51 protein-coding genes (2 of these 51 running past the window's edge) are annotated in these 56,571 nt (G+C 72.7%); 11 read left to right on the top strand and 40 right to left on the bottom strand.

Annotated features, from left to right (window positions below; translation table 11 throughout):
• The 3 genes in view from AB0924_RS03740 to AB0924_RS03750 are tightly spaced (at most 3 nt apart) and all read right to left on the bottom strand, a layout consistent with a single transcriptional unit that may run on beyond the window.
• Window positions 1–904, bottom strand: the start of a protein-coding gene (locus AB0924_RS03740; protein ID WP_366910561.1) for a PEP/pyruvate-binding domain-containing protein. The gene continues 1,877 nt to the left of window position 1, outside the view; only the first 904 of its 2,781 coding nucleotides appear in the window; the start codon lies at window positions 902–904; its stop codon lies beyond the left edge, outside the window.
• Between the two features lie 3 nt (window positions 905–907).
• Complete coding sequence (locus AB0924_RS03745) at window positions 908–1,549, bottom strand: isoprenylcysteine carboxylmethyltransferase family protein (RefSeq protein WP_358932112.1); 642 nt, start codon at window positions 1,547–1,549, stop codon at window positions 908–910.
• The gene (locus AB0924_RS03750; protein WP_366910562.1) at window positions 1,546–2,448 is read right to left on the bottom strand and encodes an AfsA-related hotdog domain-containing protein; all 903 of its coding nucleotides are present in this window, start codon (window positions 2,446–2,448) and stop codon (window positions 1,546–1,548) included. The genes AB0924_RS03745 and AB0924_RS03750 overlap by 4 nt, the downstream gene beginning before the upstream one ends.
• A gap of 371 nt (window positions 2,449–2,819) precedes the next feature.
• On the opposite strand from AB0924_RS03750, the gene AB0924_RS03755 reads away from it, so the two are divergent.
• Window positions 2,820–3,698, top strand: coding sequence for an NAD(P)H-binding protein (locus AB0924_RS03755; RefSeq protein WP_366910563.1), 879 nt, complete (start codon window positions 2,820–2,822; stop codon window positions 3,696–3,698).
• Here AB0924_RS03755 and mycP read toward each other — a convergent pair.
• Together mycP and AB0924_RS03765 are read right to left on the bottom strand one after the other, a co-directional pair.
• The gene (gene mycP / locus AB0924_RS03760; protein WP_358932106.1) at window positions 3,695–4,894 is read right to left on the bottom strand and encodes a type VII secretion-associated serine protease mycosin; all 1,200 of its coding nucleotides are present in this window, start codon (window positions 4,892–4,894) and stop codon (window positions 3,695–3,697) included. The two genes, AB0924_RS03755 and mycP, sit on opposite strands and share 4 nt — an antisense overlap.
• Window positions 4,891–6,906 carry a hypothetical protein gene (locus tag AB0924_RS03765; RefSeq protein ID WP_366910564.1) on the bottom strand — a complete coding sequence of 672 codons (2,016 nt, stop codon included), beginning with the start codon at window positions 6,904–6,906 and terminating at the stop codon, window positions 4,891–4,893. The genes mycP and AB0924_RS03765 overlap by 4 nt, the downstream gene beginning before the upstream one ends.
• Window positions 6,907–7,176: 270 nt before the next feature.
• On the opposite strand from AB0924_RS03765, the gene AB0924_RS03770 reads away from it, so the two are divergent.
• The gene (locus tag AB0924_RS03770) at window positions 7,177–8,379 is read left to right on the top strand and encodes an amino acid deaminase/aldolase (protein WP_358932102.1); all 1,203 of its coding nucleotides are present in this window, start codon (window positions 7,177–7,179) and stop codon (window positions 8,377–8,379) included.
• A 31-nt stretch (window positions 8,380–8,410) separates the two neighbouring features.
• On the opposite strand, the gene AB0924_RS03775 is transcribed toward AB0924_RS03770, so the two are convergent.
• The 4 genes from AB0924_RS03775 to AB0924_RS03790 are packed head-to-tail and all read right to left on the bottom strand — an operon-like array spanning window position 8,411 to window position 13,204.
• Window positions 8,411–9,640 carry a haloacid dehalogenase-like hydrolase gene (locus tag AB0924_RS03775; RefSeq protein ID WP_366910565.1) on the bottom strand — a complete coding sequence of 410 codons (1,230 nt, stop codon included), beginning with the start codon at window positions 9,638–9,640 and terminating at the stop codon, window positions 8,411–8,413.
• A gap of 26 nt (window positions 9,641–9,666) precedes the next feature.
• Window positions 9,667–10,449, bottom strand: a complete 783-nt coding sequence (locus AB0924_RS03780; RefSeq protein ID WP_366910566.1) for a 3-oxoacyl-ACP reductase — start codon at window positions 10,447–10,449, stop codon at window positions 9,667–9,669.
• A complete protein-coding gene (locus AB0924_RS03785; protein WP_358932096.1) occupies window positions 10,446–11,819 on the bottom strand; it encodes an aldehyde dehydrogenase family protein in 1,374 nt (457 codons plus the stop codon). Before AB0924_RS03785 ends, AB0924_RS03780 begins: the two co-directional genes overlap by 4 nt.
• A gap of 26 nt (window positions 11,820–11,845) precedes the next feature.
• The gene (locus AB0924_RS03790; protein WP_358932094.1) at window positions 11,846–13,204 is read right to left on the bottom strand and encodes a glutamine synthetase family protein; all 1,359 of its coding nucleotides are present in this window, start codon (window positions 13,202–13,204) and stop codon (window positions 11,846–11,848) included.
• Between the two features lie 96 nt (window positions 13,205–13,300).
• Here AB0924_RS03790 and AB0924_RS03795 point away from each other — a divergent pair, with 96 nt between their 5' ends.
• A complete protein-coding gene (locus tag AB0924_RS03795) occupies window positions 13,301–14,053 on the top strand; it encodes an FCD domain-containing protein (protein WP_366910567.1) in 753 nt (250 codons plus the stop codon).
• A gap of 19 nt (window positions 14,054–14,072) precedes the next feature.
• Window positions 14,073–14,795, top strand: coding sequence for a gamma-glutamyl-gamma-aminobutyrate hydrolase family protein (locus AB0924_RS03800; protein ID WP_366910568.1), 723 nt, complete (start codon window positions 14,073–14,075; stop codon window positions 14,793–14,795).
• 258 nt (window positions 14,796–15,053) lie between these two features.
• Here the strand turns inward: AB0924_RS03800 and AB0924_RS03805 are convergent, their stop codons facing one another.
• Complete coding sequence (locus AB0924_RS03805) at window positions 15,054–15,983, bottom strand: LysR family transcriptional regulator (protein WP_358932090.1); 930 nt, start codon at window positions 15,981–15,983, stop codon at window positions 15,054–15,056.
• 70 nt (window positions 15,984–16,053) lie between these two features.
• Here AB0924_RS03805 and AB0924_RS03810 point away from each other — a divergent pair, with 70 nt between their 5' ends.
• Window positions 16,054–17,211: a TDT family transporter gene (locus AB0924_RS03810; protein ID WP_358932088.1), complete on the top strand. Its 1,158-nt coding sequence runs from the start codon at window positions 16,054–16,056 to the stop codon at window positions 17,209–17,211.
• Here the strand turns inward: AB0924_RS03810 and AB0924_RS03815 are convergent.
• The 4 genes from AB0924_RS03815 to AB0924_RS03830 all read right to left on the bottom strand — a co-directional run bounded on the left by AB0924_RS03815 (window position 17,123) and on the right by AB0924_RS03830 (window position 21,723).
• Window positions 17,123–17,842, bottom strand: coding sequence for a helical backbone metal receptor (locus tag AB0924_RS03815; RefSeq protein ID WP_358932262.1), 720 nt, complete (start codon window positions 17,840–17,842; stop codon window positions 17,123–17,125). The genes AB0924_RS03810 and AB0924_RS03815 overlap by 89 nt on opposite strands.
• A gap of 8 nt (window positions 17,843–17,850) precedes the next feature.
• Complete coding sequence (locus AB0924_RS03820) at window positions 17,851–18,423, bottom strand: helix-turn-helix domain-containing protein (protein WP_358932086.1); 573 nt, start codon at window positions 18,421–18,423, stop codon at window positions 17,851–17,853.
• A 416-nt stretch (window positions 18,424–18,839) separates the two neighbouring features.
• Complete coding sequence (locus AB0924_RS03825; protein ID WP_366910569.1) at window positions 18,840–20,651, bottom strand: ABC transporter permease/substrate binding protein; 1,812 nt, start codon at window positions 20,649–20,651, stop codon at window positions 18,840–18,842.
• Window positions 20,644–21,723, bottom strand: coding sequence for a glycine betaine/L-proline ABC transporter ATP-binding protein (locus AB0924_RS03830; protein WP_358932082.1), 1,080 nt, complete (start codon window positions 21,721–21,723; stop codon window positions 20,644–20,646). Before AB0924_RS03830 ends, AB0924_RS03825 begins: the two co-directional genes overlap by 8 nt.
• 123 nt (window positions 21,724–21,846) lie before the next feature.
• On the opposite strand from AB0924_RS03830, the gene AB0924_RS03835 reads away from it, so the two are divergent.
• From AB0924_RS03835 to AB0924_RS03845, 3 genes are all read left to right on the top strand, one after another.
• Window positions 21,847–22,767: a 5'-3' exonuclease gene (locus AB0924_RS03835; protein WP_358932080.1), complete on the top strand. Its 921-nt coding sequence runs from the start codon at window positions 21,847–21,849 to the stop codon at window positions 22,765–22,767.
• Window positions 22,768–22,809: 42 nt separating this feature from the next.
• The gene (locus AB0924_RS03840) at window positions 22,810–23,658 is read left to right on the top strand and encodes a siderophore-interacting protein (protein WP_366910570.1); all 849 of its coding nucleotides are present in this window, start codon (window positions 22,810–22,812) and stop codon (window positions 23,656–23,658) included.
• Window positions 23,659–23,754: 96 nt separating this feature from the next.
• Window positions 23,755–24,708, top strand: coding sequence for an RluA family pseudouridine synthase (locus tag AB0924_RS03845; RefSeq protein ID WP_366910571.1), 954 nt, complete (start codon window positions 23,755–23,757; stop codon window positions 24,706–24,708).
• Between the two features lie 32 nt (window positions 24,709–24,740).
• Here AB0924_RS03845 and AB0924_RS03850 read toward each other — a convergent pair whose 3' ends face one another.
• From AB0924_RS03850 to AB0924_RS03875, 6 genes are all read right to left on the bottom strand, one after another.
• A complete protein-coding gene (locus AB0924_RS03850; protein ID WP_358932074.1) occupies window positions 24,741–26,237 on the bottom strand; it encodes a cytochrome P450 in 1,497 nt (498 codons plus the stop codon).
• Between the two features lie 41 nt (window positions 26,238–26,278).
• A complete protein-coding gene (locus tag AB0924_RS03855; protein WP_358932072.1) occupies window positions 26,279–26,899 on the bottom strand; it encodes an ATP/GTP-binding protein in 621 nt (206 codons plus the stop codon).
• Entirely contained in the window at window positions 26,880–27,302 is a 423-nt protein-coding gene (locus tag AB0924_RS03860; protein ID WP_366910572.1) for a DUF742 domain-containing protein, read from the bottom strand. The genes AB0924_RS03855 and AB0924_RS03860 overlap by 20 nt, the downstream gene beginning before the upstream one ends.
• The gene (locus AB0924_RS03865; protein ID WP_358932068.1) at window positions 27,299–27,703 is read right to left on the bottom strand and encodes a roadblock/LC7 domain-containing protein; all 405 of its coding nucleotides are present in this window, start codon (window positions 27,701–27,703) and stop codon (window positions 27,299–27,301) included. The genes AB0924_RS03860 and AB0924_RS03865 overlap by 4 nt, the downstream gene beginning before the upstream one ends.
• Window positions 27,700–29,307 carry an ATP-binding protein gene (locus AB0924_RS03870; RefSeq protein WP_358932066.1) on the bottom strand — a complete coding sequence of 536 codons (1,608 nt, stop codon included), beginning with the start codon at window positions 29,305–29,307 and terminating at the stop codon, window positions 27,700–27,702. Before AB0924_RS03870 ends, AB0924_RS03865 begins: the two co-directional genes overlap by 4 nt.
• Before the next feature lie 403 nt (window positions 29,308–29,710).
• Window positions 29,711–32,563: a DEAD/DEAH box helicase gene (locus tag AB0924_RS03875; RefSeq protein ID WP_358932064.1), complete on the bottom strand. Its 2,853-nt coding sequence runs from the start codon at window positions 32,561–32,563 to the stop codon at window positions 29,711–29,713.
• A gap of 185 nt (window positions 32,564–32,748) precedes the next feature.
• Between AB0924_RS03875 and AB0924_RS03880 the strand changes: the two genes are divergently transcribed.
• A complete protein-coding gene (locus AB0924_RS03880) occupies window positions 32,749–33,024 on the top strand; it encodes a hypothetical protein (RefSeq protein ID WP_358932062.1) in 276 nt (91 codons plus the stop codon).
• Window positions 33,025–33,129: 105 nt separating this feature from the next.
• Here the strand turns inward: AB0924_RS03880 and tatC are convergent, their stop codons facing one another.
• From tatC to AB0924_RS03930, 10 genes are all read right to left on the bottom strand, one after another.
• Window positions 33,130–34,035 (bottom strand): twin-arginine translocase subunit TatC, encoded by a 906-nt coding sequence (gene tatC / locus AB0924_RS03885; protein WP_358932260.1) that lies wholly within the window; start codon window positions 34,033–34,035, stop codon window positions 33,130–33,132.
• Between the two features lie 90 nt (window positions 34,036–34,125).
• Entirely contained in the window at window positions 34,126–34,404 is a 279-nt protein-coding gene (gene tatA, locus AB0924_RS03890) for a Sec-independent protein translocase subunit TatA (RefSeq protein WP_358932060.1), read from the bottom strand.
• Window positions 34,405–34,657: 253 nt separating this feature from the next.
• Window positions 34,658–34,852 carry a hypothetical protein gene (locus tag AB0924_RS03895; protein ID WP_358932058.1) on the bottom strand — a complete coding sequence of 65 codons (195 nt, stop codon included), beginning with the start codon at window positions 34,850–34,852 and terminating at the stop codon, window positions 34,658–34,660.
• A 20-nt stretch (window positions 34,853–34,872) separates the two neighbouring features.
• The gene (locus AB0924_RS03900; RefSeq protein ID WP_358932258.1) at window positions 34,873–35,133 is read right to left on the bottom strand and encodes a hypothetical protein; all 261 of its coding nucleotides are present in this window, start codon (window positions 35,131–35,133) and stop codon (window positions 34,873–34,875) included.
• A gap of 62 nt (window positions 35,134–35,195) precedes the next feature.
• Window positions 35,196–36,239 (bottom strand): WYL domain-containing protein, encoded by a 1,044-nt coding sequence (locus AB0924_RS03905; protein ID WP_359547181.1) that lies wholly within the window; start codon window positions 36,237–36,239, stop codon window positions 35,196–35,198.
• Window positions 36,240–36,258: 19 nt separating this feature from the next.
• Window positions 36,259–37,236: a WYL domain-containing protein gene (locus tag AB0924_RS03910; RefSeq protein ID WP_358932054.1), complete on the bottom strand. Its 978-nt coding sequence runs from the start codon at window positions 37,234–37,236 to the stop codon at window positions 36,259–36,261.
• A gap of 162 nt (window positions 37,237–37,398) precedes the next feature.
• Window positions 37,399–37,782, bottom strand: a complete 384-nt coding sequence (locus tag AB0924_RS03915; protein WP_358932052.1) for an FKBP-type peptidyl-prolyl cis-trans isomerase — start codon at window positions 37,780–37,782, stop codon at window positions 37,399–37,401.
• Between the two features lie 93 nt (window positions 37,783–37,875).
• Complete coding sequence (locus AB0924_RS03920) at window positions 37,876–38,889, bottom strand: FKBP-type peptidyl-prolyl cis-trans isomerase (protein ID WP_358932050.1); 1,014 nt, start codon at window positions 38,887–38,889, stop codon at window positions 37,876–37,878.
• A 143-nt stretch (window positions 38,890–39,032) separates the two neighbouring features.
• On the bottom strand, window positions 39,033–40,394 hold the full coding sequence (pafA, locus tag AB0924_RS03925; protein WP_073899688.1) for a Pup--protein ligase: 1,362 nt from the start codon (window positions 40,392–40,394) through the stop codon (window positions 39,033–39,035).
• Between the two features lie 9 nt (window positions 40,395–40,403).
• Window positions 40,404–41,663 (bottom strand): MFS transporter, encoded by a 1,260-nt coding sequence (locus AB0924_RS03930; RefSeq protein ID WP_366910573.1) that lies wholly within the window; start codon window positions 41,661–41,663, stop codon window positions 40,404–40,406.
• A gap of 140 nt (window positions 41,664–41,803) precedes the next feature.
• Between AB0924_RS03930 and AB0924_RS03935 the strand changes: the two genes are divergently transcribed.
• Window positions 41,804–42,826 carry a LacI family DNA-binding transcriptional regulator gene (locus AB0924_RS03935; RefSeq protein WP_366910574.1) on the top strand — a complete coding sequence of 341 codons (1,023 nt, stop codon included), beginning with the start codon at window positions 41,804–41,806 and terminating at the stop codon, window positions 42,824–42,826.
• A gap of 222 nt (window positions 42,827–43,048) precedes the next feature.
• Here AB0924_RS03935 and AB0924_RS03940 read toward each other — a convergent pair whose 3' ends face one another.
• The 8 genes from AB0924_RS03940 to arc form a co-directional block, all read right to left on the bottom strand.
• Window positions 43,049–47,356 (bottom strand): cation-translocating P-type ATPase, encoded by a 4,308-nt coding sequence (locus AB0924_RS03940; protein WP_366910575.1) that lies wholly within the window; start codon window positions 47,354–47,356, stop codon window positions 43,049–43,051.
• 9 nt (window positions 47,357–47,365) lie between these two features.
• Entirely contained in the window at window positions 47,366–47,914 is a 549-nt protein-coding gene (locus AB0924_RS03945) for a hypothetical protein (RefSeq protein ID WP_366910576.1), read from the bottom strand.
• Window positions 47,915–48,151: 237 nt separating this feature from the next.
• The gene (gene prcA / locus AB0924_RS03950; RefSeq protein WP_199209929.1) at window positions 48,152–48,895 is read right to left on the bottom strand and encodes a proteasome subunit alpha; all 744 of its coding nucleotides are present in this window, start codon (window positions 48,893–48,895) and stop codon (window positions 48,152–48,154) included.
• Window positions 48,896–48,955: 60 nt separating this feature from the next.
• Window positions 48,956–49,801, bottom strand: a complete 846-nt coding sequence (gene prcB / locus AB0924_RS03955; protein WP_358932038.1) for a proteasome subunit beta — start codon at window positions 49,799–49,801, stop codon at window positions 48,956–48,958.
• Entirely contained in the window at window positions 49,753–50,346 is a 594-nt protein-coding gene (locus AB0924_RS03960; RefSeq protein ID WP_366910577.1) for an endonuclease VII domain-containing protein, read from the bottom strand. Before AB0924_RS03960 ends, prcB begins: the two co-directional genes overlap by 49 nt.
• A gap of 42 nt (window positions 50,347–50,388) precedes the next feature.
• The gene (locus AB0924_RS03965; RefSeq protein ID WP_031108679.1) at window positions 50,389–50,607 is read right to left on the bottom strand and encodes a ubiquitin-like protein Pup; all 219 of its coding nucleotides are present in this window, start codon (window positions 50,605–50,607) and stop codon (window positions 50,389–50,391) included.
• A gap of 199 nt (window positions 50,608–50,806) precedes the next feature.
• The gene (gene dop, locus AB0924_RS03970) at window positions 50,807–52,318 is read right to left on the bottom strand and encodes a depupylase/deamidase Dop (RefSeq protein ID WP_358932034.1); all 1,512 of its coding nucleotides are present in this window, start codon (window positions 52,316–52,318) and stop codon (window positions 50,807–50,809) included.
• A 232-nt stretch (window positions 52,319–52,550) separates the two neighbouring features.
• Window positions 52,551–54,317 (bottom strand): proteasome ATPase, encoded by a 1,767-nt coding sequence (gene arc / locus AB0924_RS03975; RefSeq protein ID WP_358932031.1) that lies wholly within the window; start codon window positions 54,315–54,317, stop codon window positions 52,551–52,553.
• 516 nt (window positions 54,318–54,833) lie between these two features.
• Between arc and AB0924_RS03980 the strand changes: the two genes are divergently transcribed.
• Window positions 54,834–55,133: a ferredoxin gene (locus AB0924_RS03980; RefSeq protein WP_358932029.1), complete on the top strand. Its 300-nt coding sequence runs from the start codon at window positions 54,834–54,836 to the stop codon at window positions 55,131–55,133.
• A gap of 118 nt (window positions 55,134–55,251) precedes the next feature.
• Here AB0924_RS03980 and AB0924_RS03985 read toward each other — a convergent pair whose 3' ends face one another.
• Entirely contained in the window at window positions 55,252–55,833 is a 582-nt protein-coding gene (locus AB0924_RS03985) for a hypothetical protein (protein WP_366910578.1), read from the bottom strand.
• 236 nt (window positions 55,834–56,069) lie between these two features.
• Window positions 56,070–56,571, bottom strand: the 3' portion of a protein-coding gene (locus AB0924_RS03990; protein ID WP_067050546.1) for a tRNA (adenine-N1)-methyltransferase. It continues 401 nt past the right edge of the window; 502 of the gene's 903 nt are visible here — the last part of the coding sequence; its start codon lies off the right edge, out of view; the stop codon is at window positions 56,070–56,072.

The raw sequence follows: 56,571 nt of genomic DNA on the forward strand, positions 1-56,571 counted from the left end.
GGGCGGCCAGCGCGCCGATGGCGCGGACCTCGTCGTCGGACAGCACGGGCGGTCCGCCGAGCGCGTCCGGGACGGGCAGCAGCACCGGGCCGGCGTCCGGCCGGGCCGGGTCCAGGCCCGCCATCACGGACTTGACGGTGAGTTCGGCCCGTACGGTGCCGGTGGCTCGGTCCATGAAGAAGTGGTCGATGTCGGCCTTCTCCTGCACGATGCCCTCGCCGATGCCGTGTGCGGCGGCCACCACCGCCTGGTCGGCGCCGCCGCGCGGATCGCTGGTGAACATCACGAAGGACCGCACGCCGGGCACCATCCGCTGGACGCCGACCGCGACCCGCACGGCGGTGGCGTCGACGCCGCGCCGCACGCGGTAGAGCACGGCCTCGGGGTTGTAGGCGGAGGCCCAGCAGTCCGCTACGCGGTCCAGGAGGGCTTCCCGGCGGACGTACAGGTAGCTGTCGGAGAGTCCGGCGAACGGGTCGTCGGCGCCGTCCTCGCCGCTGCCGTCCGGCTGGGCGGCGACGCAGCCGCGCACGGCCACCAGCCCTTCGGGACCGGCGAGTTCGTCGAAGCCGGCGAGCACCTGCCGGGCGAGGCCGGGCGGCAGCGGGGCGGCGCGGACCTCGTCGCGCGCGGCGCGGGCCCAGGCGGTCAGCTCCTCGGTGCCCGCCCCGGCGCCCGGGAAGCCGGCGGGTACCGGCACGCAGGCGGTGTACGCCTCGGCGGTCAGAGCGAAGAAGGCGGGGACGGGGAGCCCGGCGCGGCGCATCTCGTGCTGCCGGGAGAACTTGTGGCCCACCAGGGCCGGATCGGCCGGCGCGGTACCGGGATCGCCGCCGGTGCCGGCCAGCAGCGGGCCGTGTCCGGTGGCCGGGCCGGAGTGGGCGAGCGGGGTCGTGGAGGCCATGGACTACCACACCCCCGGCAGCAGCCGCGCCCGGCCGCCCGCGTATCCCGGGTATCCGGGGACGGCCCACAGCACGCGCTCCTCGACCCGGATCCGCCACACGATCACCGTGGCCAGGACGAGCAGGAACAGCACGCTGAGCGGGTTGCAGAAGAACGCCACGAACGCGGCGTTGGCCAGCAGCATCCCGGTGTACGCCGGATGCCGTACGTGCCGGTAGGGGCCGTGGGTGACGATGGAGTGGTCGGAGTAGCGGACCACGTGGTGGGAGTAGAAGCGGCCGAGGGTGCGGATGGCGGTCAGGCGCAGCGCGACGGACGCGGTGAACACCACGACCGGCACGGTCAGCCACACCGACCAGGTGTGCCAGGGCAGCGGCCACAGCACCGCGGAGACACCGGTGCCGGCCCGGGTCAGGGCGTACGGCAGCAGGGTGCTGTTCTCGGCGGCGGACTGCTTGGGGTGGCGCACGGTGATGCCGGTCTCGGCCAGGATCCACAGCACGTAGAGGCCCGCGAACACGGCGGCCACGGCGTGCGGTCCCGCGGTGTCCGAGGTGAGCTGGAGCGCGATGGCGAGGGCGAACAGGGCGCAGGTCAGCGGCAGCAGGGCGCGCAGGACGAGGACGACGAGGCGCTGGTTCATGCCGCCGCCCCGGCACCGGCGCGGAAGGACCGGTAGGCCTCGGGGGTCAGGCCCTTGCTGACGTAGACGAGGCTGCCGATCCTGGTGCCCGGCCCCTCCCCGGCGATCAGCTCGAAGGTGAGCCGGGCCTTGTCGTCGGACATGCGGGTCTGCCGCCAGCGCAGCGCCAGCGGGAGCGTGGCGGGCAGGTCGGCGGGCAGCTCGGCGGTGAGCCGCAGCCACAGCATCTGCACCTCGTCCGGCCAGCCGCCGACCCGGTGCGAGAGCCAGGTGGCGAACTGGCGGCCGGCCTCGACGACCGACTTCACCGAGCGCCGGCCCGGGCGCCGGCTCGCCAGCGTGTGCCCGGCCTCCGGCAGCAGGACCGGAGCGGTGAACACGCCGTCGCCGGCGAGGGGTTCGCCGAGCATGACGTTCTCCGGGCGGGTGCGGTGCACCAGGAAGGCACGGGCGGGTTCGGCGGCCGGGGCGGACGGCAGGGGCGCCGCGCCGGGCCGGTCGCCCTCCGGGTCCGTGGTGAGGGTGAACCAGCTGTCCGAGACGACGGTCGGACCCTGGGTGACGCGCAGGGTGTGGCGGCCGTTCTCCGGCGGCGCGGCGTAGAGCACCAGGCCCGGGGTCAGCTCGGGCATCACCCGGAAGTTGACGACCCATTTCACCCGGGCGCCGGCCGGGACGTCGACGCGGTCGCTGACGGCGTCGGCCATGGCGCACACCAGGAGCATGCCGGGGACGTGGTCCAGCGGGTGGTCGTAGAAGAACGGGTCGCCCTGGTCGACGGTGAGGTGGGTGAGCCAGGAGTCGGCGTCGTAGCCCCGGGCCGCGGGGTGCGGTGCCCCGGCGGGGCCGTGGCCGGTCTGCTGAACGCGTGTCTGGGCTCGGGTCGTTGGCGTGGTCATCCGTCTTCCTCGATTCCTGACTGTGCTGTCGCTCGGCTCGGGCCGGCCCGCGGCGTCGTAGTCCCGTGCTCGCGGTGGCGGCGCGCCGCGCGGCCCCCGGTCCACCGCGTGGGGCGCGTCCGCGGCGCCGGGCCCGGTGGCCGGCCGCTGCGGGCCGTCGTCGGCCCGGTGTTCGCGGCAGTCTTGACGAGCCACCTGACATGCCGCTGACCCCTGCCGGCGGCAGCGTCGTCCGGCATGACAGCGTTGTCCGCATGTCAGCGACGGGTCAGCGGTACGGACCACGATCGGTCATCCGTTCGCTTTTCGAGGGTCCGGACGCGGTCGCCGGCCGGGTCCGTTCCCCGTGATCCCGCTGGGGAGGTCTCCGCATGATTCTGGTGACGGGCGCGACCGGTGTGGTGGGCGGCGAGGTGGCGCGGACGCTGGCGTCGGCCGGCCCCGTGCGGGTGTTCTGCCGTGACCCGGCCCGGCTGCCGGCGCTCGGCCCGGGCGGAGAGGTGGCCGTCGGCTCGTACCAGGACCACGGCTCCCTGCTGCGCGCTCTCGCGGGGGTGGACCGGGCGTTCCTGGTCACCCGTGATCCCGGCGGCGACAGCGACGCACGCTTCCTGCGGGCCGCGGAGGCGGCCGGGCTGCGGCACGTGGTGAAGCTGTCCGCGTACGCGGCCGGTGAGGACGACGCCGACGACCTGATCACGCGCTGGCAGCGGGACTGCGAGGACCTCCTGCGCGCCTGCGGCCTGGAGTGGACGGTGCTGCGCCCGCGCGCGTTCATGTCGAACACGCTGGCGTGGGCGGGCTCGATCCGCTCCGAGGGCGTGGTGCACGCCCTGCACCCCGGGGCGCCGACCGCCTGCGTCGATCCCCGTGACATCGCCGAGGTCGCGGTGGCCGCGCTGACCTCACCCGGGCACGCGGGCCGGATCCACGCGCTCACCGGCCCGGAGGGGATCTCCGCGGAGGGGCAGACCTGGCAGCTTTCCAGGGTGCTGGGCCGTCCGCTGGTGTGCCGCGAACTGACGGCGGAGCAGGCCGCGGCCCGCTGGTCGCGCCGTCATCCGCCGCATGTGGTCGAAGCTCTGCTGCGCGGCGCCGAGCGACAGTCGAGGGGCCGCAAGGCCACGGTGGACCCGGCCTTCGTCCGCCTCACCGGCCGTCCGGCCCGGTCGTACGCGCGGTGGGCGGCGGACCACCGGGAGGCGTTCGCACGGGTGCCCGCGGTGCTCTCCGGGGCCGCGCGGGTCTAGTACTCCTCGTTCCGCCGCCGCCCCTGGTTCCGGCCCCGCCACAGGACCGCACCGGCCACCAGCAGCACCGCGCCGGTGCCGCCCGCGAGCGGGCCCGCCCAGCCGGACGTGGACGCGGTGGCCCTGGCGGTGTCCGGGCCGGGGCCGAAGTACTTCTCCCCGTACGAGGCCGGGCGCAGGCTCCGGGGTTCGAGGCGGGCCGCGGCCTTCAGGGCCGCCGCGGGGTCGATCATGCCGAAGCCGCGGGAGTCGTCCCGGCCGCCCACCGGGGCGTCGCGGGCGGTGTCCTCCAGGACCTTCTTGACCTGGGCCGGGGTCAGCTCCGGATGGGCCGCCGTGACCAGGGCCGCCGCGCCCGAGACGTACGCGGCGGCGGCCGAGGTGCCCCAGCCCTCGTAGTACTTGTGGTCGGGGTCGGCGATCACGACGTTCACGCCGGGCGCGCTGACCGCCGCGTACCAGCGGCGGGTGGAGAAGGAGGCGCGGGTGCCGTAGCGGTCGACGGCGGTGGCGGCGATGACGCCCGGGTAGGCGGCCGGGTAGGAGACGTGGTCGCCCTTGGCGCCGCCGTTGCCCGCGGAGGCCACGACCACCACGCCCTTCTTCAGGGCGTACTGCACGGCCTCGTCCTCGCTCGGCTCCGGATGGGCGGAGTCGGAGTCGTCGCCGAGGGAGAGGTTGATGACGTCGGCGCCGTGGTCGGCGGCCCAGCGGATGCCGTCGGCGAGGGCGTTCCCCCGGGTGGTACGGGCCTTGCCGCGGGCGGAGTCGCCGTCCTCGAGGATGACCCGCACGGGCAGGATCTTCGCCTCGGGGGCGACGCCCATGACGCCTGCGGTGTGTCCGGCGCCGTGGCCGTGTCCGGCGATGATGCCGGCCATGGCGGTGCCGTGCCGGGCCCAGTCGCGGTCGCCGGGACCGGCGCCGAAACCGATCATGTCCTTGGCGGCGAGGACGTTGCCGGCCAGGTCCGGGTGGTCGGCCTCGACCCCGGTGTCGAGCACGGCGACGGTGACGCCCCGGCCCTTGGTGGTCTGCCAGGCCTCGTCCAGGCGCAGGGCGGACAGGCTCCACTGCTGGGCGCGGATGCCGTCGGCGTGGGCGGCGGCGGACGGCAGCAGGACGAGGGAGCCGGCGAGCAGCAGGCTCACCGCCGACCCGGCCCCGCGCGGGCGGCGGCGCGTCGTTCGTCTCATGAGGGGCTCTCCGTGGCCGGTCCGGCGGTCTGGCGCAGCCGGCGTTCGACGCGGTCGGCCAGCCCCTGCGCCTCCTGGCCGAGGCCGGCCTGGGCTGCTGCCGAGCCGGCGCCGGACCGTGCGGCGTCGGCGGCGGGCTGCGGCGAGTCGACCGTACGGCCGTCGGCCCAGCCGGACACGGCGTAGGCGACGACGGGGGCGTCGGTGAGGACGGAGACGGTCCAGGTGGCGCGCTGCCCGTCGCCGAACCGGGCCGCGGCGGTGCCCTTGGCGGCGTACGGCCGGGGCATAAGGTCGGCGCGCCGGTCCAAGTGTTCGTCGCGGAAGCGGGCCGCGAGCGCGGACATGGCGGCGGGGTCGCCCTTGGTGAACAGCAGGCCCACGGTTGTGACGTGGCTCTGGGTGGCGTCGGTGTACGTGGCGCGCAGGAGCCGCCGGCAGCCGACCGGGGCGAGGACCTTGCGCAGCAGCGGGTCGAAGGCGCCGGCGCAGCCGCTGTCCGGGGCGACGGCGATCCGCGTCCAGGTCCGGTCGGCGCCGCCGGGACCGGCGCCGGTGCCCTGGACGGTGGGCGGGAACAGCCGGTCCACGGGCACGCTGTGCCACAGCGTGCCGGCCGCGCTGAACCCGGTGCCCGCCTTGCCGTCGGGACCGTCGCCGGTGAGCCAACTCCCGGTCACCGCACCGCCGATGAGGCCGAGGCCGAGGACCAGGCAGGCGGCGGCAGCGGCGGTGCGGGGGCCCAGCCACGCCGGGGTCCGGGTGCGTGGGCGCTCCCCGTACTCGGGCGCCCCGAACGACACGAAGGGCCGGCCGGCCCCGTCCGCGCTCCAGGACAGGACCGGATCCGGCGACACCGGCGCGGGGCTCGCGGGGCGGGCGGGGTCGCCCGGACTCCACGCGGGCCGCCCGTCACGCGGGCCGGACCCCGGCGGCGACGCCGGGGCCGGCGGGGTCGCGGCGCGGGGGGACGGGGCGGGCCGCTGCCCGGAGGCCGAGCGGTCGGGAGCGGGCGGCGGCTGGGAGGCAGGGCCTGCGGGAGCCTGCGCGGAGGCCGGGCGGGTGGCGGCGGGCCGCTGCCCGGAGGCCGGGCGGTCGGGGCCGGACGCCGGGACCGAGCCGCCACGGCCCGGGGCGGACCCGGACGCGGAACCGGAGCGGCGCTGCTCGGGCGCCGCCGGGACCGGCCGCAGCCGGGTCGTCGTCTCCGCCGCGGACTCGGCGGATGCGCCCGGCCGCGCCGCCGAGGCGGCGGAACCGGAACGACGCTGTTCCGGCGCAGCCGGGACGGGCCGCAGCCGGGTCGTCGTCTCCGCCGCGGACTCCGCCGGAGCGCCGGGCCGTCGGGCCGGGGCCACGGCGCGTGCCGCGGTCGGCGGGGCGTCGGGGAAGCGGGCGGAGGCGGGCGGCGGAGGCGGGCCCGACGGGTCGGCGCCACCGGGGACGGCGGCGGAGGGGAAGGCGGGGAAGCGGGGGCCGTCGGCCGCGCGCGCGGCGCCGGACCGCTCGCCGCCCTGCCGCGTCTCCTCCGGGGCCCGGCCGGCCGGGTTCCGCGCGGCACGCGGTGCGAAGACCGAGGGCTCCTCGTCGTCGGCGTCGTCCGCCGGGGAGGCGGGCTCGGCAGGAGTGGGGGCCTCGGGACGACGTGCGCCCGGAGGGGAGGGCACGGCCGCGTCGGCGCGGGCGCCCCGGCCTCGGTGGTGGCTCGGCTCACCGGCGTTCCCGGGCGCCGTGCCGCCCCGGCCCACGGGCCCGTGCCCGGTCCAGGACTCGCCGCCCCGGTCACCCGGCTGGGCGGCGGGCGCGGCTGGGGCGCGGTTCGTCCCCCGGCCGCCGCGGCCGCCCGGCTCCGCGTCACCGGCCGGCGGGGCGGACGCCCGTGCGCCCGGGGGCGCCGCGACGGTCTCAGGGGCGTGGCCCTGGGGCGCGTTGGTCGGGCGCGGTGGGGTGGCGGGGCGGGGCGGGTCGGCGGGGCGCGGTGGGATCGGGGCGCGGCGCGCTTCCGTGCTCATGCACCCCCCGTTTCCTCGTGCCCGGGCCGTCTTCCGCAAGCGGGCCGCTGTGCTGCTCGGCCGTGCCCGGTGCGAAGCTCCGTCCGGGCACGCATACCCGTACGGCTGGACCGGCATCCCGGTTCAGGTGATGCGGCCGGGAGCGTTCCGCCGTCGTGCGCGTCACTCTACGGGTTGTCCGGGAGAGAACGAGAACCAGTCCACGAGCCGGTGGCATCTGCCCGTATCGTCCCCCTACCCTGCGGTAATCCTGTCTGGCACGCTTCCGTCATGACTGCGCGCGCCGCCGACCGGGCCCGTTATGACCGGGCCACCGCCCATCTGGACGCCCCTCTCGCGATCGTGGACCTGGAGGCGTTCGACGCGAACGCGGACGACCTCCTGCGCCGGGCCGGCGGCAAGCCGGTGCGGGTCGCCAGCAAGTCCGTGCGCTGCCGGGCCCTGCTGGAGCGGATCCTGGCCAGGGACGGTTTCCAGGGCATCATGTCGTTCACGCTCGCCGAGTCCCTGTGGCTGGCCCGCTCCGGGTTCGACGACGTCCTCCTCGCCTATCCGTCCGCCGACCGGGCGGGGTTCGCGGAAATGGCCGCCGATCCCAAGCTCGCCGGCGCGGTCACCGTGATGGTGGACGACGTGGCGCAGCTCGACCTGATCGACGCGGCCCGCGACGGCGGTCGTGAAGTGGTGCGCGTCTGCCTGGAGTTGGACACCTCGCTGCGGCTGCTGGGCGGCCGGGTGCGGGTCGGGGCCCGGCGCTCGCCGCTGCACTCCCCCGCCCAGCTCGCCGAGCTGGCACGGGCGGTGGCCCGGCGGCCGGGCTTCCGGCTGGTGGGGATCATGGCGTACGAGGGTCATGTCGCCGGGGTCGGGGACGCGGTGGCCGGGCGGCCGCTGCGCTCGCGGGCGATCCGGCTGATGCAGGCCGCCGCACGGCGGGAGTTGGCCGAGCGGCGCGCGGCGGTGGTGCGGGCGGTACGCGCCGTGGCGCCCGGCCTGGAGTTCGTCAACGGCGGCGGGACGGGCAGCGTGCAGCACACCGCCGCCGAGGACGCGGTCACCGAGATCGCCGCCGGTTCGGGGCTCTACGTGCCCCGGCTCTTCGACAACTACACGTCCTTCACCGGGCGTCCGGCCGCCCTGTTCGCACAGCCCGTCGTGCGGCGGCCCGGCGTGGGTGTCGTCACCGTGCTGGGCGGCGGCTATCCGGCCTCCGGCGCCGCCGGCCCCGACCGGCTGCCGGTGCCGTACCTGCCGGAGGGGCTGGCGTACGACCCGCAGGAGGGTCCGGGCGAGGTGCAGACCCCGCTGCTCGGCTCGCCCGCCGACGATCTGCTGATCGGCGACAAGGTGTGGTTCCGGCACGCCAAGGCGGGCGAGCTGTGCGAGCGGTTCGACGTGCTGCACCTGGTCGAGGGCGACACGGTCACGGCGGCCGTGCCCACGTATCGCGGTGAGGGCCGCACCTTCCTGTGAGCCGAGCCCCCGAACCGCGCCCGCCGGGCGCTCAGGGCATCGGGCCGGCCTGGTCCGGCACCACCGAGCCGTCGGCGCGCCGGACCGGTCCGGGCGTGCCGTCGGGCGCGGTCCAGGCAGTGGTCGAGCACCGGTACGGCTCGGTCCGGCGCGGCAGCGGGTCGATGAACATGGGGTTCACCAGCCAGCGGTGGTCGGCGTCGTCGTAGGCCCGGCACATCAGTTCCGGTTTGCCGCGGTCGATCACCAGGTGGGCGCCGGTGGAGTCGCCGACGAAGGTGACGTCGGTGTCGGCGTCGCCGGCCGCGAGGGCGGGCCGGCGCTCCCAGGGCTGCCGCTGCCAGGCGGCGGCGCCCCGCACGCCGTAGACCTCCTGGTTGATCCAGCAGCGTTTGCCGTCGATGTACGGGATGACCGATCCGCGGGTCGCCGGGACGCCGCCGCAGCCCTCGGTCCGGGTGGTGATCCGGCCCCGGCGGTCCAGGACCGGGCGGATGGCGATCGTGTGCGCCGCGTCCACGCCGACGCCCCTGGACCAGACCTCGGTGACGGGCTCGGCGCCCGCGGAGACGACGTAGACCCGGAAACCGGCCCGGTGCAGGGTGCGGATGAGGTCGCGCTGCTGGGCGTAGTGGCGGACGTAGGCGGGGACCGTGTGGGTGCCGAGGGTGCGGGTCGCGCCGACCGGGGCGGCCAGGGCCTCGCGGCGGGCGGCGCGGGCGTAGGAGGCGAGTTCGGCGGGGGTGCGGCCGGCGAAGAGCTGCGGGATCCAGGCGTACTGCGGGACCGTGCGCCGGTGGTTCCAGTGGCCCGCGAAGGCGCGGGCGCCGCTCATGGTGGTGGCGTTCTCGCGGATCTCGAGGATCTCGTCCGTGCAGCGCGGCTCGGTGGAGGTCCTGAGGGGCGCGCCCGCCCCGGTGCCGCAGGCGGCCGTCAGGGCTTTGTCGGCGGCCTCGGTCAGCCAGGCGCTGGTGTCCTTCCAGCGGGCGGGACGCGGCAGGCGGTCTTGGCGCAGGGCCCAGGAGAGGGTGGCGTCGGTGACGTCGTTCTTGGTGACCGTGTTGTCCCAGTCGAACGCGGCGACCGCGCCGGTGTGCCCGGAGCAGGTGCCGCGGGCGTCGATGACGTGTTGCAGACGGGCGCGGTTGTCGCCGTGCCAGGAGGTGGTCAGCCGGGGGCAGCCGGGCCGCGCCGACGGCGCGGTGGGCGCGGCCGCCAGGGCGGCGGCCGCTGCCAGGGTCCACGCGAGAAGTAGTCGCATATGCGCGGAACCTACACCTCTGCCCCTTACAGAGGGGTGACGTACGCGCCCGAGATCCCGCCGTCCACCAGGAAGTCGGTGGCGTTGACGAAGGAGGAGTCGTCGCTGGCCAGGAAGGCGACGGCGGCGGCGATCTCCTCGGCCCGGGCGAACCGCCCGACGGGGATGTGCACCAGGCGGCGCGCGGCGCGCTCCGGGTCCTTGGCGAACAGTTCCCGCAGCAGCGGGGTGTCGACCGGGCCCGGGCACAGGGCGTTGACCCTGATCCCCTCCCGGGCGAACTGCACGCCCAGTTCACGGGACATGGCGAGCACGCCGCCCTTGGAGGCGGTGTACGAGATCTGCGAGGTGGCCGCTCCCATCCGGGCCACGAAGGACGCCGTGTTGATGATGGAGCCCCGGCCCTGGCGCCGCATGTACGGGATGGCGGCCTTGCAGCAGAGGTAGACGGAGGTGAGGTTGGCCTCCTGGACGCGCTTCCAGGCCTCCAGGCCGGTGTCCAGGATGGAGTCGTCGTCGGGCGGGGAGATGCCGGCGTTGTTGAAGGCGACGTCGACGCTGCCGTAGGTGTCGTGGGCCGCCGCGAACAGCGCCTCGACCTGCCCGGGGTCGGTGACGTCGGCCTTCACGAAGAGCCCGCCGGTCTCGTCGGCGGCGGCCTTGCCGTGCTCCTCGTCGACGTCTCCGCAGACGACGTGGGCTCCTTCGGAGGCGAGCCGGCGGGCGGTGGCGAGGCCGATGCCGCTGCCGGCTCCGGTGACGACGGCGGTACGGCCGACCAGACGGCGGCAGACGTGTTCTGCGTTCACTGTGCGGGGCCCTCCGTGCTGATGAAGACGTTCTTGGTCTCGGTGAAGGCGGTCAGGGCGTCGGGTCCGAGCTCGCGGCCGAGTCCGGACTGCTTGAAGCCGCCGAACGGGGTCCAGTAGCGGACGCTGGAGTGGGAGTTCACGGACAGGTTGCCCGCGCGGACGGCCCGGGAGACGCGCAGGGCGCGGCCGACGTCCCGGGTCCAGACGGATCCGGACAGGCCGTAGGGGGTGTCGTTGGCGAGGCGGACCGCGTCCTCCTCGTCGGTGAAGGGCAGCAGGACGGCGACCGGTCCGAAGATCTCCTCGCGGGCCGCCGGGGAGTCGGGCCGTTCGCCGGTGAGCACGGTCGGCGGGAACCAGAAGCCGGGGCCGTCGGGGGCGACGCCGCGCAGGGCGGGGGCGTCCTCGGGCACGAAGGACCGTACCCGGTCGAGCTGCTGACGGGAGATCAGCGGACCCATCCGCGTCTTCTCGTCGGCCGGGTCGCCCACGACGACGGCGGCCAGCGCGCCGGCCAGGAATTCGCGGGCCTCCTCGTACACCGCTTCCTGCACCAGGACGCGGGTGCGGGCGCAGCAGTCCTGGCCGGCGTTGTCCAGGAAGGAGAAGGGGTCGAGGGCGGTCTCGAGGTCGGCGTCGGCGAAGACGACGTTCGGGCTCTTGCCGCCGAGTTCCAGGGTGACCGGCTTGACCAGCCGGGCGCAGCGCTCCATGACCTCGCGGCCGGTGCTCGTGGAGCCGGTGAACACGATCTTGGCGATGTCCGGGTGGTCCACCAGTGCGCGTCCGGCGGTGTGGCCGTGACCGGGCAGCACCTGGAAGAGGTGCTCGGGAAGGCCCGCCTCCAGGGCGAGTTCGGCGAGGCGGAGGGCGGTGAGCGGGGTGGTCTCGGCGGGCTTGAGGACGACGGCGTTGCCCGCGGCGAGCGCCGGGAAGGAGCCCCAGGCGGCGATGGGCATGGGGAAGTTCCAGGGGGCGATCACCCCGATGACGCCGAGGGGCTCCTGGAAGGTGACGTTCCAGCCGCCGGGCGCCGGGATCTGGCTGCCGAGGACGCGCTCGGCACCGCCCGCCGCGTACAGCAGCAGGTCGCGGGCGTTGCCGGCCTCCCAGCGGGCGTTTCCGATGGTGTGCCCGGCCTCGCGGACCTCCAGCCGGGCCAGTTCCTCGACGTGGCCGTCGACGGTGTCGGCGAAGCGGCGCAGCAGCCGGGCCCGGTCGGCGGGCGCGAGCGCGGCCCACTGGGGCTGGACGCGCGCGGCCCGGGCGACGGCGGCGTCCACGTCCGGCGCGCCGGCGGCGGGGACGGTGGCGACGACCTCCTCGGTGGCGGGGTTGAGGACCTTCAGCTCGTGCGGGTCGGACACGTGGGGACCTTTCACAGGCGTTCGCATCACAGGCGTTCGAAGGAGCGGCGCAGTTCCCAGTCGGTGACCGCGGCGTCGAAGGCGGCCAGTTCGACGCGGGCCATGTTCCGGTAGTGGGCCACGACCTCGTCGCCGAAGGCGGCCTTGGCCACGGGGCTGTTCTCCCAGAGCTCGGCGGCCTCGCGCAGGGTGGTGGGCACGTGCTCGAAGTCCGCGGTGTAGGCGTTGCCGGGACAGGGCTCGGGCAGTTCGAGTCGCTGCTCGACGCCGTGCAGACCGGCCGCGACCAGTGCGGCGACGGCGAGGTAGGGGTTGACGTCGCCGCCGGGGAGGCGGTTCTCGAAGCGCAGGGAGCGGCCGTGGCCGACCACGCGGAGCGCGCAGGTGCGGTTGTCGTGGCCCCAGGCGACGGCGGTGGGCGCGAAGGAGCCGGGCTGGAACCGCTTGTAGGAGTTGATGTTGGGGGCGTAGAGGAGGCATAGGTCGCGCAGGGCGGCGAGCTGCCCGGCGAGGAAGTGCCGCATCACGTCGGACATGCCGTCGGGTCCGGCCATGGCGTTGTCGCCGTCGGCGTCGGCCAGCGAGAGGTGGATGTGGCAGGAGTTGCCCTCGCGCTCGTCGTACTTGGCCATGAAGGTGATCGAGACGCCCTCCTGGGCGGCGATCTCCTTGGCGCCGGTCTTGTACAGGGCGTGCTGGTCGCAGGTGACGAGGGCCTCGTCGTAGCGGAAGGCGATCTCGTGCTGGCCCGGGTTGCACTCGCCCTTGGCGGACTCCACGGTCAGCCCGGCGCCCGCCATGTCGTTGCGCAGCCGGCGCAGCAGGGGCTCGACGCGGCCGGTGCCGAGGATGGAGTAGTCGACGTTGTACTGGTTGGCCGGGGTGAGGCCCTGGTAGTTCGCGTTCCAGGCCTGTTCGTAGCTGTCCTTGAAGACGATGAACTCCAGCTCGGTGCCGACCTGGGCGGTGTAGCCGAGCTCGGCGAGCCGTTCGAGCTGGCGGCGCAGGACCTGGCGGGGCGCGGCGACGACCGGGGCGCCGTCGTTCCAGGCGAGGTCGGCGACGAGCAGGGCGGTGCCGGGGTGCCAGGGGACGCGGCGCAGGGTGGCGGGGTCCGGGTGCATGGCGAAGTCGCCGTAGCCGCGGTCCCAGGAGGACATCGCGTAGCCGTCGACCGTGTTCATCTCGGTGTCCACGGCGAGGAGGTAGTTGCAGCCCTCGGTGCCGTGGTGCAGGACCTCGTCGAGGAAGAAGCGGGCGGCGAACCGCTTGCCCTGCAGCCGCCCCTGCATGTCGGGGAAGGCCAGGACGACCGTGTCGATCTCACCGCCGGCGACGAGTGCGCGCAGTTCCTCGACGCTCAGTGGGGGTGTGCGGTCTGCCACGGGAGATCCTCCTTCGGCTGTTCGGCACTTTTTCGGCCGGACCGGGAGCCATAAGGTATTGCTCACGACCTTTGCCTGGGAAGGGGGCACGGCCGGATGCCGCGGGAAACGGACGCACGGGGCGGGCGGGCGCGGGCGGCGGACGACCGGCTCGCTCCGGTGCTGCGGCCGGTGCGGGCCGGCAACGGCTTCGAGGAGGCCCTGGAGCAGATCCTCCAGGTGGTACGGCTCGGCCTGGTGCCTGGCGGTGAGCGGCTGCCCGCCGAACGGGAGCTGGCGGAGCGGCTCGGCATCAGCCGGGTGACGCTGCGCGAGGTACTGAAGGTGCTGCAGGACCAGGGTCTGGTGGAGTCACGGCGCGGGCGGTACGGCGGGACGTTCGTGCTGCCGCGCGCGGACGCGGGCGGCGAGGACGAGCTGCGGCGGCGGATCGCCGAGGTGGACATCGAGGACGTGCTGCGCTTCCGCGAGGTGCTGGAGGTGGGCGCGGCGGGGCTGTGCGCGGCGCACGGGCTGACCCCGGAGCGGGCCGGGCTGCTGCGCGAGGCCCTGCGCCGCACCCACGAGGCCCCGCTCCCCGACTACCGGCGGCGGGACACGCTGCTGCACCTGACGCTGGCCGAGCTGAGCGGTTCGCCGTCACTGGCCGCCCGGTACGCGGCGGTGCGGGCGAGCGTCAACGACCTGCTGGACTGCATCCCGCTGCTGGTGCGCAACCTGGAGCACTCGCAGCGGCAGCACACCGCGCTGGTCGAGGCGGTGCTGGACGGGGACGCGGACGGGGCGCGGGAGGTGATGCGCGAGCACTGCGCGGGCACGGCGGCGCTGCTGCGGGGGTTTCTGGCATGACCGGGCTCTGCAAAGGTACATGGGTGGACCTTTGCGTTTCGGGAAGGGCGGTGGGACGGTGCGGCCGCTGATCGGTGTGAGCACGTATCTGGAGCCGGGTGCGCGGTGGGGGGTGTGGGAGCTGGCGGCCGCGCTGCTGCCGGCCGCGTATCCGCGGCTGGTGCAGCGGGCCGGCGGGCTGGCCGCCATGCTGCCGCCGGACGAGCCCGCGCGGGCCGCCGCCGTGGTGGCCCGGCTGGACGGGCTGGTCGTGGCGGGCGGCCCGGACGTCGACCCGGCGCGCTACGGCGCCGAGCGGTCCCCCCGTACGGGGCGGCCCGCGCCGGAGCGGGACGCCTGGGAACTGGCCCTGATCGAGGCGGCGTTGACGGCCGGGGTGCCGCTGCTGGGGATCTGCCGGGGCATGCAGCTGCTGAACGTCGCCCTCGGCGGCACGCTCGTGCAGCACCTGGACGGGCACGCGGAGCTGGTCGGCGTCTTCGGAGGGCATCCGGTGAAGCCCGTGCCGGGGACCCGGTACGCCGGGATCGTCCCGGAGGAGGTGACCGTGCCGACGTACCACCATCAGGCGGTGGAGCGGCTCGGGCAGGGGCTGGTGCCCTCCGCGCACACGGCGGACGGGACCGTGGAGGCGGTTGAGCTGCCGCCCGGGGAGGGCTGGGTGCTCGGGGTCCAGTGGCATCCGGAGATGGGGGACGACACCCGGGTCATGCGGGCCCTGGTACGGGCCGCCACGTCCTGAGCCGGACCGGGGTCGGGGGACTGGGGACTGGGGTCCGGGCTCAGGGACTGGGGTCCGGTCCGGGGTCCGGTTCGGCGTCCGGGGTCCGGTCCGGCGCCGGGGTCCGGTCCGGCGTCCGGGGTCCGGCGTCCGGCGTCCGGCGTCCGGCGTCCGGGGTCCGGCGTCCGGCGTCCGGCGTCCGGCGTCCGGGGTCCGGGGTCCAGCGTCCGGCGTCCGGCGCCCAGCGTCCGGCGCCCGGCGTGCGGTGCCCGGAGGACCTCAGCCTCGCGTCAGCGACAGCAGTTCCCGTGCCGGTCCGGTGGGCCGGTGTCCCGTCGGCCACACCGCGCGCAGGTCACGGCGCAGGGCGACGCCCTCGACCGGGATGCGCACCAGACGCCGCATCGCCAGCTCCTCCCCCACCGCCAGCTCGCTCAGCACCGACGGACCGGCGCCGCTCACCGCCGAGGCCTTCACCGCCGTGGTGGAGGACAGTTCGATCAGCGGCCGGGCCAGGCCGCCGAGCGCCGTGTCCAGCACCTGGCGGGTGCCGGAGCCGCGTTCGCGCAGGATCAGCGGGGTGGCCGCCAGTTCGGACGGGGTGAGCGGGCGCCGGCGGCGGGCCCAGGGATGCCCGGGTGCCGTGACGACGATCAGACGGTCCCGGGCGATCACCGCCGAGTCCAGGCCCGCGGGAAGCGTCAGGCCCTCCACGAAGCCCAGGTCCGCCTCGCCGTCCAGGAGGAGTTCCGCGACCTTCGCCGAGTTGCCCGCGAGCAGGGACACCGCGGTGTCGGGCCGCTCGGCGTGCAGGGCGAGCAGCCAGCCCGGCAGCAGGTACTCGGCGATGGTCATGCTCGCCGCGACCCGCAGCCGGGAGTCGCGCCGGTCGCGCAGCGCCCGCGCGCCCGCGTCGAAGGCCGCCGCCGCCTCCACCACCCGCCGGGCCCAGTCCGTCACCAGGGCGCCCGCGTCGGTGAGCCGGGAACCGCGCGGTGAGCGGTCGACCAGGGCCACCCCGAGCTGCCGTTCCATCGAGCGCAGCCGGCTGCTGGCGGCGGGCTGGGTGATGCCCACCTCCCGGGCCGCCGCGCCGAGGCTGCCCAGCCGCGCCACGGCCAGCAGCAGTTCCAGCGCGCCGAGGTCGGGCACCCGGTGCGCCAGCGAGCCGCCGGGCAGGCCGTCGTCCGTCGCGTTCCGCTCGCTCATAAGACCAGCTTATGCCCCCATACACCGGTACTCCCTGGCCGGCCGGGGCCGGCGGCGGGATCGTACGGACATGGTCATCGCAGCCCACTCCCTGCCCACCGCACGTGCCGCCCGGGTCCGGCACCTCGGCCCCAACTGGTACGCCTGCGTCATGGGCACCTCGGTCGTCGGCACGGCCGGTGCCGCGCTCCGGGCGCAGGTCCCCGGGCTGCGCGGGGTGTGCACCGCGCTGTGGACGCTGTCCCTCGTCGCTTTGGCGGCCCTGCTGGCCGCCCGCGCCCGGCACTGGACGCACCACCGCGACCGGGCCCGCGCCCACCTCCTGGACCCGGCCGTGGCCCCCTTCTACGGCTGCCTGTCGATGGCCCTGCTGGCGGTGGGCGGCGGTGCGGCGACGGTCGGCCGGGACTGGATCGGCACCGGCCCCGCGCTGGCGCTCGACGCGGTCCTGTTCACCGCCGGTACCGCGGTGGGGCTCGCGGCCGCCGTCGCCGTGCCGTACCTGATGGCCGCGCACCACCGGGGCGGGCCCCGCGAGGCCGGCCCGTCCTGGCTGCTGCCGCTCGTCGCGCCGATGGTCTCCGCCGCGGCCGGGCCGCGCCTCGTGCCGCTGCTGCCGCCGGGGCAGCCGCGAGAGACGCTGCTGCTGGGGTGCTTCGCGCTGTTCGGGCTGAGCCTGCTGGCCACGCTGGCGACACTGCCGCTCGTCTTCGCCCGGCCGCTGGTCTCCGGCCCGCTGCCGCTCGCGCTCACCCCGGTGCTGTTCCTGGTCCTCGGTCCGCTCGGGCAGTCCACCACCGCCGTCGGGCTGATCGCGGACGCGGCCCCCGGGGTCGTACCGGCGCCCTACGACCGCGGCCTCGGGGTGTTCGCGGTGCTGTACGGGGTGCCGGTCATGGGGTTCGCGCTGCTGTGGCTGGCACTCGCCTCGGCGCACGTGGTGCGGGCCCGGCGGCGGGGCATGGGGTTCTCGATGACCTGGTGGGCGTTCACCTTCCCGGTGGGCACCTGCGTCACCGGCGCGGCCTCTCTCGCCGGGCACACCGGGCTCGCGGCGTACGACGCGCTGGCCACCGGTCTCTACGGCCTGCTGGCCGTCGCATGGCTGGCGGCCGCGTCGGGGACGGTACGCGGGCTGCTCAGCGGTGAGCTGCCCGAAGCGCCCCGCCCAGCACCCGCGGCGCCTCGGCCAGCGACGGCCCGTACCAGGTCAGGTGGCGTCCGCTGACCAGTGCGCAGCGCAGGCCGGGGAAGGCCTCGGGGCCGTCCCCGGTGGTGAAGCGGTAGGGCTCGTCCGGCAGGACGACCAGGTCCGGGTCCGCCGCCAACAACTCCGCCAGGGGCACCCGGGGGTAGCGGTCGGGATGGCCGGCGTACAGGTGGCGCACGCCGAGGCGGGCCAGCACGTCACCCGCGAAGGTGTCCCGGCCCAGCACCATCCAGGGGCGGCGCCAGACGGGCACGACCGCCGTCGTCGGGGCCGGGGGTTCGGGCAGCTCCGCCCAGGCCGCCTCCGCCTCGTCCAGCCAGCGGGGCCGGGCCGGCGCGCCGCACGCCGTCAGCACCCGGTCCAGCTCGCGGAACGCCTGTGGCACCGTCCGCACCTCGGTGACCAGCACCTCAAGACCCGCCGTACGCAGGGCGTCCAGGTCGGGGGCGCGGTTCTCCTCCTCGTTGGCGATCACCAGGTCGGGGGCGAGGGCGACGATCCGGTCGACGGCCGGGTTCTTGGTGCCGCCGATCCGGACGGCCCCGAGGTCCGGCGGGTGCGTGCACCAGTCGGTGACCCCGGCCAGCACGCCGGGCAGCGATTCGGCCACCGCCTCGGTCAGCGAGGGCACCAGGGAGACGACGCGCACCACGACAGCTAGCGCGCCCGGTCCTGCACGGCCTCGATGTGCTCGGCGACCGCCACCACGATCACCCGGGTGTCCGGGACCGTCGCGCGCCAGCGGTGGCGGACCCCGCCGGTCAGATACAGGGTGTCGCCGCGGCCCAGGCGGTAGGCGCGGCCCTCGGCCTCGATCTCGACGGCGCCGTCGGCGACGTACATCAGCTCGTCGTTGCGGTGCTGGAACTCGCGCCCGGCGTCGTGGTCGCCGGTGAACTCCGAGGCGTGCAGCTGGTGGTGGCCGCGCACCAGGGACCGGGTGCGGGGCAGGAAGTCGGACTCGGTGACGGGCTCGGCGCGTACGACGTCGACGCTGGCCGCGGGGTCGGCGGCGGCGAGGAGTTCCACCGCCGTGGTGCGCAGGGCGTCGGCGAGCTTCTCCAGGGAGCCGCGGCTCGGGCGGGCCTTGTCGTTCTCGACCTGGCTGAGGAAGGGCACCGAGAGGCCGGTGCGCTCGGCCACGACGGCGAGCGTGAGCTCCAGCGAGCGACGCCGCCGCCGTACGGCCGCGCCCACCCGCACGGGCTGCTGCTCTTTGTGGTCGCCCATCGCTCCGGCTCCCTCCTTCACTCGTCGTGCCGCCGGCCGGACGCCCGTCGCCGGGCGGTCCCCTGAAGAGTTGTCTGCACCCTACGCATGTTCGGCAAACCGTTTCACGCGCCTGTCACATCCCTGACACGCCGGTGGGCCCGCACCCCCACGGTTCACGCCAGTGCGGCGGCTGGTGATGCGGGACGGGTCTCCCTTGTTCCAAGGCCCGGACGGCCCCCGATGTTCCGCGGGGGCCGTGTTCATTACCCTCCGTGGTTGGCCGGATCCTTACCGTGGATGATCCGGGGAGCGTCGGGAAGGCCACGAAGGCGTGCCGGGACCCGGAAAAACCGCGAGGGGCGGGTGCCGCGGGCACGCCCGCGGAGGACGTGTTCGCGGCACCCGCCCCTCGGGTGACGGCCGGGACGGTCAGGTCATCCGGCCGCCTGGCTCTCGTGGCCCTTGCGGTCGATCGGCGCCCACTTGTCGGCCATGCCCGGGTGCTGCTTCAGCCAGGTACGGACGGCGTCCTGCTCCTTGCCCTTGCCGGACTTCTGGATCTGCGCCTCCAGTCCGGTGAGCTGCTTCTCGGTCATCGAGAAGTTCTTGAGCCAGGCGCCGACCTCGGGGTTGTCGGCGGCGAAGCCCTTGCGGGCGAGGGTGTGCACGCCGTCGCCCTTGCCCCAGGCGCCCGCGGGGTCCTTCAGCTTCTTCAGGTCGTAGTCGCTGTACGCCCAGTGCGGCGACCACAGGGTGACGACGACCGGCTCCTTCTTGGCGTAGGCGCGCTTGAGCTCGGCGAGCATCGCGGGCGTGGAGCCGTCGATGACCTGGTACTTGCCCTGCAGGCCGTAACTCTTGAGGACCTTGTCCTTGAGCATGCCCATCATGCCGGCGCTGGGCTCGATACCGACGATCTTGCCGCCGAACTCGGAGGCGTGGTCCTTCAGGTCCGCCAAGGAGTTCACGTCCTTCACGTAGGACGGGACGGACAGCTCGAGGGAGGTGGGGCCGTACCACTTGCCGAGGTCGTCCAGCTTGTCGCCGTACTTCTTCCAGTACTCGGCGTGCGTGGTGGGCAGCCAGGAGTCGGTCTCGAAGTCGAGCTGGCCGGTGGCGAGGCCGGTGTAGAGGGGGCCGGCCGCGTACTGGGTGGTGTTCACCTTGAAGCCGCGCTGCTCCAACAACTCCTTCCACAGGAAGGTGGAGGCGATGCCCTCGTCCCAGGGGATGTAGCCGATGTTGATCTCCTTGCCCCGGCCGATGTCGGTGCCGGAGGCCTCGGAGGTGCCGGAGGAGCCGAAGACGCCCAGACCGCCCGCCACGAGCGCGAGGGCGACCACGCCGGCGACGGCGACCACCGGGCGCGGACGGTACGACCAGGTCGTCGTCCGGGTCTTGGCGGCGGCCCTGCGGCCGAGCGGGGAGAGCTGGGTGCCGAGGGCGCCGGTGACCCGGTCCAGGTAGATGGCGAGGACGACGATGCCGACGCCCGCCTCGAAGCCGTAGCCGATGTCGAGCTGGCCGATGGCCTCGTTGACCGCGCCGCCGAGGCCGCCGGTGCCGACCATGCCGGCGATGACGACCATGGACAGGCCCAGCATGATCACCTGGTTGACGCCGGCCATGATGGTCGGCAGGGCCAGCGGCATCTGCACGCGCCACAGGGTGTCGCGCGGCGTGGTGCCGAACGCCTCCGCGGCCTCGACCAGTTCGGCGTCGACCTGCCGGATGCCCAGCTCGGTCATGCGGACGCCGGGGGCGAGCGCGAAGATCAGGGTGGCGACGACACCCGCGGCGGTGCCGAGGCCGAAGAAGAGCATCGCGGGGATCAGCAGGACCATCGACGGCATGGTCTGGAGCAGGTCCAGGACGGGCCGCACGGCCGCGCTGACCGCCTTGGAGCGGGCGGCCCAGATGCCCAGCGGGATGGAGATCACCAGGGCGATCACCGTAGCCACCAGGACGAGGGCCAGCGTGGACATCGCCCGGTCCCACAGGTCGAGCGAGTCGACCAGCGCGAACCCGGCGAAGGCGAGGACGCCGCCGAGCAGACCACGCAGCCACCAGGCGATCACGCCGAGGATGCCGGCCATGAGCAGCGGCGCGGGCGCGGCGAGGACGGCGTCGATGCCGTCGTACATGCCCTCCATGACCGCGCGGATCGCGTCGAAGAGCCAGGACAGGTGGTCGACGAGCCAGTTGACACCGGAGTCGGCCCAGTCGCCGAGAGGGATCCTAGGCACGGGCGATCACCTTTCCGCCGTTGTCGTTGTCGCAGGCGGTGGGGTCGCCCTGTTCGTCGCCGAGGAGGCCGACCAGACGCTGCCGCGGCACGACGCCGACGAGTCCGCGGCCGGCGTCCACGACGGCGACGGGGTGGCTGAGCCGGGCGCTGATCGCGCACAGCTCGGTGAAGGGCGTGCCGGGGGCGGCCGTCTCGCAGCCGCAGTCGGCCTCGTCGCCGCGGACGCCGGTGTCCATCACCGCGGCGGCGGTCAGCACCCGGGAGCGGTCGACGTCCTTGATGAAGGAGGCGACGTAGTCGTCCGCCGGGCGCAGCAGGATGTCCTCGGCGGTGCCGGTCTGGACGATCCGGCCGTCGCGCATGACGGCGATGCGGTCGCCGAGACGCATGGCCTCGTTGAGGTCGTGGGTGATGAAGACGATGGTCTTCTTCAGGGTCTTCTGCAGCTCCAGCAGCTGGTCCTGCATGTCGCGGCGGATCAGCGGGTCCAGGGCACTGAAGGACTCGTCCATCAGCAGCAGGTCCGCGTCGGTGGCCAGGGCGCGGGCGAGGCCGACGCGCTGCTGCATGCCGCCGGACAGCTCGTCGGGCCAGGAGTCCTCCCAGCCGGCCAGACCGCACAGGGCGAGCGCCTCGTCGGCGCGGCGTTCGCGCTCGGCGCGGGGCACGCCCTGCACGGACAGGCCGTAGGCGGCGTTCTCGCGGACGCTGCGGTGCGGGAAGAGCGCGAAGTGCTGGAAGACCATGCTGATCTTCTTCGAGCGCAGTTCGCGCAGCTCACGGTCGCTGAGCCCGGTCAGGTCCTGGCCGTCGAAGCGGACGCGGCCGGCGGTCGGCTCGAGCAGACCGTTGAGCATCCGCAGCAGGGTGGACTTGCCGGAGCCCGACAGACCCATGACGACGAATATCTCGCCCGCCTCGACCTGGAAGGAGGCGTCGATGACGGCTGCGGTGGTGCCGTCGGCGCGCAGTTCCTCCCGGTCGGTGCTCTCGCGCAGCTTCTCCACTGCCTGGTCCGGTCGTCTGCCGAACACCTTGAACAGGTGCTCGGCCTCAAGCCTTGGTTGCACGCGTGCCTCTCGTCTCGGCCGTACATGACAGAAGCCGCGCCTCCCCCGATCCTGATTGGTCAAACTTTTAAGTGTCTTACGTCACAACGGGGCCGTGTCAGTGGCGTACGGCATGATGCGAGCGTGACCGGACGACTCATGCTCCTCGACACCGCCTCGCTCTACTTCCGCGCCTACTTCGGCGTACCGGACTCCGTGAAGGCGCCGGACGGCACCCCGGTGAACGCGGTGCGCGGACTGCTCGACTTCATCGACCGGCTGGTGAAGGACCACCGGCCGCAGCGGCTGGTGGCCTGCATGGACGCCGACTGGCGGCCGCAGTGGCGGGTGGACCTGATCCCGACGTACAAGGCGCACCGCGTCGCCGCGGAGCACGAGGGCGCGCCCGACGAGGAGGAGGTGCCGGACACGCTCTCCCCGCAGGTACCGGTCATCGAGGCGGTGCTGGACGCCATCGGCATCGCCCGGGTCGGGGTCGCGGGGTACGAGGCGGACGACGTGATCGGCACGTTCACCGCGCGGGCCGGCGGCTCCGTGGACATCGTCACCGGCGACCGCGACCTGTACCAGCTCGTCGACGACGAGCGCGGCGTCCGGGTGCTCTACCCGCTGAAGGGCGTCGGCACGCTGCAGCTGACCGACGAGGCGGTGCTGCGCGAGAAGTATGGGGTCGACGGGCGCGGGTACGCGGATCTGGCGCTGCTGCGCGGCGACCCGAGCGACGGCCTGCCGGGCGTGGCCGGGATCGGCGAGAAGACGGCCGCCAAGCTGCTCGCCGAGTTCGGCGACCTGGCCGGGATCATGGCTGCGGCCGACGACCCGCGGGCGAGGCTCACGCCGTCGCAGCGCAAGCGGCTGACCGAGGCCCGGCCGTACCTCGCCGTCGCGCCGAAGGTGGTGCGGGTGGCCGGTGACGTCCCGCTGCCGGACGTCGACACCACCCTGCCGCGCGCCCCGCGCGATCCGGCGGGCCTGGAGGCACTGGCGGCGCGCTGGGGACTGGGCGGCTCCCTGGGGCGACTGCTGACGACGCTCGGTACGTGATGCTAACTTAGGTAAACCTAACCAATGCAGCAGGAGGCCGTGATGGCAGAGCGTCCGGGACGAAAGCCGCGCAAGCCCTATACCGCCCAGGTGGTGCGGACCGAGCGGCTGACCCCGCACATGCAGCGCGTGGTGCTCGGTGGCGAGGGTCTCGCCGGGTTCGCCGCGGACACCTGCACCGACCACTACGTGAAGCTGCTGTTCGGCCCCGAGGGCGTCACCTATCCCGAGCCCTTCGACCTGGAGCGCGTCCGGGCGGAGTTCCCGCGTGAGCAGTGGCCGGTGACCCGGACGTACACCGTGCGCGCCTGGGATCCCGAGCACCGGGAGCTGACGCTGGACTTCGTGATCCACGGCGACGAGGGGCTGGCCGGACCCTGGGCCACGCGGGCGCGCCTCGGCGACACCCTGCGCTTCAGCGGCCCCGGCGGCGCCTACGCCCCCGACCGGAGTGCCGACTGGCACCTGCTCGCCGGTGACGAGAGCGCGCTGCCCGCGATCGCCCGCGCCCTGGAGACGCTGCCGGCCGGTGCCCGGACGCACGCCTTCGTGGAGGTTGCGGGCCCCGAGGAGGAGCAGAAGATCGACTCCGATGTGGAGGTCGTCTGGCTGCACCGCGGGAACCGGCCGGTGGGCCAGGCCCTGATCGAGGCCGTACGGGCGCTGGAGTTCCCCGCGGGCCGGCCGCACGCCTTCGTGCACGGCGAGGCGGCCTTCGTGAAGGAGCTGCGCCGGATGCTCCGGGTCGAGCTGCAGATCCCGCGCGAGGATCTGTCGATCTCCGGCTACTGGCGCCTCGGCCACAACGAGGACGGCTGGCAGGCCGCCAAGCGGGAGTGGAACGCCCGCATCGAGGCCGAGCAGGAGAGCGGCGGCGCGGCGGCCGCCTGACCCCGGCACCCTGACCGCGGCCGTCCCCGCCCGCAACTCCCCCGGTCCGCGGCCGGAGATGACCCGGCCCGCCGGCCCGCTCGTACCCTTGACCTCGTGAGACGCCGTACCCCGCCCCCGCCCGCCCCGCTCCCCCAGCGCCACGGTGTCGACCCGGTGCGGGTGCGGCTGCCGCACGGCGGGGCGTGGGCGACCGTGCGGGAACATCTCGTGGCACGGCTGACCGGCGCCGGGCCCGGCACCGTCGAGGCCATGTTCGACGCTGGGCTCTTCGTCGGCGCCGACGGGCGGCCGGTCGACCCGGAGGCGCCCTACCGGCCGGGGATGTTCGTGTGGTTCCACCGGGAGCCGCCCGCCGAGGTGCCGGTGCCCTTCCCGCTGGAGGTCCTGCACCGCGACGAGCACATCGTCGTGGCCGACAAACCGCACTTCCTCGCGACGACCCCGCGCGGTTCGCACGTCACCCAGACCGCGCTGGCCCGGCTCCGTGACGAGCTGGGCGTTCCGGCGCTGACCGCCGCGCACCGGCTGGACCGGCTCACCGCCGGCCTGGTGCTGTTCACGGTGCGGCCCGAGGAGCGCGGCGCCTACCAGACGATGTTCCGGGACCGGCGGGTGCGCAAGGAGTACGAGGCGGTGGCGCCGTACGATCCGGCGCTCGACCTGCCCTGTACCGTGCGCAGCCGGATCGTGAAGGAGCGCGGGGTGCAGGCCGCGCGGGAGGTCGAGGGCGAGCCGAACGCGGTGACCCGGGTGGAGCTGGCCGGGCACCGGGACGGTCTGGGCCGGTACCGGCTCCTGCCGGAGACCGGGCAGACCCATCAGCTCCGGGTACATCTGAACGCGCTGGGCGTGCCCATCCTCGGCGACCCGCTGTACCCGGAGGTGACCGGCCCCGTACCGCCCGGTGATTTTCGGCGCCCGCTGCAACTGCTGGCCCGTAGGCTGGAGTTCACCGACCCGGTCACCGGGGCACGGCACGCCTTCGTCAGCGGGCAAACCCTGCGGGCCTGGTCCTGCCCGGCCGGGTGGGCCGGGCAGGAGCCGTAGCCGTCCCGCTCACTCCCCGCGAGGCCCGCCGCTCACTCCCCGCGCCACCAGCGCAGCAGCCGCTGCCACACGTTCTCGCGGCGGGGCGGTTCCGGCGCCGCGGGGACGGCGACGGGAACGTGGGTGGGGACCGGGGCGGGAACCGGCGGCCGGGGTCCGGCGGCGGGGGCCGGTTCGACGTGCGCGGTGACGGCCGGCGGGGCGGAGCGCTGCGGCGGGACGGTCGACGGGCCGGGCGGCAGGCTCGCGTCCTGCTGGGCCTTGGGCTCGAAGCGCACCGGCAGCGACACGAGGTGCCGGGACGCGATCGACGAGCGCCAGCGCAGGTCCTCCTCGGCGCAGTCCAGCTGGACGTCGGGCAGCCGCATCAGCAGCGCGTCCACACCGACGTCGGCGATGGCGCGGCCGATGTCCTGGCCGGGGCACTCGTGCGGGCCGCCGCCGAACGCCAGGTGGGACCGGTTGCCCTGCATGCCGGCGGAGAGGTCGGGGCGCACCCGGGGATCGACGTTGCCCGGGGCGGGCGCGAAGAGCAGCCCGTCGCCCCGGCGGATGCGCCGCCCGCCCAGCTCCGTGTCCTGCTTGGCGAAGTAGCCGAGGACGGTGCTGAACGGCGGCTCGTCCCACAGCGACTGCTCGATGGCCTCCGGCACCGTCATCTGGCCGCCGTTGAGCCGGGCGCGGAAGCCCGGCTCGGTCAGCACCATGCGCAGCGCGTTGGCGAGCAGGTTGACGGTGGCCTCGTAGGCCGCGAACAGGACGAGCCGCAGGTGCTCGCGGACCTCGTCGTCGGTGAGCCCCGCCGGGTGGGTGATGAGGTGGCTGGTGAAGTCGTCCTCGGGGCGGGCCCGGCGGCGGGCGGTGAGCCGGCCGAGCGCCTCCATGACGTAGGTGTGGCTCTGGATGGCGGTCTCGGTGCCCTTGAGCGCGTCGCGGGCGGCCTGCACCAACCGGTCGCCGTACTCCTCGGGCATGCCGAGGATCTCGCACATCACGGCCATCGGCAGGTGCTCGGCGAACTGGGAGACCAGGTCGGCCCGGCCGCGCTCGCAGAAGTCGTTGACCAGGGCCTGGGTGGAGCGGCCGATGTGGCGGCGCAGGCCGCGGTGGTCGATGGGGGCCATGGCGCCGGTGACCGCCGCGCGCAGCCGCTGGTGCTCGTCGCCCTCGGCGTGCGAGCAGATGGGCTGCCACGCGATGTGCGGCATGAGCGGGTGGTCGGGCTTGACCCGGTCCTGGAGCAGCGGGGCCCAGATGCGGCTGTCGCGGGTGTACTGGGAGGGGCTGCGCACCATCTGCAGGTTCTCGGCGTGGCCGAGGACCACCCACATCGGTACGTCGTCGTGGAGCAGTACGGGCGCCACGGGGCCGTGCAGCTCCCGCAGGTGCTCGTAGAGGCCGCCCAGGTCCTCGGCGTCGGGGCCGTGGATCCGGTGCGCCTCGCCGGGGCCGAGGCCGTGCGCCGGGCAGCCGGGCGGCGGGCCGGGGGTGGGTTCGAGGCCGGTCAGGGACTGGGGTTCAGACGTCACGGTGCAGCTCCGGAACGGATGGAGTGGGGGTCGGACACGGGTCAGCGCAGGGCGCCGGACAGGGCCAGGGAGTGCAGGAAGCGCATCAGGGTCATCAGCACGTCCTTGCTGGAGGCCCGGCGGCGCACGTCGCAGTCGATGATCGGGATCTCCGGGGCCAGGTCCAGCGCGGTGCGCAGTTCCTCGATCGGGTAACGGGGCGCGTCCGGGAAGGTGTTGACGGCGACGACGAAGGGCACGCCGCGTTCCTCGAGCCGTCCCATGACGTCGAAGCTCACTTCCAGGCGCCGGGTGTCGACCAGGACGACCGCGCCGAGCGCGCCTTCGAACAGGCCGTTCCACAGGAACCAGAAGCGTTCCTGGCCGGGGGTGCCGAACAGGTACAGCACCAGCTTGTCGGTGATGCCGATGCGGCCGAAGTCCATCGCCACGGTGGTGGCCGTCTTGGTGTCGGAGCCGTAGTCGTCGTCGACCCCGATGCCGGCCTGGGTCATGGTCTCCTCGGTGGTCAGCGGCCTGATGTCGCTGACCGAGCCGACCATGGTGGTCTTGCCGACCCCGAACCCGCCCACGATCACGATCTTCACTGCGGCCTGGGCCGTCTGTGGCAGGTGGTCCTCGGTGCGTGGGCCGGGGATGGTGTCAGAGCCGTTGAAGTCCATGCATCACCGCTTCGAGGAGTGAACGGTTGGGGAGCGCCTGGCGGACGATCGGGGCGCGCGCCTGCACCAGTTCGGCCGTGATCAGCTCGGTGAGCAGGACGGTCGTCGCGCTGAACGGCAGGTTCAGGTAGGCCGAGAGTTCGGCCACGGACAGCGGCGCGGTGCAGAGCCGGAGCACCGCCGCCTGCTCGGGGGAGGCGGACGGTGTCGGCGCCGAGTGCGCCACGATCAACGTCACCAGGTCGAGTTCGGCCCGGGCACCGTCGGCGGAGCCGGCGATGGTGTACAGCCGCTCGGGGTTGCCGGGCCGCTCGGGGCCGTCCGCCGCTTTCGCGGGCGGCGGGGGCGGCGGGGGTGACGGGAGCTGCGGTGGCCGGCGGCGTTTGCGTCGCGGAGGAGTCATGCGGTCTGCCCGTTCCGCCGGGGCGGGCTCGTCAGGTGGGTGCCGATCCGGACGACGAGGTCGCGCATCATGCCGCTCATCCGGCCCGGTTCGCAGGTCACGTCGGCGAGCACCGCGAGGAAGGCGTTGGCGCCGGCGTTCATGAGGTAGAAGTAGCCGCCGTCGATCTCGATGACGACGAGCTTCATGTCACCGCTGCCCTTGATCTCCTGGGTGATGGCACCGGCCAGGCTCTGCATTCCCGCGCAGGCGGCGGCCACCCGGTCGGCGGTGTCGGGGTCGCCGCCGTGGCGGGCGATGCGCAGCCCGTCGGCGGAGAGGACCACGATCATCTGGATGCCCGGGACGCCGTCGTTGAGCTGCTTGAGCATCCAGTCGATGTTGCCGCGCTGCTGGATCACTTGAGGTTCCCCTCGTCGTCGGCCTCGGTGGGGCCTGCCGAATCGTCGATCAGGTGCAGGTAAGCGGTCGGGTTCCGGGTGAAGTCGGTCAGCTCGGCCGCGGTGGCGCCCTCGGGCATGCCCTTCTTCAGGCCGTCCCAGAAGGCGTCGACCCACATGCCCGGCGGCCGGTCCTTCAGCTTCTGGAGCTCGGGGTCGATCTCGGGCTCGGGTTCCGGTTCGGGCGCCGGCTGGGACCAGACGGTGGGCCTGCCCTCGCGTTCGGCGCGCTCGATGGCGGCCTGTTCGGCGATCCGCCGGCTGAGCGGGGTCTTCACCCGGCTGCGGCGCTGCGGCAGGCCGCCCGCCGTCCACTCGGTGACCTCGGGGACGTCGTCCTCCATGGAGATCCCGGCCGGGATGCGGGGGCTGGTGGGGCGGCGCTTCTTGGGCGGGCGCTTGGGGCCCTCCACGGCGCCGAGTTCGGGCATGGGCACCGCGGTGGCACCGATGCCGTGGGCGGCGCCGACGCCGGGCTCGGTGGTGGTCATCACGCGCGGCACGACGAGGATCGCGCGGACGCCGCCGTAGGCGGAGGCGCGCAGCGAGACCTGCATGTCGAACGCCTTGCAGAGCCGGCCGACGACGGCGAGGCCGAGGCGCGGGCTCTCGCCCAGGTTGTGGGCGTCGTCGGCCGCCATGGCGTCGGTGATCGCCTTCTCGATGCGGGCCCGGGACTCCTCGCTGAGGCTGACACCGGCGTCCTCGATCTCGATGGCGAGGCCGGTCTGCACCTCGACGGCGGTGACGTGCACCTTGGTCGACGGCGGCGAGTAACGGGTGGCGTTGTCGAGCAGTTCGGCGGCGGCGTGAATGATGGGCTCCACCGAGGTGCCCTTGATGTTGATGTTGACGATGGAGTTCAGGTCGATGCGCCGGTACTCCAGGATCCGGGACATCGCGCCGCGCAGGACGCTGTACAGCGACACGGGCAGCGGCCACTGGCGGCCGGGGCGGCCGCCGCCGAGCACGGAGATGGAGTCGGCGAGGCGGCCGATCAGCGCGGTGCCGTGGTCGATGCGCAGCAGGTCGTCGAAGACCTCGGGGTTGCGGCCGTGGTCCTCCTCCATCTCGCGCAGTTCGTAGGCCTGCTGGTGGACGATGGCCTGGACGCGGCGGGCGATGCTGACGAAGGAGCGCTCGGTGGCGTCGCGCATCGAGATCTCGTGGTCGGCGCCGCGCAGTGCCGTGTGCAGCAGCGTGCGCTGCGAGTCGGGCAGGTGACGCAGTTCGGGGTCGCTGTCGACGACCTTGCGCATCACCTCCCGGAGCGGTTCTCCGGCGCGCAGGTGGAGCAGGGCGGTGGGCAGGACCTGGGTGCCGAGCCGGACGATCTCCGCGTCGTGGGTGGCGAGGCGGTGCTCCAGGTACGCGGTGTGACGGGCGTGTTCGGCCCGGGTCTCGCGGAGCCCGCGGTCGCGGCGGACGATCTCCGCGGCCAGGGCGAGGATCAGCAGCAGGGCCACGGTCCCGCACCCGACGACGGCGATCCGGGCGGAGGCCGGGACCAGGGCGGCGGCGGCCCCGGTCGCCCCTGCCATCACTATGGCCGGCGGCAACAGCACGCGCGCGAAGGGAAGTTCACGGCCAACGGGAGGCTTTCGAACACTCACCATGGATGCCTTCTGAGACGAGTCGGCTGGGTGTCGGAGGAGCTTGCGCGGGGAAGAGTCACGGAACTACCGGGATCTTCGGGAGATTTGGGAACAGGCGCACGAATTGGCTCAACTCGGTGCGTCGCGGGCGAGCTTAGTCCGACCGGATCATCGCCGTGTCATATTCGGCAAGCACCTGAATTCACCCGTGCAACAGGAGTACGCTCGACTGCATTTACACGCTGCGCATTTGTTCGAACACGATGTGTGACAGCGGGCGGGTATGCGAAACCCGTTCACCGGGGCGGGTGAACGGGGAGGATCGGCGCCGGACGCGACCGGCCGGGGGCCGGTCGCGTCCGCGCGGGCGGGCTCAGCCCACCGACGAGTAGGCCACCACGCCGCGCAGCAACTGGTCCACGGCCTTGCGCGCGGCCTTCGCCACGGTCGAGTTCCCGACGGGGGCGGCGGCGGCGATCTGCCCGAGCACGTCGATCACCTGCTTGCACCAGCGCACGAAGTCGCCCGCCGGCATCTCCGCCTCGCGCAGCACCTCGTCGAGGCCCTTGCCGGATGCCCACATGTACGCGGCCCAGGCGAAGCCGAGATCCGGCTCGCGCTGGCCGACGCCCTCGGTCTGGTTGATCCGGAACTCCTCCTCGACGGCGTCGAGCCGGCCCCAGATCCGGACCATCTCGCCGAGGGCGGCCTTCGCCCTGCCCGAGGGCAGCTTGGGGGCCGTCGCGTCGTCGCTCATCCGGGCCTCGTACACCAGCGCCGAGACGCAGGCGGCGAGTTCGGCCGGGGCGAGGTCCTCCCAGACGCCCTCGCGCAGGCATTCGCTGGCCAGCAGGTCCAGTTCGCCGTAGAGCCGGGCGAGCCGCCTGCCGTGCTCGGTGACCTCGTCGCCGCGCAGGTAGTCCAGCTCGGTGAGCAGCGCCACGATCCGGTCGAAGGTCCGCGCGATGGTGTTCGTACGGCCCTCGATCCGGCGCTCGAGCTGCGAGGTGTCGCGCAGCAGGCGGTGGTAGCGCTCGGCCCAGCGGGCGTGGTCCTCGCGGTCGTCGCAGCCGTGGCAGGGGTGCGCCCGGATCGCCGTGCGCAGCCGGGCGATCTCCCGGTCGTCGGCGGCCTGCGAACGCTTCTTGCGGGCCCGCTCCGGCGGGATGTGCCCGGCCTTGGTGCGCAGCGCCGAGGCGAGGTCCCGGCGGGACTGCGGGGAACGCGGGTTGAAGGACTTCGGGATCCGCATCCGGTCCAGCGCCTCGACCGGCACCGGGAAGTCCATCGACGCCAGCCGCTTGACCTGCCGTTCGGCCGTCAGCACCAGCGGGCGCGGACCGTCGTGGTAGTCGAAGCCGCGGTGACCGTTGGAACGCCCGGCGGGCAGGCCCGGGTCCAGCACCAGGGCGAGGCCCGCGTACTTGCCGGTGGGCACGTGGATGACGTCACCCGGCTTGAGCCTCTCCAGGGCGACGGCGGCCTCGGCGCGCCGCTGGCTGGCGCCCTGCCGGGCCAGTTCGGTCTCCCGGTCCTTCAGCTCGCGGCGCAGTCGCGCGTACTCCTCGAAGTCGCCCAGGTGGCAGGTCATGGAGGCCTTGTAGCCGTCCAGACCCTCCTCGTTGCGCTGCACCTGCCGGGAGATCCCGACGACCGACTTGTCGGCCTGGAACTGCGCGAAGGAGGTCTCCAGCAGCTCGCGGGAGCGGTGCCGGCCGAACTGTTCGACGAGGTTGACCGCCATGTTGTACGACGGCTTGAAGCTGGAGCGCAGCGGGTACGTGCGCGTGCCGGCGAGACCCGCCAGGTGCTCGGGGCTCATGCCGCGCTGCCACAGCACGACCGCGTGGCCCTCGACGTCGATGCCCCGGCGGCCGGCCCGGCCGGTGAGCTGCGTGTACTCGCCGGGGGTGATGTCGGCGTGCTGCTCGCCGTTCCACTTGACGAGCTTCTCCAGCACCACCGAACGGGCGGGCATGTTGATGCCGAGCGCGAGCGTCTCGGTCGCGAACACGGCCTTGACGAGACCGCGTACGAACAGCTCCTCCACGACCTCCTTGAAGGTCGGCAGCATGCCCGCGTGGTGGGCGGCGATACCGCGCTCCAGGCCCTCCAGCCACTCGTAGTACCCGAGGACGTGCAGGTCCTCCGGCGGGATGGCGGCGGTGCGCTCCTCGACGAGGGCCCGCACCTGTTCCCGGGCCTCGTCGTCGTTGAGCCTGAGGCCCGCGTACAGGCACTGCTGAACGGCGGCCTCGCAGGCGGCCCGGCTGAAGATGAAGGTGATGGCGGGCAGCAGGCCCTCGGCGTCCAGCCGCTCGATGACCTCGGGCCGGCCCGGCGTCCACACCCGGGAGCGCTGTCTGCGTTCCCGCTCCCGGTCGGCCTCGCGCATCGCACGCCCGCGCCGCCGGTCCTGGTACGAGGGCCTGCTCGCCTCCATGCGGGCGAGCCGGGCGAGGTCGGGGTTGACGGCCTTCTTGTGACCCTCGCCCTCCTCGAACAGGTCGTACATCCGGCGCCCGGCGAGCACGTGCTGGAACAGCGGCACGGGCCGGTGCTCGGAGACGATCACCTCGGTGTCGCCGCGGACGGTGTCCAGCCAGTCGCCGAACTCCTCGGCGTTGGACACGGTCGCCGACAGCGACACCAGGGTCACCGACTCGGGCAGGTGGATGATCACTTCCTCCCAGACGGCGCCGCGGAAGCGGTCGGAGAGGTAGTGCACCTCGTCCATCACCACGTAGCCGAGGCCGAGGAGGGTCTGCGAGCCGGCGTACAGCATGTTCCGCAGCACCTCGGTGGTCATCACGACCACCGGGGCGTCGGGGTTCACGCTGTTGTCGCCGGTGAGCAGGCCGACCTTGGCCGCGCCGTAGCGGCGGCACAGGTCGGCGTACTTCTGGTTGGACAGCGCCTTGATGGGGGTGGTGTAGAAGCACTTCTTGCCCTGCAGCAGGGCGAGGTGGACGGCGAACTCGCCCACGATCGTCTTGCCCGAGCCGGTGGGGGCGGCCACCAGCACGCCCTTCCCCGCCTCGAGCGCCTGACAGGCCTCGATCTGGAAGGGGTCGAGGCCGAAGTCGTACATCTCGCGGAAGGACGCGAGCGCGGTGGCCTGCTCGGCTGCCCGCAGACGGGCGGCCGCGTACCGCTCGGCCGGTGAGAGGTCCTCTGTCATCGTGCTTTCGAGCGTACCGGGCCGCACTGACAACAGGACGATCATTATCCCGATCACCCCGCCCGGGCGGGACGTGCCGGTCCCCGCGTCCCGTCGTGGCGGCCGACGTGAACTCAGTCACGGTCGTCACGGGCGCCGGAACGGGCGCGGCCCCCTGTCCTAAGATCGTCCAGGCAATCAAGATCGATTGCCACGGGGTTGACCAACCCTCTCTGACCAGGAGGAGAACCTTGAAGATCCGCTCCATAGCGGTGGCCGGTGCGGTGGCGTTCAGCGCCACCGTGTTCCCGATCGCGCTGGCCTCCACCGCCGAGGCCGCCAACTGTGTGACGGCGACCTACCACCCCAACGACAACGCCGTCGACATCCACAACGGATGCTCGACGACCAAGCACTACAAGGTGGCCGAGCGCTGGTGGCCGGACAGCGACTGCTTCACCATCAAGCCCGGGAAGACCAAGCACTACGAGGCCACGGGCTCGATCCAGGGGATCAAGGAGTGCTGAGGCGCTGAGGCGCACGGCCGAGGGGCCGGACGAATGCCGTCCGGCCCCTCACTCATGTCCGCTCCCGGTCTCGCGCGCATGTCCGTCCAGGTCTCGCGCGGTCGCTCACGTCACGTCGTCGTAGCCGTTGTGCCGCAGGGACGGGTCGCCGTCGGCTCCGCCGCGGGTCTGCTCCGGCAGGGTCCGTGCAGCCGACACGCGCTCGACCTCGCCGACCGCCTCCGGCGTCAGGTCCAGCACGGAGGCCTCGTCGTCGGCCAGCTCGGCGTCGGGGTTGGCACGGCCGCGGCGCCGGTCGTTCAGCAGGGCGACGCCGACTGCCAGGAAGTACAGCAGCACGATGGGGCCGGAGAGGGCGATCATGCCGAACGGGTCCGTGGTCGGGGTGGCCACCGCGCCGAACACGAAGACACCCACCACCATGCCGCGCCACCAGCCGGCCATCCTGCGCCCGCTCACCATGCCCGCGAAGTTCAGCATCACGAGCAGCAGAGGAAGTTCGAAGGCTCCGCCGAAGACAAGGATCATCCGGACGATGAAGTCGAGGATCTTGTCCATCGGCAGGATGTTCGCCGAGCCGTCGGGCGTGATCCCCAGCAGCACCCGCATGCTGATCGGGAGGATCGTGTAGGCGAGCCAGGCACCGCCCAGGAACAGGGGCACCGCCGCCGAGACGAACCAGTACGTGTACTTCCGCTCGTGCTTGTGCAGGCCCGGCGCGACGAAGGCCCAGAGCTGGTACAGCCAGACGGGGCTCGAGACGACCATGCCGGCCATGAAGCAGACCTTGACCGTGGTGGTGAAGGGCGACAGCAGGTCGGTGTAGGCGATGACGGCGCAGCTGCCGCCCGTGGACTCGCCCAGTCCCTTGGTGCAACGCGGGACCGGATGCATGAGGAAGGACATCAGGTCCTGGCTGTAGAAGGCGAACACCACGGAGACCACCGTGATCGCCAGCATGCCCTTCGCGAGCCGGTTGCGCAGCTCACGCAGGTGCTCCACGAGGGGCATCCGCCCCTCGGGGTCCTTCTCTTTCTTGCGGGCAGACTTGAGCAACCCACGTCCTCATCTCGTGCGGCAGGCCGAACGTCCGGCCCTGCGTCAGCGCTTGGTGGTGTCCGACGGCTCGTTGACCGGGCGGGAGCTGGTCACGTCGCCGGGGGCCGCCTGGATGGTGCGCTGGGAGGGAGGCTGCTCGTTGGAGCCGGGCGCCGGGGCGGAGGTGTTGCCCTCGTCCTTCATCGCCTTGGCCTCGCTCTTGAGGATGCGCGCGGACTTGCCGAGCGAGCGCGCCATGTCCGGAAGCTTCTTCGCGCCGAACAGCAGGACGATGACGACGAGGATGAGAATGATCTCGGGGGCTCCGAGCCTTCCGAACATAAGTCTTTACCTTCTCACCGAGGCGACTGGGTGGGTGCTGTCCGACCAGTCGGACACATGTCCGAGCGATCGTGCTGCCAGCGATCGTAACGCTCAGGGGTGAACGTGAGGCAATCCCCGTGCGTACTCCCGGTCCGCGGCACGCGCCTCGTTCTTCGCACCGCGATCAGCAGCGTACCTGCCCCGCCACCCAGCATGACAGGGCGAAGTGCCCCAAACCGCTTCCCTTACCAGACTCTCGGGGTCGTGCCGCTCACAGCGTGTCCACGGCGCGGGCCGCGCTCACCGCCGCCCGCTCCAGGTCCTCGGCGGCCCGGTTGATGCGGCGGGCGGAGTCGGCGACCTGCCGCCCCAGGCGCCGTGCCTCGAGGAAGACCCGCACCGCGAGCACCCCCAGCACGGCGAGTGTCAGAAAACCCACGGCTACCGCGAACATCGGCCAGAACATGACGTCGACCTTAGACGGTCCTACACCGTGGAGTGCAGCCGCAGGGTGCGGACGCCGCCGCCGGTGAGCAGTTCGACGATCCGCTCCCCCGCGGGCTTGCGCACCGAGGCACCGCAGTCGGGGCAGGTGAAGGAGTAGAACGTCGTCCGGCTCGTGGCACCTATGGCCAGGCGCAGGGCGCCCGCGGCGAGTTCGAAGCGGCCCCGGCAGTCCGGGCAGCCGGCCCGGAACAGCACCGGGACCGCTCTTCTCATCCCGGCGAAGGCGGACGCCACCGTCATCGGGCCGCCCGCCTCCCTCGCGTCCCTCGTGGCCTGGCCCGCACCGGACACCGCAGACTCGCTCAACGCTCTCGCTCCTGCCTGTCGTCACGCCGGTCGTCGGCACCACCGCGCACCGGCGGGGCGTCCGTGTCGTACGCCGCCAGTGCCTCGCGGGCCGCCCGGCGGGCGCTGTCGGCCAGCTCGGGCGGCGAGACGATCCGGCCGTCGCGGCCGAGGCGCAGGGCCAGCCGTCGCAGCGAGGCCGGGTCGGGGGTGCGCAGAGTGATACGCAGCCCGCCGTCGGGAAGCTCATCGGCGCTGTCGTGCGGGTAGTACTCGGCCACCCAGCGGCCGCCGGGACCGACCTCGACGACCACCTCCGGGTCCTCGGCGGCCGGCTGCACCAGGGCCTCGGACAGGTCCCGCAGCTCCATCTCGGGCGGCGCGGACGGCTCGTCCAGGATCCTGATCTCGGCGACCCGGTCCAGCCGGAAGGTGCGGCGCGCCTCGGAGCGGCGGCACCAGGCCTCCACGTACGTGTGACCGACGCTGACCAGGCGGATGGGGTCGATCTCCCGCTCGGTGATCTCGTCGCGCGCGGGTGAGTAGTAGCGGATCCACAGCCTGCGGCGCTCGGAGATCGCGCGGTCCACGTCGGCGAAGACCCCGCCCTCGGACTCGAAGGTCACCGAGAGCCGGGCGCTGGCGCCGGCCGCCTCGCCGGCCGCCGTCTCCACCTTGGCCGTCGCCCGCAGCAGCGCCTGGCGGTCGCCCTCCCTGAGGCCCGGCAGGGTGGACACCGCGCGGGCGGCCACCAGCAGGGCCGTGGCCTCGTCGGCGGCGAGCCGGAGCGGCTCGGCCGCCTCCTCGCCGAGCGCGGCCGGGTTGTGCCACCAGATGCGCTCGCCGTCGGTGTCGATGTCGAGCAGATCGCCGCCGCGGAAGCTGGTGCCGCACATGGGCAGCAGATCGAGGTCGGAGACCAGCTCGTCCTCGGTGATGCCGAAGGCACGCGCCACGTCCGCGATCCGGGCGCCGGGGCGCTCCCTGAGATAGGTGACCAGGGAGAGCATCCGCCGGGTCTGGTCGATGGCGTTCACGGGCCTGACCGGTTTGCCTGCCATGGTTGTGCTCCGCTCCCCCTCAGCCCTTGGCCACGGCACGCAGCCGGTCCATCACGTCCGCGCGCAGCTCGGCCGGCTCCACGACCACCGCGTCCGGCCCGAACTCCACCAGCCAGGCGTCCAGTCCGTGCCCGTACGGAATTTCCAACTCGTCCCAGCCGTCGCCGAGTTCCCGGACCGCGGTGGCCTTCGCCCGAAGGGGGTAACCGGAGCCGGAGCGCAGCCGGATCAGCGCCGAGCGGTCGGCGATCTCGCCGGCCCAGCTCGCGACGGTCTCGCGCACGGTGACCACGTCGGGCACGGGCGCGGTGAAACCGGTGCCGCGCGAGCGCACCCGGCCGGTGATCCGGGAGAGCCGGAAGACGCGCTCGGCGCCCCGGTCCCGGTCGAAGCCGGCCAGGTACCAGTGGCCGCGCCAGCACTCCAGCGCCCAGGGCTCGACGTGCCGGGGCTCGGGGTGGGCGGCGGAGGCCTTGCGGTAGTCGAAGGCGACGGGGCGGCGGTCGCGGCAGGCCAGCATCAGCGGTTCGAAGGCGGCCTCGTGCACCGGGATGCGCGGCTCCAGGGCGCCGTGCGCCTCGTAGGGGTCGACGTCCTCGGGGAGCCCGGCGGCGCGCAGCTTCTGCAGGGCGCCGCTGGCCGCGCCGGCCAGCCGGGCCTGCTGCCAGACCTTGGCTGCCAGGCCCAGGGCGGCGGCCTCCTCGGCGTCCAGGGTGATGGGGGGCAGGCGGTTGCTGTCACGGCGGGCGAGGTAGCCGACCTCGCCGTCGAGGTTCTCCACGGTCTCGATGACCAGGCCCAGCTCGCGCAGGTCGTCCTTGTCCCGCTCGAACATGCGGTTGAAGGAGTCGTCGCTGCCCACCGCGCCGCGCTCCGGCCTGGAGGCCTCGACGTACGCCTCGATGGAATCGCGCAGCTCGCGCTTGCTGAGCGGCCGGCGTGTGCCGAGCAGGCACAGCGCGAGGTTCATCAGCCGCTCGGCCTTGGCAATGGCCATCGACGCCCTTCACCTTCCCTATGGTGCTTCCGACCGATGACCGTACCGCCCCGGGGTGTCGGGGCAAAAGCCGGAGCGGGGAAGCGGAGCCGTCCTGATCAGCGGTGGTCATGCGAGGAGGGCCCGTGCGGACAGCACGGGCCCTCCTTCGACCAGGTCCGGTCAGCGCTTGGCAACGCCCACGAGGTCGCAGACGAAGATCAGCGTCTCGCCCGGGGCGATACGGCCGCCACCGGCGCCGCGGTCGCCGTACGCGAGGTGCGCGGGGATGGTCAGCTGGCGGCGGCCGCCGACCTTCATGCCCTGGACGCCCTTGTCCCAGCCCTGGATGACCTGGCCGACGCCGAGCTGGAAGTCCAGCGGGGTGCCGCGGTTCCAGGAGGCGTCGAACTCCTCGCCGGAGGAGAAGGCGACGCCCACGTAGTGGACCTTGACGATGTCGCCCGCTTCGGCGGTCTCGCCGTCCCCTTCCCAGATCTCCTTGATCTCGAGGTCCGCCGGCGGCTCGCCGCCCGGGAAGTCGATCTCGGGCTTCTCGATGCTCACGTCAAAAGCTCCTGCTTGTGTACGACACGAAACACGGACAGTCTGTCATCCCCGCTGGTCTGCCGCCCGTCACGGCGCCACGGCGGGGCCCGGTCACATCGCGGCGAGGATGTCCACCGAGAACACCAGCGTGGCGCCCTTCTTGATGCCGCTGCCGCTCGGCGGGGTGTCGCCGTAGCCCAGGTCCGGCGGTACGACGATCAGGACCCTGCTGCCCACCTTCTTGCCGGTCAGTCCCTGCGACAGCCCCTTGACGACCTGCTGCATCTGCTCCAGAGAGAACTGGCTGAGCCGTCCGGAGTCGTACGTCTGCTGGAACGCCTTGTCACTGCCCCAGACCACGCCCTTGAACTGGCACAGCACCGCCTGGTTCGCCTTGACCTCGGGGCCGTCGCCCTCCAGGACGTAGACGGAGGCCAGCTCCTTGGGCGGGGTGCTCTGCTTGGCCGGCTTGATCTCCGGCGCCTTGCCGTCGGTGTTGGTGCCGACCGTCGGCAGCGCGGGGTCGTCCTGCGGGACCGGCTTGCCGTGGGAGGAGCTCTTGGAGTTGAAGGAGTCGATCAGATCGATGACGAAGACCAGGGTGTCGGTGCCCTTGATGCCCGCCTGCGCGTTGCCCGACTTGCCGTAGCCCCAGGTGGGCGGGACCGCGATGAGCACGCGGCTGCCGGTCTTCTTGCCCTGCAGGGCGTACCGCCAGCCGTCGATGAGGCTGCCCTGGGCGAGCTGCATGACCAGCGGGCGGTGACGGTCGTAGGAGTTGTCGAAGACCTTCGCGGTGCTCCAGATCTGGCCCAGGTAGTTCGCCTCGATGAAGTCGTTCTCCGCGACCGTGCGACCGCTGCCCGCGATGACCGTCTTGACCGCGAGATCCTTCGACGGGTCGCCCGGCCCCTTGGCGACGGTCGGCTTCTCACCGAACTTCGTGCCCGCCGTGATCGCCGGCAGCGGCCCGTCCACGATCTTGGGCGGGGGTACCGAGGACGCCGAGCCCGACGGTGTCGGTGACGCGCCGGCCTTGCTGGACTCGGACTTGTCGTCGCCGCATCCGGCGAGCGTGACCAGTCCTGCGGGTACGGCGGCGAGGATGAGTGAGCGTCGGCGCACGGGAAGGGCCTCGTAATCGGTCGATCTTGCGGATTGGCGTGCGCGCAACTCTACGACGCGAGGCGGGCGCCGTACGGAAAACGTACGGCGCCCGTGTGGCGTTCCGGCATTTCGGACCGGTGACGCTTGACTCGCGTGCGGTGTCACATTCCGGCGATGAGCTTCTCCACGCGGTCGTCCACCGAACGGAACGGGTCCTTGCACAACACGGTGCGCTGTGCCTGGTCGTTGAGCTTGAGGTGCACCCAGTCGACCGTGAAGTCGCGGCGCTGTTCCTGCGCCCGCCGGATGAAGTCGCCGCGCAGCCGGGCCCGAGTGGTCTGCGGGGGGACCGACTTGCCCTCGAAGATCTTCAAGTCGTTGCAGATCCGGGCGGCTTGGCCCTTCTTCTCCAGCAGGTAGTAAAGACCCCGGCGACGGTGGATGTCGTGGTAGGCGAGGTCTATCTGGGCGACCCGCGGGTGCGACATGGTCATGTTGTGCTTGGCCCGGTACCGCTCGATGAGCTTGTACTTCATGACCCAGTCGATCTCGGTGCCGATGCGGTCCAGTTCCTCGGTCTCGATGGCGTCGAGGGTGCGGCCCCACAGCTCCAGGACCTGCGCGACCGTGCCGGTGCGGATGCCGCGGCGGTCGCAGAAGTCGACGGCCTTGTCGAAGTACTCGCGCTGCACCTCCAGCGCGGAGGCCTCCCGGCCGCTGGCCAGGCGCACCTTGCGCCGGCCGGTGATGTCGTGGCTGACCTCGCGGATCGCCCGGATCGGGTTCTCCAGGGTGAGGTCGCGCATCACGGTGCCCGCCTCGATCATGCGCAGCACCAGGTCGGTCGCGCCGACCTTGAGCAGCATGGTCGTCTCGGACATGTTCGAGTCGCCGACGATGACGTGCAGCCGGCGGTAGCGCTCGGCGTCCGCGTGCGGTTCGTCGCGGGTGTTGATGATGGGCCTGGAGCGGGTCGTCGCGGAGGAGACGCCCTCCCAGATGTGCTCGGCGCGCTGGCTGACGCAGTACACCGCGCCGCGCGGGGTCTGCAGGACCTTGCCCGCACCGCACAGCAGCTGCCTGGTCACCAGGAACGGGATGAGGATGTCCGCGAGCCGGGAGAACTCCCCGTGCCGCGCCACCAGATAGTTCTCGTGGCAGCCGTAGGAGTTGCCCGCCGAGTCGGTGTTGTTCTTGAAGAGGTAGACGTCGCCCGCGATTCCCTCCTCGTGCAGGCGTCGTTCCGCGTCCACCAGGAGTCCTTCGAGAATGCGCTCGCCGGCCTTGTCGTGGGTGACCAGTTCGGTCACGTTGTCACATTCGGGTGTGGCGTATTCCGGATGTGACCCCACGTCCAGATAGAGCCGGGCGCCGTTTCGCAGAAAGACATTGCTGCTGCGGCCCCATGACACGACACGGCGGAAGAGGTACCGCGCCACCTCGTCAGGAGACAGGCGGCGCTGTCCCCTGAACGTGCACGTGACGCCGTACTCGTTCTCCAGCCCGAAAATGCGGCGGTCCATGACTGAACATTACGCCCGATCCCCCGAGCTGAAACGGGGTTCGGCAGCACGATTTGGATCATTTTCCGATGAAGCCGCAACAACCCCGCTCCGCTCGGGAGCTGCGAGGACCCGCCCGGTGGCGAGCAGGACCAGCAGGGACACGGCTCCCGCGGCGCCGGGGACGGCGTACCCCCACAGCGGGCCGCCTGCCTGGACCACCGGGCCCGCCAGGCCCGTTCCCACCGAGGCGCCCACGGTGAACGTCGTCACGAGCCAGGAGAACGCCTCGGTGACGGTGCCGCCCGGCGCGTGCCGGTCGACGATGATGAACGCGCAGGCGATGCAGGGGGCGAGGAACACCCCGGAGACCAGGCTGAGCAGCACCATGGCGACGGCGCCCGGCATCAGCATCAGCGGCAGGTAACAGACCGCCAGAAGGGCCACCAGGACCCGCAGTCGCCGCTCGGGCGTGCCGCTCCAGGCGCGCGCGCCGTACACGGTGCCGCCGATGAGCGCCCCGAGGCCGAGAGCGGCCATCAGCCAGCCGTAGACCGCGTCGCCGCCGTGCTCGTCGGCGTACGGCACCGACGCCACGGTGATGGAGCCGAGCGCGATGCCGACGAACAGGAAGGCGCCGAGCAGCACGAGCAGGCCGGGCGAGCGCAGAGCCCCCAGCCAGTGTGCCTCGCGCGGCGCCGAGCGCCACCCGCGCGAGGGCGGCGAGAGGACCACCGAGAGCGCGCCGAGGACACCGACGGCGTTCAGCACCAGCAGCGCCGCCCGCTCCGACCACAGCGACACGCACAGCGTCACCAGCAACGGGCCCACGGTGAACATGACTTCCTGGGCGACAGCGTCCATGGCGTACGCGGTGTGCACCTGCTCCTCGCGGCGCAGCACCGAGGGCCACAGGGCCCGCAGACCGCCCTCCAGCGGCGGGGTGAACAGCCCGGCGGCGGCCACGGCGGCGCAGGCGAGGGGCAGCGGGCCGGTGCCGGCGAACGCGAAGACGGCCATCGCCAGCGCCGACAGGACGGCCGCGGGCAGCTGGACGCGCGGCTGGCCGTACAGGTCCACCAGGCGGCCCAGCACGGGCTGGCCGACCGCGTTGGCGACGCCGTACACGGCCGCGAGGGCGCCCGCCAGGCCGTACGTGCCGCCGTCGGCGCGGACGAACAGCACCAGCGCGATCGCGGCGGTCGCATTGGGCAGCCGGCCCACCAGGGTGCCGGTCAGCAGCCGGGCCGCGTGTCTCGCCCTGAGGATCTCCAGGTACCCCGCGGCCATGTCCCGCCTCCAAGTGTTACGTATAACCCCGCCTGTCATACGTACCATGTGCGCTGTTCACCCGTCCAGACGACCGGACGTGAACCGGCGGGCCGCCAAGCCCCCGGGCGCACGACCGCCAGAACAGGAGCAGCCCCGCGGTGGCACGCAGCAGCACCCGCCCGACCAGCCGGGACGTCGCACAGGCGGCCGGAGTCTCCCAGGCGGCCGTCTCCCTCGTGCTCGGCGACAAATGGCGCGGCCGGGTCTCCGAGGCCACCGCCGACCGGGTCCGGGAAGCCGCCCGCCAACTCGGCTACCGGCCCAACCTCGCCGCCCGCAACCTGCGCCTCGGCCGCACCCGCACCGTCCTGCTCGTCGTCCCCGCGCTCACCACCGAGTTCTTCGCCGGCGTCTACACCGGCGCCGCACGCGTCGCCGCCCGGCACGGCTTCGGCGTCGTGCTGTACCCCTCCCCCGAGGGCATCGGCCCGGCCCGCGACCCCTTCGCCTCCGCACAGTCCGCCCTGGACGGCGTCATCGCCTCCTCCATGGCCGCCGACGCCCTCACCGCCATCCGCGGCGACCAGCTCCCCCTCGTCATGCTCGACAGCGACCCGGACGGCAGCCTCGGCGCCGCCACCGTGAACCTCGACATCGCCGACGGCGTCCGCCAGGTCGCCGAACACCTGCTGGCCCTCGGCCACCGCCGCTTCCTGCACCTCGCCGCCGACGTACCCTCCTGGACCTTCGAGATGCGCGCCCGCGAACTCGCCGCCCGCCTCGCCGCCGTACCCGGCACCCAGGTCCGGACCGCCCCCGCACCGATCTCCATCGACGGCGCCCGCACCGCCACCGAGGACGCGCTGGCCGCACCCGGCCCCCGCCCCACCGCCGTGGTGTGCGACGACGACAAACTGGCCGCCGGCGCATACAAGGCTCTGCGCCGCCTCGGCCTGCGCGTCCCCGACGACGTGTCCGTCACCGGCCTGGACGACCTCGCCCTCGCCACCGCCCTCGACCCCGAACTCACCACCGTCCGGCTCGACGCCGAACTGTTCGGCCAACGCGGCATGGAAGCCCTGCTCGCCGTCCTGGACGGCCGCCAGCCCCCCGGCGGGGACATCCCCGTCGAACTCGTCGTACGCGGCTCCACGGCCCCGGCAGCGCCCGTCTCCCCCTAGAGGACGGAATCGCGGGGCGCAGTGCTGGCGCGTCCGCCCGCGCCGACAGGACACCGTCACCCGGAGCCGGCCCGCTCCGCCCGACCGGCCCTACGCCCACGCCCAGTACGAGGGCATCCGGCCGGCACTCCCCCAGCCTTCGGCCGGGGGGACCCCCAGAGCACGCACCGGACGCCGCGAGGCCCGCCCTGCGGGCGAACGATGCGACTTTGCCGACACGACCTAGTCGTCGGCCGGCAGCAGACGGCCCACCGTCTCCTCCAGCCGCGGCAGCACCCGCTGGCCCGCCAGGGCCACCGCGATACCCGCCACCACACCGGCCCACCCCACCGGCCCCAACGGGGCGCAGCCGACCGCGTGGCTCACCACCGGGACCTGGATGAGGGCGACCAGCGCCACCGCCGAACCCAGCGCCGTCACCCGCACCAGCGGGCTGTCCCGGCGGTCCAGCAACGTCTGCGCGAGCTGGGTACCGACCACCCCGCACAACGCCATCGTGCTCGAACGGCGCGCCGTACCCGGCGTGAAACGGCCGATCAGCCACGCCGTCACCGCTCCCAGGCACGTGGTCAGCGCCCGGTGCCGGATCTGGCGGACCAACGGCTCCCCCAGCACACCGCCCGCCGCGTCCTCCGGCGACCGCGGCCCCGACCGCTCCGCGGCCTCCACCCCCGCCTTCGGCGTCACCGCCACCGCCATCGCCGGGAACAGATCCGTGAACAGGTTCACCAGCAGCATCTGCCGCGTCGACAACGGCGCCCGCCCCGACACCAGCGTGCCCAGCAGACCGAAACCCACCTCACCCGCGTTACCGCCGATCAGGATCGCGATCGCGTCCGCCACGCTGTGCCACAACGCCCGCCCCTCGACGACCGCGTCGATCAGCACCGTCAGATCGTCGTCCGTCAGCACGATGTCCGCGGCGTTGCGCGCCGCGGCGGAACCACGGGCGTTGATCCCCACACCGATGTCGGCCGCCCGGATCGCCGCCGCGTCATTGGCACCGTCACCCACCATCCCCACCACCCGGCCCGCATCCCGCAACGCCTCCACCACCTGCAGCTTCTGCTCCGGCGCCACCCGCGCCACCACACCCGCGTCCCGCAGCATCCGCGCCCGCCCCGAACGGTCCGCCGCACCCAGCTCGTCCCCCGTCACCACCACCGGCTCCTCCGGCCACCCCAGCTCCCGTGCGATCGCCCGAGCCGTCTGCGGATGGTCCCCGGTCAGCATCACCGGCCGCACCCCCGCCTCGTACAGACTCCGCACCAACGCCGTCGACGTCTCCCGCGGCACATCCGACAACGCCAGCAGACCCGTGAAACCCAGCTCCCGCAGCGGCTCCTCCAGCACCCCGGCCGCCACCTCGCCCTCCGCAAGCCGGCGCCCGGCCACCGCGAGCACCCGCAGCCCGTCACCGGCCAGCACATGCGCGCCCTCCGAAGCGTGCGGCGGCAGATCCCGGCAGGCCGGCAGCACCGTCTCCGGAGCCCCCTTCACCACCAGCACCCGCACCCCGTCGCCCGTCCGGCCGACCGCCGCCGCATACCCACGAGCGGCCTCGAACGGCAGCCCCTCCAACTGCGTCCACCCCGGGTCCTCCCCGGCCGCGTCCAGCACCGCCTCGTCCGTCGCGTGCACCGGCCGCTCCGACCCCCCGTTCAGCCGCGGACACGCACGCGCCGCCGCCCGCACCGTCTCCGCCGCCGCCGCATCGTCCGCGGCACACACCCCGCCCCCGGCACCCCACACCCGCACCAGCCGCAGCCGGTTCTCCGTCAGCGTGCCCGTCTTGTCGAAACAGACGGTGTCCATCCGCCCCAGCGCCTCCAGCGTGCGCGGCGTACGCACCAGCACCCCGTCACGGCTCAACCGCCGCGCCGCCGCCAACTGCGCCACCGTCGCCACCAGCGGCAACCCCTCCGGCACCGCCGCCACGGCGACCGCCACCCCACCACTCACCGCATCCCGGACCGGCGTCCCCCGCAACAACGCCAGCCCCGTCACCGCCGCCCCACCCCCCAGCGTCCACGGCAGCGCCCGCCGCGTCAGCTCCTGCAACCTCGCCTGCACCCCACCCGCCGGCGGCACACGAGCGGCCAGATGAACCGCCCGCGCCGCCTCCGTACGGTCACCCGTGTCCACCACCACGGCACGGGCCGTCCCCGCCACCACCGTCGTCCCCTCGAACACCATGCACCGCCGGTCCGCCACCACCGCGTGCGGCGTCCGGTCCGTCTGCTTCTGCACCGGCAGCGACTCCCCCGTCAACGCCGACTCGTCGACCTCCAGACCCTCCTCCCACAACAACCGCGCATCCGCCGGCACCACATCGTCCCCGGCCAGCTCGATCACATCACCCGGCCGCAACCCACCCGCGTCCACCGTGCGCGTCCCACCCGCCGGCGCCTCCTCCTCCGACGGCGCCACCCGCGCCTTCCGCTTCTGATCCGCCAGCAGCCCCGACAACGCCCGCTCCGCCCGCAACCGCTGCACCCCACCCACCAGCGCGTTCAGATCCAGCGCACCCACCACCAGCAGCGCGTCCACCACCGAACCCAAAATCGCCGACGCCGCCGAACCCACCGCCAGCACCGGAGTCAGCGGATCATGCAACTCACCGCTGACCGCCCGGCCCAGCCGCACACCCCAGCGCACCGGACCCACCGCCGGATGCCCGGCCACCGCACCCGCCGCCCCACGCACCCCCGCCGACACCCGGCCCAGCCCACCCACCTCGGCAGCCGGCTCCCGGCCCAGCCGCTCCCGCGCCTCCTCCACGTCCAGCTCATGCCAGTGCACCCGCGCCCGCGGACGCGGAGCCGAAGCCACCGCCACCCCCAGCCCCGCCCGCACCCCCGAGAACAACGCACCCGCCGCCGCCACATCCACCGGCACATGCCGCATCCCCGGCAGCACCGCCAGCCGCCCACGCCCACCCCTGGACTCCCCCACCGCCACCAGCAACCCCGAAAGCGCGGCACCCGACCGCGCCAGCGTCTGCGACCGCCCACCCACCGCACGCGCCGCCGGAACCGCCCTCAGCACCCGCCACACATCCGGCAGACCACGCCGGGCCAGCACATCCGCACCCCACACCACCGCGCCGTCCCCGTCCACCAGAGCCACCGCCAGATCACCGGCCCGCAACCCCGCCAGCACCGCACCGTCGTCCGCCGAACCCAGCCGGGCGACCGTGATCACAGTCCCCCCGTCACCACGCATCTCGCACACCACGTCGTCCAGCGGCCGCCGCGCGTCCACCACCACATCCGCCAGACCCGCGAAATCCTCCAGCACCGGGTCGTCCACCACCACGACCCGCAACCCCGCCCGCCGCGCCGCGTCCAGCACCGGCTCCGTCCACGGATCCACCGAGCCGTCCACCGCACGCAGCGCACTCGGATGCAGCACCACCGTCCCCGCCAGCTCCAGCCGCCGCAACCGCTCCGGCGCCCGCACCAGCGCCCCCACCCGCGCCAGCGCACCACCCAGCACAGCCTGGAAGGCCACCGGACCGTACCGCGCCGCCTTCGGCGAACCGGCGAGCACCGCCTCCGCCGCCTCCGCACCGTCATGTTTCACCAGCAACGTCACCAGCGCGCCGATCACACTCCCCGTCGCCGCATGAGCCGCGTACTCCTGCGCCGGAGTCGCCCGCAACGGCGGCCGCTCCCACCCCCGGCCGCCCACACTCACCCGCTCCGGAGCACACAACTCGTCATGCACCGTGTCGAACGCGGCAGCCTGCGCCACCGCCTCCGCCAGCTGACACCCCCGCAACGCCCCGTCCAGCACCAGCGAAGCCGGACTCTGCCCCGCCCCGTGCGCCACCGCGTTCGCACCCGCCAGCACGAGATCCATGCCCGGCTCGCCCAGCCGCCGGCGCAACACCGCACGCACCCGCGGGTTCTCCCGCAGCAACGTCACCGCCGCCGTCACCGTCCGGGGCGACGGCGGCAACCGCCACGCATTCGCCGCGAACGCCGCGCCCGTACCCACCACATCGGCCGCGAGCGCCGCCGCCGCGACCCGCACCGCCACCGGATCCGCCGGATGCGACAACTCCTCCGAATCACAACCCAGCTCCAGACCATGGCGCGCCGCCACATCCGCCACATGGTCAAGCACCCGGTCCGTCAGCCCGTCCTCGGCCGCCGTCACCACCAGCCGGGCCAACCCCCCGTCCCAGTAGGCCAGCAGCACATCAGGATGCTCCGCCACCGCGGCGGCCACCCGACGCCCCAGGCGCGCCGTGCCGTGCCGCGCCGCCTCCTCATGCGCCGGCCGCAACGCCACATGCTGCCGGGCACCCGCACGCCACCGTCCCGCACCACCCGGCAGCGCGTTACACGCGACCCGGCCCACCCGCACCGCCGCGTCCGCGCCACGGACCCCGGCACGCGCCGTACCCGCCACCGCCCCCGCCGCCGCACCCACCACCGGAACGGCCACCCGCGCCAGCAACCGCGGCGCCGCCGGCACCAGCCGGGCGGCAGCCGACGGAACCGTCAACAGAGAGAACACCATCGAACGTCCTCAGCGTGTCGTACGGCCAGGCCGCGCCGTGGGCCCGAGACGTCCACCATGCGCACCATGCCCACTGTGCGCGGCGGAACCGCCGTGCTCAGCGGCCCCACTGTGCCCCTGCCCCGGCCGCTCCCCGGCCGGCGCCGTCCGATGCGTCGCCGCCCACGCCATCGCCTCGTCGTCCGGCTCGGCCGCCACCGGCTCGTCCGGCACATCCACCACATCCGCACGCTCCACCGGCTCACCGTCCTCCACCGGCGCACCGAGCCGCCGCCCCACCGCACCCTCCGCCTGCCCAGCGCCCGGCCGCGGCTGGGTCAGCCACGCCACCGCCGCACCCGTCAACGCCACCGGCCACTCCACCACCCCCGCCACCCCCAGCACCCCGGCCCCCGTGTACACCGCCAGCCGCCGGCTCCTCGGCGACACCGCGCCCACCTTGTCCAACGTGCCCGCCGCGACCCTGCTCACCATCCCGGCACCGGGCAACCGCCCCAGCACCGAGGCCGCGCCCCGCACCGGAGCGGTGAGAACCGAGGACGACCTCTGCTCCGCCATGACTCCTCCACCTCCGCACACTCCTGCCGTGCCCTCCGAGTGCCCCGACACAGCGGGTCATCCCACAGGTCAGCGACGAACGCCGCCCATACCTCCAGGTTCCGGTCCCCCAGCGCGAGCCGCACGCGGAACAGCCCCCGGCGGGCCCCGGACAGACCCCGGAACGCACCGCGCCCCGGCCGGAACGGCCGGGGCGCGACAGGGGTGAGACGGCGGCGAAGCCGCCGCGGAACGGGCCTACTCCTCTTCCTCCACGGAGCTCTCCGCCTCCGTGGCCGCACCGTCCGCCTCCAGAAGACGCGACAGCTGACGGCCCACGATCCGCTTGAACTTGCGCTGCTGCGGCCGCGTACGGTCCAGCACCGCGACCTCCAGACGCTCCGCCGGAATCTCCCGCTCACTGCCATTGGTGTCACGGGACAGCGCCTGCACGGCCAGCTTCAACGCCTCGGCCAACGACATGCCGTCCCGATGACGCTGATCCAGGAAACCGCTGATCTGCTCCGCGTTGCCGCCCACCGCCACCGAGCCGTGCTCGTCCACGATGGAACCGTCATGCGGCAGCCGGTAGATCTGGTCGCCCTCGGGCGTCGCGCCGACCTCGGCCACGACCAGCTCCACCTCGTACGGCTTCTCCGCCGCCGAGGAGAAGATCGTGCCCAGCGTCTGCGCGTACACGTTCGCCAGACCCCGGGCCGTCACATCGTCACGGTCATAGGTGTAACCACGAAGATCCGCGTACCGCACACCACCGATCCGCAGATTCTCGTACTCGTTGTACTTGCCGGCGGCCGCGAAACCGATCCGGTCATAGATCTCGCTGAACTTGTGCAGCGCACGGGACGGGTTCTCGCCGACGAACACGATGCCATCGGCATACTGCATGACCACCAGACTGCGGCCACGCGCGATGCCCTTACGGGCGTACTCCGCCCGGTCGGCCATCGCCTGCTGGGGTGAGACATAGAACGGCGTCGACACCGGTTATCCGTCCCTTTCTGTCATGGTCACTGGATCACCTCGAAAACAGCCGGGCCACGCTCAGAGCAGCGCGGCCTTCGGACCGTCCGGCTCCTCCAGCCGCCGCTGGAGCACCGCACGCGACAGCTCCGAGGCCTCGTCCTCGGTGAGCCGGCGGAAACCGTCCTCGGTGATCACTGTGATGATCGGATAGATCCGGCGGGCGACATCGGGACCACCGGTCGCCGAGTCGTCGTCAGCCGCGTCGTACAGAGCCTGCACCACCAGCGTCGCGGCCTGCTCCTCGGACAGGTCCTCCCGGAACAGCTTCTTCATCGCACCACGCGCGAAGATCGAACCCGAACCCGTCGCCGCGAAGTTGTGCTCCTCGGAACGGCCGCCCGTCACGTCGTACGAGAAGATCCGCCCCCGCTCCCGGTCCACGTCGAACCCGGCGAACAACGGCACGACGGCCAGCCCCTGCATCGCCATGCCGAGGTTGGAACGGATCATCGTCGACAGCCGGTTCGCCTTGCCCTCCAGCGAAAGCTGCGCGCCCTCGACCTTCTCGAAGTGCTCCAGCTCCAGCTGGAAGAGCTTCACCATCTCCACGGCGAGACCGGCGGTGCCGGCGATGCCGACGGCCGAGTACTCGTCCGCCGGGAACACCTTCTCGATGTCCCGCTGGGCGATCACATTGCCCATCGTCGCCCGGCGGTCACCGGCGAGCACGACGCCCCCGGGGAACGTGACGGCCACGATCGTCGTCCCGTGCGGCGCCTCGATCACCCCCTGGGTGGGCGGCAGCTGCCGCTTGCCGGGCAGCAGCTCGGGCTGGTGCTCGGAGAGGAAGTCCATGAAGGAGGAGGATCCTGGCGTCAGGAAGGCAGCTGGCAGACGCCCGGTGCTACGAGTGTTGGCTTCCACGCGTTTCCTTCCACGTATGCAGCAGCCCGCCTTATGGCCTCGGGCTGATCCTTGAACTGCCCCAGTGCGGCATTGCAGCTGAAGCACAGTACGCCTCGGACCCTACCCGTCTCATGGCAGTGATCCACATGCATGGCCGGAGCGTCCAGACAGATCGCACAGAGCCCGCGTTGGGTGGCGACCATCGCATCACGCTCGGCTTCGGTGAGGCCATAGTTGCGCTGCAGATGCTGCGCTCGCCCCTTCGCCGCCTTACAGGCCTCGCATAGGGTCGCCAAGCCGTCCGAGGCGCTGCGATTGCGCGTCCAGTCGCTGTGCGGCTTGATCTCTCCGCACGTACGGCAGTACTTGTGTCCTGCCGGCACGGCCACCCTCGGCCGGACATTGCGCCCCCTGGCAAGCTGACGCTGCTGGTGATAGGCGGCGGCACACTCTCTGCAGTAGGCCAGCAGCCCATCACGCATCGCCTTGTTCTGCGCGAACGCTGCCCGCGGCTTGTGCTGTTTACACCGCGAGCAGCGCTTTGCGCTCTCTTCGCTCTCCAACCCCGGCTCCCCCGTCACCTTCAATTCGAAGGCAAAATTGGGCTACTGCCCACCCTTCTGAACGAAGGAGCGAACGAAATCCTCTGCGTTCTCCTCGAGTACGTCATCGATTTCGTCCAGGACGGAGTCCACGTCGTCGCTCAGCTTCTCCTGGCGCTCCTTGAGGTCCTCGGAGCCCTGCGCGTCCTGCGCCTGCTCCTCGACCTCCTCGGTGGAGCGCGTGGCCTTCTGCTGGCCGCCGCCGGTGTCCTTGGTTGCCATATCCCTCACCCCGCTCTGTTCGCCCGACATGGTCGACGGGTCGGCATTCCTGCCGATCGGTGATGATCAGACCCTACAAGCCGGGTCCGACATCGGCCCCGCAGTTTCGGCAACGTGCGGGGGCCATCTCGATGATTCCCGGGCGGTGGGGTTTCCACCCCGGCCGCCCGGGCGGGTCCGAGTAACCCGTGGATCCCGGTCAGCCGCCGGACAGGACCCTGACCAGGTCTTCCGCCGTGCGGCAGCGGTCCAGCAGCTCCTTGACGTGATTTCGCGTTCCGCGAAGCGGTTCGAGGGTTGGGACGCGCTGCAGCGAATCCCGGCCCGGCAGGTCGAAGATGACCGAGTCCCAGCTCGCCGCGGCCACGTCGTCGGCGTACTGCTCCAGGCAACGGCCGCGGAAGTAGGCGCGGGTGTCCTCCGGTGGCGTCGTGCGGGCCCTTTCGACCTCGGCCTCGCCCAGGAGGCGCTTCATGCGGCCGCGGGCCGCCAGGCGGTTGTAGAGGCCCTTCTCGGGCCGTACGTCGGCGTACTGGAGATCGAGGAGGTGGAGCTTGGCGGCGTCCCAGTCGAGGCCGTCGCGGCGGCGGTAGCCCTCCATGAGTTCGCGCTTGGCGACCCAGTCGAGTTCGCCGGCCAGGCTCATCGGGTCGTTCTCGAGCCGGTTGAGGGTGTCCTCCCAGCGGGAGAGGACGTCCTTGGTCTGGTCGTCGGCGTCGGCGCCGAAGCGTTCCTCGACGTACTTGCGGGACAGCTCGTAGTACTCCATCTGAAGCTGGACCGCGGTGAGTGTGCGGCCGCTGCGCAGGGTGATCAGGCGCTTGAGGCCGGGGTCGTGGGAGACCTGGTGGAGGGTCCGTACAGGCTGGTCGACGGCCAGGTCGACCGCGATGAAGCCGTCCTCGATCATGGACAGGACCAGGGAGGTGGTGCCCAGCTTGAGGTAGGTGCTGATCTCGGAGAGGTTGGCGTCGCCGATGATGACGTGCAGGCGGCGGTACTTCTCCGCGTCGGCGTGGGGTTCGTCGCGGGTGTTGATGATGGGCCGCTTGAGCGTGGTCTCCAGGCCGACCTCGACCTCGAAGTAGTCGGCGCGCTGGCTCAGCTGGAAGCCGTGTTCGTGGCCGTCCTGGCCGATGCCGACGCGGCCGGCTCCGGCGAAGACCTGGCGGGAGACGAAGAAGGGCGTGAGGTGGCGCACGATGTCCGAGAACGGGGTTTCCCGTTTCATCAGGTAGTTCTCGTGCGTGCCGTAGGAGGCGCCCTTGTTGTCGGTGTTGTTCTTGTAGAGGTGGATGGGCTGGGCGCCGGGGAGCTGTGCGGCTCGTTCGGCGGCCTCGGCCATGACGCGTTCGCCGGCCTTGTCCCAGAGGACGGCGTCGCGGGGGTTGGTGACTTCGGGGGCGCTGTACTCGGGGTGGGCGTGGTCGACGTAGAGGCGCGCACCGTTGGTGAGGATGACGTTGGCGAGGCCGATGTCCTCGTCGGTGAGCTGGCTGGAGTCGGCGGCCTCGCGGGCGAGGTCGAAGCCCCGGGCGTCCCGCAGCGGGTTCTCCTCCTCGAAGTCCCAGCGGGCCCGGCGGGCCCGGTGCATCGCCGCGGCGTAGGCGTTGACGATTTGGGATGAGGTGAGCATGGCATTGGCGTTGGGGTGGCCGGGGACGGAGATCCCGTACTCCGTCTCGATGCCCATTACTCGCCGTACGGTCATGCGGCCCTCCTTGCCCGGCGGCACCCTCGGTCGTGGGTACCGCTCGCGTACCGCCGGCGTTCCGGTGCGTGTGCGGTGCCCGTCCCCGCACTGTGCGACCCGGCGGTAGGAAAGAGCCTAGAACGCCTTTGCGCTGGTGGGGAGATCATTTGCGTCATTGGCTGCTCCGGTCGTGGCCTGAAAAGCAGTCGGCTGCGGGTACCCGTGGTGGGCACCCGCAGCCGCCCTGGTTCTACAGGTACTGACCGGTGTTCGCCACCGTGTCGATGGAGCGTCCGGTGTCTGCGCCCTGCTTTCCGGTGATGAGGGTGCGGATGTAGACGATCCGTTCGCCCTTCTTTCCGGAGATGCGGGCCCAGTCGTCCGGGTTGGTGGTGTTGGGCAGGTCCTCGTTCTCCTTGAACTCGTCCACGCAGGCCTGGAGGATGTGGGAGACGCGCAGGCCCTTCTGGCTCTTGTCCAGGAAGTCCTTGATCGCCATTTTCTTGGCGCGGCCGACGATGTTCTCGATCATGGCGCCGGAGTTGAAGTCCTTGAAGTAGAGGACTTCCTTGTCGCCGTTGGCGTAGGTGACTTCCAGGAAGCGGTTTTCCTCGGATTCGGCGTACATGTGCTCGACCGCCGTCTGGATCATGCTCTGGACGGTGGTGGCCTTGTCGCCCTGGTGCTCTCCGAGGTCGTCCGAGTGGAGCGGGAGGCGCTCGGTGAGGTACTTGCCGAAGATGTCCTTGGCCGCTTCGGCGTCGGGCCGCTCGATCTTGATCTTCACGTCGAGGCGGCCGGGGCGCAGGATGGCGGGGTCGATCATGTCCTCGCGGTTGGAGGCGCCGATGACGACCACGTTCTGCAGGCCTTCGACGCCGTCGATCTCGGCGAGGAGCTGCGGGACGATGGTGTTCTCCACGTCGGAGCTGACGCCGGAGCCGCGGGTGCGGAAGAGGGATTCCATCTCGTCGAAGAAGACGATGACGGGGGTGCCCTCGCTGGCCTTCTCGCGGGCTCGCTGGAAGACGAGGCGGATCTGCCGCTCGGTTTCGCCGACGTATTTGTTGAGGAGCTCGGGGCCCTTGATGTTGAGGAAGAAGCTCTTGCCGGCGGCCTGTCCGGTGACCTCGGCCACCTTCTTGGCGAGCGAGTTGGCGACGGCCTTGGCGATGAGCGTCTTGCCGCATCCGGGGGGCCCGTAGAGCAGGACGCCCTTGGGCGGGCGCAGCTCGTGCTCCTTGAAGAGGTCGGGGTAGAGGTAGGGCAGCTCGACGGCGTCGCGGATCGCCTCGATCTGGTTGCCGAGGCCGCCGATCTGTTCGTAGCCGATGTCGGGGACTTCTTCGAGGACGAGTTCCTCGACCTCGCTCTTGGGGACGACCTCGTAGACGTAGCCGGAGCGGGGTTCGAGCAGGAGGGCGTCGCCCGGGCGGATGGTGACGTCGAGGAGGGGTTCGGCGAGCCGTACCACTCGTTCTTCGTCGGTGTGTCCAAGGACGAGGGCGCGCTCGCCGTCCTCGAGGATCTCCTTGAGGGTGACGATGTCGCCGACGCGCTCGAACTCCATGGCGTCGACCACGTTGAGCGCTTCGTTGAGCATGAGCTCCTGGCCGCGCCTGAGGTCGTCGAGTTCGACGCTCGGGCTGACGTTCACGCGGAGCTTGCGGCCGCCGGTGAAGATGTCCGCGGTGCCGTCCTCGTTGGCCTGCAGGAAGACGCCGAAGCCGGCGGGCGGCTGGGCGAGCCGGTCGACTTCTTCCTTGAGGGCCACGATCTGGTCGCGGGCTTCGCGGAGTGTGTTGGCCAGGCGCTCGTTCTGGGCGGAGACGCCGGCCAGGTTGGTCTGCAACTCGACGATCCGCTCTTCGAGAATCCTCGTGTGCCGCGGAGAGTCGGCGAGCTTGCGTCGCAGGACGGCGATCTCCTGCTCAAGGTAGGCGATCTGCCCGGCGGGGTCGTCGGACCCTCGTCCCGGGCGGATGCCGCGGTTCATGTCGTCGTCGTGGGCTGCCACGGTCCTCACCTCCTCCAAGGGGAGCTGGACGCTTCCAGACCCTACCTGGGTGGGTGACGATTGAAACCCCTAGATCATAAAGACTGTCAAGGTGTGTCGTCGGTCACCCGGTGCGCTCCCTCTCGCACGGAGGGGATACCCACTCAACGTTATTCGGAAGCCGCTTGTTCCTGGTCCGTGGCGGTCAATACCCGGCGTGTGTGGCTGGAGTTGTCCGTTCCGGGCCGGTCGGCCGGTTCCTGGGCACGTTTCGGTGCGCTCGCGCGGTCATCACGCAGAGCGACGGTCTGGTCGGTCGGGGTCATCGTCGGGGCGGCTGGAAGTGTTCGCCCGGTTCCGGGGCTCCCTTTCCCGGTCGGGCGCTCGTACCCGAGGGGGTGCCGAGGGAAACCCGATACCCGTGGAATCGGGAGGGTATGCGGGCGGGGGTAGGGTCGGGGTGTTCAACAGCCGCTGGTGCGGACCTCGCTGGCCGTCGGGCCGGGGGTGCCGTCCGGCGATTCGACGGCAGGAGAGATGACCGTGCAGCAGGAGGCCCCGGACGAGGCGCTGGAGGTCTGGATCGACCAGGCTCTGTGTACCGGCGACGGGATCTGCGCCCAGTACGCGCCCGAGGTGTTCGAGCTGGACATCGACGGGCTGGCCTATGTGAAGGGCGCGGACGACGAGCTGCTGCAGGCCGAGGGTGCCACGGTGCCGGTGCCGCTGCCGCTGCTCACGGATGTGGTCGACTCGGCGAAGGAGTGTCCCGGCGAGTGCATTCATGTGCGCCGGGTTCTGGACAAGGTCGAGGTCCACGGTCCGGACGCGGAGTGAGGCCCGGCCGGTGACCGGCTGTGGTGCGCGCGCGTGAGCCGTCTTCGGGCGGGTCGCGCGCGTGCGGCGTTTTCCGGGCCGGGTGCGCGCTTGGGGGGCGCGGCCGGGCCGGGGTGGGTCAGACGCTGTGGGCCGCGGTGGGCGTGGAGCGGATGAACGCCTTGCCGTTCCAGTGCCAGCTGGTGGGGGTTTTCAGGTCGGGGCAGCAACTGGGTATGCCGGCCGAGGAGTAGCCGAGCAGGGTGGCGGTGACGGTGCCGGCGTCGTAGGCGAAGTCGTCGACGGTGCGGCGGTCCTTGGGGTCGACGAGGGTGGCGACGACACGGGCGGTGCCGCCGGCGGTGCCGCGGGTGAGGACGTAGACGCCATCGGGCGGTGTGCCCATGGGGGCGTCGCAGTGCACGACGGCGACGGTTTCCGGTGCGCCGTCGCCGTCGAGGTCGCCGGTGACCTTCTTGACCACGATCGCTTTCACGGGCCCGCAGGTGAGCGGGAAGTGCACGCCGCTGGTGCTGGGTGGTGCGGCGGCCGCCGGCGCGGTCTTGGTCTCGGTGCGCGTGGTGGTCTGGGCGGCCGTGGCCGATCCGGGCTGCACGGCGGAGGAGAGGGCGACGACGCCGGCGATCGCGGTGGCGGTGGCGACCCAGTGGATGGGCCGGGTGTGCGTGTGGGCGAGCTCCGGAACGGCGGATGGCTGCACTAGGAGTGTCTCCTGTGAGGGCTGTGCCGGTGGGGGGGGTGGCCAGCATGGTGCCACACGTCACAGTGCGTGGGAACGGCGGGGTCGGTACGGGATCTCGCGGGCGGGGAGTACGCGCGCGGTGGGGGTGCGCGGCCTGGTGCCGTGTCAACGCGTCGGCGCCGTGGCCGGGTTCCCGGTTGTGGTGGGGAACTCGGGCACGGCGCCTTCGCGTTGTGCCGGTCGGAGGGGGCCGGTCAGCGGCCGGTGCCGCCGTCGGCGTTGGGGCCGGCGTAGTCCTCGCCGTAGGCGCCCTTGGCGGGGCGGCGGCGGCGCATGGGCGGCTCGACGCCGTCGGCGAGGCGGCGGGCGGTGAGCAGGAAGCCGGTGTGGCCGATCATCCGGTGGTCGGGCCGGACGGCGAGGCCTTCGATGTGCCAGTTGCGGATCATGGTCTCCCAGGCGGTCGGCTCGTTGAAGCAGCCGATCTCCCGGATGGACTCCACGGTCCGGGCGAGCTGGGTGGTGGTGGCCACGTAGCAGCACAGGATGCCGCCGGGGACGAGTGCCTTGGAGACGGCCTCCAGGCATTCCCAGGGGGCGAGCATGTCGAGGATGACGCGGTCGACGTCGGTGTCGGACAGGTTGTCCTGGAGGTCGCCGACGGTGAGCTGCCAGGCGGGGTGGGGGCCGCCGAAGTAGCGCTCGACGTTCGCCTGCGCGATCTCGGCGAAGTCCTCGCGGCGCTCGTAGGAGTGC

The sequence above is a fragment of the Streptomyces sp. NPDC047869 genome, assembly GCF_040704065.1.
In the GTDB taxonomy this organism is placed as follows: Bacteria; Actinomycetota; Actinomycetes; order Streptomycetales; family Streptomycetaceae; genus Streptomyces.

Coding starts and splice junctions, on each gene's coding strand:
- AB0924_RS03745 (WP_358932112.1), bottom strand. CDS start 1,549: ATGAACCAGCGCCTCGTCGTCCTCGTCCTGCGCGCCCTGCTGCCGCTG.
- AB0924_RS03750 (WP_366910562.1), bottom strand. CDS start 2,448: ATGACCACGCCAACGACCCGAGCCCAGACACGCGTTCAGCAGACCGGC.
- AB0924_RS03755 (WP_366910563.1), top strand. CDS start 2,820: ATGATTCTGGTGACGGGCGCGACCGGTGTGGTGGGCGGCGAGGTGGCG.
- mycP (WP_358932106.1), bottom strand. CDS start 4,894: ATGAGACGAACGACGCGCCGCCGCCCGCGCGGGGCCGGGTCGGCGGTG.
- AB0924_RS03765 (WP_366910564.1), bottom strand. CDS start 6,906: ATGAGCACGGAAGCGCGCCGCGCCCCGATCCCACCGCGCCCCGCCGAC.
- AB0924_RS03770 (WP_358932102.1), top strand. CDS start 7,177: ATGACTGCGCGCGCCGCCGACCGGGCCCGTTATGACCGGGCCACCGCC.
- AB0924_RS03775 (WP_366910565.1), bottom strand. CDS start 9,640: ATGCGACTACTTCTCGCGTGGACCCTGGCAGCGGCCGCCGCCCTGGCG.
- AB0924_RS03795 (WP_366910567.1), top strand. CDS start 13,301: ATGCCGCGGGAAACGGACGCACGGGGCGGGCGGGCGCGGGCGGCGGAC.
- AB0924_RS03800 (WP_366910568.1), top strand. CDS start 14,073: ATGGGTGGACCTTTGCGTTTCGGGAAGGGCGGTGGGACGGTGCGGCCG.
- AB0924_RS03805 (WP_358932090.1), bottom strand. CDS start 15,983: ATGAGCGAGCGGAACGCGACGGACGACGGCCTGCCCGGCGGCTCGCTG.
- AB0924_RS03810 (WP_358932088.1), top strand. CDS start 16,054: ATGGTCATCGCAGCCCACTCCCTGCCCACCGCACGTGCCGCCCGGGTC.
- AB0924_RS03820 (WP_358932086.1), bottom strand. CDS start 18,423: ATGGGCGACCACAAAGAGCAGCAGCCCGTGCGGGTGGGCGCGGCCGTA.
- AB0924_RS03840 (WP_366910570.1), top strand. CDS start 22,810: ATGGCAGAGCGTCCGGGACGAAAGCCGCGCAAGCCCTATACCGCCCAG.
- AB0924_RS03855 (WP_358932072.1), bottom strand. CDS start 26,899: ATGGACTTCAACGGCTCTGACACCATCCCCGGCCCACGCACCGAGGAC.
- AB0924_RS03860 (WP_366910572.1), bottom strand. CDS start 27,302: ATGACTCCTCCGCGACGCAAACGCCGCCGGCCACCGCAGCTCCCGTCA.
- AB0924_RS03875 (WP_358932064.1), bottom strand. CDS start 32,563: ATGATCGTCCTGTTGTCAGTGCGGCCCGGTACGCTCGAAAGCACGATG.
- tatC (WP_358932260.1), bottom strand. CDS start 34,035: ATGCCCCTCGTGGAGCACCTGCGTGAGCTGCGCAACCGGCTCGCGAAG.
- tatA (WP_358932060.1), bottom strand. CDS start 34,404: ATGTTCGGAAGGCTCGGAGCCCCCGAGATCATTCTCATCCTCGTCGTC.
- AB0924_RS03895 (WP_358932058.1), bottom strand. CDS start 34,852: ATGTTCTGGCCGATGTTCGCGGTAGCCGTGGGTTTTCTGACACTCGCC.
- AB0924_RS03900 (WP_358932258.1), bottom strand. CDS start 35,133: ATGACGGTGGCGTCCGCCTTCGCCGGGATGAGAAGAGCGGTCCCGGTG.
- AB0924_RS03905 (WP_359547181.1), bottom strand. CDS start 36,239: ATGGCAGGCAAACCGGTCAGGCCCGTGAACGCCATCGACCAGACCCGG.
- AB0924_RS03910 (WP_358932054.1), bottom strand. CDS start 37,236: ATGGCCATTGCCAAGGCCGAGCGGCTGATGAACCTCGCGCTGTGCCTG.
- pafA (WP_073899688.1), bottom strand. CDS start 40,394: ATGGACCGCCGCATTTTCGGGCTGGAGAACGAGTACGGCGTCACGTGC.
- AB0924_RS03930 (WP_366910573.1), bottom strand. CDS start 41,663: ATGGCCGCGGGGTACCTGGAGATCCTCAGGGCGAGACACGCGGCCCGG.
- AB0924_RS03940 (WP_366910575.1), bottom strand. CDS start 47,356: ATGGTGTTCTCTCTGTTGACGGTTCCGTCGGCTGCCGCCCGGCTGGTG.
- AB0924_RS03945 (WP_366910576.1), bottom strand. CDS start 47,914: ATGGCGGAGCAGAGGTCGTCCTCGGTTCTCACCGCTCCGGTGCGGGGC.
- AB0924_RS03965 (WP_031108679.1), bottom strand. CDS start 50,607: ATGGCAACCAAGGACACCGGCGGCGGCCAGCAGAAGGCCACGCGCTCC.
- dop (WP_358932034.1), bottom strand. CDS start 52,318: ATGACCGTACGGCGAGTAATGGGCATCGAGACGGAGTACGGGATCTCC.
- AB0924_RS03980 (WP_358932029.1), top strand. CDS start 54,834: ATGACCGTGCAGCAGGAGGCCCCGGACGAGGCGCTGGAGGTCTGGATC.